The sequence below is a fragment of the Lacipirellula parvula genome (genome assembly GCF_009177095.1).
Taxonomy (GTDB): domain Bacteria; phylum Planctomycetota; class Planctomycetia; order Pirellulales; family Lacipirellulaceae; genus Lacipirellula; species Lacipirellula parvula.
On sequence record NZ_AP021861.1, the window covers coordinates 4778775 to 4836445 of the forward strand.

The window sequence follows — 57671 nt, forward strand, 5'->3', positions numbered from 1 at the left end:
CGTATGACTTGGTGAACGTCTCCGGCAAAGTGACGTATGAAGACGGATCGTTGATCCCTGCCAAGTCGATCATGCTCAAGTTCAATCCGGAAGTAGCTGCGATCGATACGAAGACGCACCCGCGAAAAGGGTTCGCCTTAGTGAATGTGAGCGACGGGACGTTCGAGTACGCCACGACGCACACGCACGCGGATGGACTCGTGGCTGGTAAGCACAAGGTTTTGATCGTCGCCTACGGCGAAGAAGGTAAATCGGCGAAAGTTGTTCCACCGGAATACCTCCGCCCCGATACGACGCCAGTTGAGATCGATACGGAAAATGCGTCTCTTGAAATCAAGGTGAAGAAGCCGAAAGGCGCCTGACAGGGGCCGCTTCGTTTTTCAAGTCTCAAGCGATTCGCGCCGTCCCGGACGACACGAGCACTTTAGATAGGTAGGTTACCATGAATCGCGATCTTCCTAGTCGCCGTCGACGCGTCTCAGCAGTTCGCACGCAACGACACGGCTTCACGCTGGTGGAATTGCTCGTCGTGATTGCCATCATTGGCGTCTTGGTCGCGCTATTGCTCCCGGCGGTGCAGGCCGCGCGCGAGGCCGCGCGGCGCTCGCAATGCACCAATAGCATTCGGCAACTCGCGATCGCGTGCGTTACCTACCACGACGCGAAGAAGAGCTTCCCGCCCGCGCTGACTTATTCTGAGGCGGCCCTGAGGGCCCGCGGGAACACCCCGACGGCGAACGGCATGAGCGGCGTCGACGGCAACCCGTACCACGGCCCGAATTGGGCCATCATGATTCTTCCTTACATCGAGCAGCAGCCGCTGTACTCCCAATTCAATTTCAAAGAATACATTTCCGCTGACGTCAATCGCGAGCCGCGCGGCGCTAACCTTCCGACGATGCTGTGCCCGACCGATTCGGCGTTCAACACGCAAATGTACAGCGCCGTTGCGGCTCAGGGCGGCGACAACTGGGCACGCGGCAACTACGGCGCGAATAGTTCGTTGTCGCATTGCAAAGACGGCAACTTGGCATTCTCGCCCACGCAAACCGAGCCCGCTCACATTTGGTTTGGCACTTCTTCTTGGGGCGACCTTTCGTGGACGCGCGGCGTGATGGGCGGCAACACAGCGCTGTCGATTAAGCAGATTGCCGACGGCACGTCGAACACGGTGCTTTTGACCGAACTGCGTGCTGGCCTAAGTCCCGGCGATCGTCGCGGCATTTGGGCAATGGGCATGGCGGGAGCGAGCAGCGTGTGGGCTCACTCGACGGATGACTGCATTGGTCCTAACTCATGCATCGCGGGAGCCGACAATATTCTCGGCTCCAATCGAGCCGTGGCCGAGGCCGGCGAGGGAACGCTCCTGCAAAACTGCATGGGCGTCAGTAGTGGCGGCAGCACCAGTTTTCAAGCGGCGCCGCGTAGCCAGCACGTCGGCGGCGTTAACGTTGCCTTCGCGGATGGGAGCGTATCGTTCATCACCGAGAATATTGAAACGCACCATGGCGCAGGCGAGAACATTGCCTACGAACTGACGGGCTTCCGAGATCTTGGCGCTTGGGAGAAAATCATGTGTTCCTCCGACGGCGGATCGTTCAATCGCAGCGAGTTCTGAAAAAAGCTAGCAGCTAGAATTGGCGCCCCGACGCTTGTTGTGACGATCGCCGCCAACGCTAAGAATTGAACGCATCGCCATGCGAAGGCGCAACCGCGCGTCAACGCATGGCCCGGCTGATGACTCCACCCGATGAGGCGACGACGCATGACGTTCAATGCTTGGCGCGGACTTCTCGCCATCGGCGCACTCCAGGCGGCGCTCTCTCTCTCATCGACGCCGGCCCGCGCGATCACGCCCGACAATCCCGGCGCCGCCGACGTACGGCTGACGGTCAACTCGCTTGCCAAGCCTGCCCGGCCAATCTCGCCCTACATCTACGGCATGAACTTTTTCGCCGGCTCGTCGCTGAGCAATCCGGTGACGCTCGACCGGCTCGGCGGCAATCGCTGGACCGGCTACAACTGGGAAACCAACGCCTCGAACGCCGGCAGCGATTGGTATCACCAGAGCGACAATTTTCTTACCAACGGCCAAAGCAATACGGCACCCGGCTTCGCGGTGCTTGGCTCATTGCAGTCGGCCGCCGCGCACGATCGGGCCCTCATCGTCACTGTGCCGACCGCCGGCTATGCCGCCGCGGACGCATCCGGGCAAACGGTTACCGAAGCACAAGCGGCTCCGTCGTCCCGCTGGAAGGAAGTCGTTGCGCAAAAAACGACGAAGTATCCGGGGGCGTCGCTATCGCTCACGCCGAACAAAACCGACGGTTACGTGTTCACCGACGAATTCGTCAACTGGGTCGAGAAAACGAAGCAGCCGGGGCAGGAGGTTTTCTACAGCCTCGACAACGAGCCCGGCTTGTGGAACAGCACGCACGCGCGACTCCACCCGAGCCAACCCACGTTCGCTGAGCTCCGCGACAAGACGATTGCCCACGCGGCCGCGATCAAGAACGTGAATCCCAACGCAAAAGTCTTCGGCGGCGTCGGCTACGGCTGGCAAGACTTCGTGCAGCTACAAGACGCCGGCGACCGCGTGACGTCACCCTCGCATCCCGGCGGCGACGAGTCGGGCGAACTTCATTTCTACGAGTGGCTGCTCAAAGAGACCGCCGCCGCGGAAGCGGCGCAAGGCCGCAAGCTGATGGATGTGCTCGATTTTCATTGGTACCCGGAAGCGACCGGCGGCGGCGTCCGCATCGTCGAGAACAACAATTCGCCGGCCGTCGTCGCGGCGCGTGTCCAGGCGCCGCGCTCCCTGTGGGATCCGACGTACGTTGAAACGAGTTGGATCAGCCAATGGGGCACTTGGAGCGGCAGTCCCGGCAACCCGGGCCCGATTAAACTGCTGCCGCGCGTCCAGCGCGACATCAACGACTTCAACCCCGGCACGCGGATCGGCATCACTGAATACAACTACGGCGGCACGAATCACATTTCGGGCGGCATCGCTCAGGCCGACGCGCTCGGCGTCTTCGGCGTGCAGGACGTTTTCGCGGCGACCTTTTGGAGTTTGCACGGCGATAGCCAATCGCAGTACGCCGCCGGGGCGTTCAACATGTACCTCAATTACGACGGCAACGGCGGCAGCTTCGGCGACGAGTCGATCACCGCCGCAACGAGCTCGCTCGATCAGTCTGCGGTCTACGCCAGCCTCGATTCAGAAGATCCGAACCGCATGGTGCTCGTCGCGATCAACCGCACCGCCGCGGCGAAAACGACGGCGCTGGAAGTGACGCACGACCAACGGTTCGATCTCGCCGAGGTTTACCAACTCACCTCCGCCAGCGCGACTCCGCAGCGGGTCGCTGATATTCCAATCGAGCTGGTCAACGCCTTTCTCTATACAATGCCCGCCTACAGCGTTTCGACGATCGTGCTCCGCAGCGGGGCTGACGGTGATTTTAATCTCGATGGCGTGGTCGATGGCGACGATCTCTCTGTTTGGAAAACCGGCTACGGCACGCCAAGCGGCGCGACCTTCCGCGATGGCGACAACGACCGCGATGGCGACGTCGACGGCGACGACTTCCTCGCTTGGCAACAGGCCGCGTCGGGCAGCGGCTCTACGACTGTTCAAGCCGCCGTTCCCGAACCTAGTTGCGTCGCGCTGTCGCTCATCGCGCTCGGCATGCTCAGCCAACGGGGGCGAAAACCCGCAGCACGCGCGGCAACACGGTGAGCTTCAGCTCGCGCTCGCCTTCTTCCGGCCGCAGCCACGGCTCGCCATCGACATGAGCCGCGAACGGCAAATCGCTCTCGACGGTCATCGCCGAGAACTCGCCTTGCTCAGCCCATGCGCTGGCCGCGCGTTCGCGACCGAGCGAGCGGTAGATTTCCCACAGCATCCGCAATCGCGACGCCGGCCGAGCGACCAAGTAGTCGAACCGCCCATCGTCGATTTTCGCATCGGGCATGAGGTAAAACTTGCCGCCCGAGCGGCACCCGTTGCTGATCGACAAAATCGCCGACTCGCGTTTGAGCCGCTGGCCGTCGACCGTCAGTTGCAGCCGGGCGATCGGCGGACGGCGCACCAGCGTTTGCAGCGCAGCGCGTAAATACAATCCTGAACCGCGCGGCCAAGTGAGCCGGTGGCTGGCGAGATTGATCTCGCCTTCTAGCAGTGCGCCAAGGTTGTTGATCGCATACCGACGCCGCCCCGTGGCGGTTTCGACGATCGCCGCGTCGACGGCGCGCGTTTGGCCGTCGGCCAGCAACTTAACATTCCGCAGCAGATTCTTCTCAATTCCCAGCGCAAACGCAAAATCGTTCCCCGAGCCGGCTGGGATGACGCCCAGCGGCGGCCGTTCACTATCAGCAATCGCCAACAGTCCATTGGCAACTTCATGAACCGTGCCGTCTCCGCCAATCGCGACGACGCCGTCGCATCCTGCGGCCGCCGCTCGCGTGGCAAGTTCCACCGCCTCGCCACGACATGTCGTTTTCAGGAGTTGCAACTCCACGCGACCAGCGAGCGCCTGCTGCATCTGCTCTGCGAGTAACGCCGTGCGTCCGCGATCGGATTGCGGATTCAAGATGGCGGTGAGGCGGCGCATCTGGCTAGTATCGACAAGCATTCGCGACTTTGGAAGCGAGAAACGCCGCGTTACGTGCGGCGGGGACGTGCCGCTCCGAGTTGCTTTCACCCAGCCGCCCCTCTAAGCTGTTGTCGATAGGATTGCTGGAAGATTGTCCAGTCGTAAGCCGCGCATGAGCGAACCATCGCCGATGATCAAATACGAGGTCAAGAAGCTCGGGGTAGGGGGCGTCCTCGATCAGGCGATCGCGGTGCTGCGCGACCACTTCGGCGTGCTGCTGATCACCTCGCTGATCGTCGTCGTGCCGCTGGCTTTGGTCAACGTGGTCGTCGCCTATTGGCTCCAACCGCAGATTCCGCCTGAGCCGCGTTCTCCTGACGAGCTCGTTGAATTCTACGAGGCGATTTTCACGCCGCTGCTCCCGCTGATTCCCCTCTGGATCATTCTCGCGTTCATCGCCTCGCCTCTCTCCTACGGGGCGGTGGTGTACGCAGCGTCGCAGTTTTATCTCGGGGGGGCGGTCACGTTCAAATCGGGTTGGAAAAGGGCGTTCGAGCGCAAGTGGGCGTTGATTGGCACTTGGTTGCTCTACACCATCCTGCTCACAGTGGGCATGTTCCTCTGCATGGTTCCTTATTTCATCTTTCTCTTTTGGTTTTTTGTTTTCGTTCAAGTCGTCGTGCTCGAGCGCAGGGGCGGCGGCGGCGCGCTTGAGCGCAGTAAATCGCTGATGTCCGGGCACTACGGCGAAGCGATTATTCTGTCGCTCATCGTATTTTTCATTACCACGGCGTTGTCGATGTTTTCGCACCTCTTCAGCAATCGGCTACTCGCCGGCATCCTCCAAATCATCGTGCAATCGGCAATGATGACGGTCGGAGCCGTCGCTACAACCGTCTTCTACTACTCGTGCCGTTCTGATCGGGATGGATTCGACCTGCTCTGGCTCGCTGACATGGTCGCGGCTCCCGACGAGCCGGCGCCAGACGCCAATCAGCTTTGGTAACCCTTCGCCTCGCCGCCGTTCGTTTCACGCCGCTTCGTCTGCAACCGCATGCCCAGCGCCACGCTCCCCGCCGCTGAAGAGATTCGCAGTTCCGCGCGACTGATCCTCGAGCGCCCTGAGTTCCAGGTTGAAACCGCCCCGCCTGGCGGCAGCGAGCTGGTGCGCTTCCTCGAATGGACAATCGAGTTACTTCTCGCGCCTTTTCGCTGGCTCTTTAACGCGATGGATGGGCTGCCGGAGCTGCTTCGCTGGATCATTGTGTTCGCGCTAGCTGGTCTGCTCATCCTGCTACTGGGGCATATCTTCTACACGTTCGCGACCGTCCTCAGGCCATCGACTCGACGCCGCACTGCGGAAGAAATCCTGGTCAGCGATGAGCAACGGCCCGCCGATTTCGAAAAACTTGCCGACGCGGCGGCCGCCGAGCGCGACTACATCGGCGCCATCCGCTGCTTGTTCCGCGCGGCGCTACTCAGCCTGCAACAGCGTGAGCAGCGCCGCTTGCGGCCCGGCATCACCAATCGCGAGCTGTTAGCGCGGCTGCGCGACCCGCAGCTACGCGATTCGCTCCGGTCGTTCGTCGAAGTGATCGACGCCGGCTGGTACGGCCGTTTGCCATGCGGCGCCGGCGAGTATCACCGTTGCCGCGAGGCGTACCAATCGATCCGCGCCTACAGCGAGGCGAAGGTCGATGCTTAGCGCACGCAACGTCATCGTCGGCGTCATCTTGCTGTTGCTGCTGTCGCTGGGCAGCGCGATTTGGATGGCGTTCACCAACGTGCCTGGCCAGGATGGCTGGGGCGCCGACTCCAGGGGCGTCCGCGCCGGCGGCTTCCGGGCGGCTCACGACGTCTTGCTATCGCTGGGCGTCGCCGTCGACCGCCAGTTGATTCCGTCGATGACCGACGCGGAACACGATTCGACGTTCGTCATCTGGGCGCCAATGACAACCTTGGTCGACATGGAACCGGCCCACCTGACGCAGCTCAGCCGGTGGGTAGAGCAGGGGGGGCGCCTTGCCGTCACGCGGCCAGCGGCGGATCGCGGGCTGTTCGCGAAAGCTCGAGCATCGGCGAACAAAAATCCCAAGGACGTCCTCACCGAGTTAGGATTGCCTGATGTCTTCTTCCTCGAAACCAATGTGCTACCGCAAGGCGAAGTCACTGATCTGGTCGACGAAGCCGCAGGTCGGCCTTGGCGTCAAATCGGTAAGAATTGGCTACAAGAGAAATCGACCAAGGTGCGCTACGTCCAAGTGAAGCTTCACGGCAGCTGCCGCGAGTGGGACGGGGTCAACGCGATTTGCGTCCCGGAGAAGGAGGCGTGGTCGATCTCGTACGACGAGCCGCAGCCCGTCGGCCGCGTGACGTTCGTCGACAAGGACGACGAGCGCCGCACGCTCGCGGCGATTTTCCCCGTCGGCAAGGGAGAAATCGCCGTCATGGCGTCGCCAGCGATCGCCTCGAACTGGTTGCTCGGCGAAGCCGATAACAGCGTCCTTGCCTTCCAACTAATGACGCTGGGACGCTCGCGCGTCGTCTTCGATGAATTTTATCATGGACTCACCATCCGCGGGAACGCCCTCTGGCTGTTCACGCAGCCCGGTTACGCGGCGCTCGCACTCGCCATCCTCGCCGTCGCGGGTTGCTGGATCTGGCGGAGCGCGGTTCACCTCGGCCCGCCGATCGCCGATCGCCCTGTATCGCGGCGGTCGATTGCCGAATATGTCGAAGCAATGTCCCGCTTCATGCTCCGCGGCCGTGGCAGCGATCGGCATCTTCTCAGCAAACTGCGGAGCGGCACGTTATGGTCGCTGGCCGAATCCTCCGGCCTGCCGCCCGACCTCGACGACGTCGACCGCATCGCCGCCGCCATCGCCCGCCGCGATGGGAAGCGATCGGCAGACTTCACGCGCGCGATCGATCAGGCCGATCGCGTCCTCGCCGACGCCAAGGCCAACCCCGCAGCCATCCTCGACGCCATCAGAAAGGTAAACGCTTGTCTCTCGAACTAACCTATCGCGCCATCCGCGAGGAGATCGCCAAGGTCGTCTTCGGCCAAGACGAGACGATCGAGCTGTCGTTGGCTGCGCTCTTCAGCAGCGGGCACATCTTGCTCGAAGGGCCGCCCGGCGTGGCGAAGACGCTGCTCGTTCGCACGATCGCCGCGGCGATGAACTTGTCGTATCGCCGTATCCAGATGACGCCCGACCTGCTGCCGAACGATATCACCGGCTCGTCGATCTACCGGGAAACGTCGCGCGATTTCGAATTTCGCCCGGGCCCGGTGTTCACGAACTTCTTGCTCGCCGACGAAATCAACCGCGCGTCAGCCCGCACTCAATCGGCGCTGCTCGAAGCGATGCAGGAACAAAGCGTGACCTACGATGGCGTCTCGCGGTCGCTTCCCGATCCGTTCATCACATTCGCAACGCAGAACCCGATCGAACAAGAAGGAACCTACCCGCTGCCACTGGCGCAGCTCGATCGGTTCATGTTCAAGGTGATCGTGACGTACCCCGACACGCAGGATGAAATCCGCGTGCTCAAGGAGCATCACGCCACTGGCGGGCGTTCCGATCCGGCCCGCATGAATGTGCAGCCAATCGTCTCGCCTGAAGACATCGTCGCAGCGCGGCTGGAGATTCGGCAAACGCACGTGCGCGACGAAGTGGTCGACTACGCCTGCCGACTGCTGCAAGCGACGCGTAACGACGACTCGCTCGCCGTCGGGGCGAGCCCTCGCTCGGGCCTCATGCTGCTGATGGGGGCCAAAAGTCTCGCCCGCTTCGCCGGCCGCGACTACGTCACGCCCGACGACGTGAAGCACGTGCTGCTCCCCGCGATGCGGCACCGCGTGGTGCTCAGCGCGGCGGCGGAACTTGAAGGAGCGACGACCGATGAAGTCCTCGCCAATCTTATTGAATCGGTCGAGGTTCCACGGTGACCATCCGGCCGGCGCCACGACTGCTGGGGGGAATTTTCGCAGCGGCAGCACTCGCGCCGCTGGCGTTCGCGTGGCCGCCGATTCTTGGCGTCATCTGCGGTCTGTGGTTACTCCTCGCCGTGTTAGCGTTGCTTGAATACCGAAACCTCAAGCCGATGCTTGCTGGAGTAAGCGTGCAACGCCGGCTCCCCGCGAACGCCGCGCGGGGCTTGCCGTTCGTCTGCGAAACGACAGTTGCCAACAGCGGCTCGCTCCCAATTCATGCCGTCGTTCGCGAGGGTGTTCCGCCCGCGGCGTTGCAGGGGCCAGCGTTCGTGCCGCTTGAACTCGCCGCCGGCGCCAGAAAGACGATCACGGCGAGGCTGACAATCCCTGTCCGCGGCCAGCATTCGTTCGGGCCAGCTTGGGTTCGCATTCGTGGCCCTTGGAAACTCTTGGAAGCGCAGCAAGGCTTCGATCTCTCAGGTGGAATCAAAGTCCTTCCCGAGACCTATGCCTCGCGCGAGACGCTCAGCCAAGACCAACGCGCGCGGCTAATGCAACTCGACAAACTGACGCGCACCCGCCGTCACGGCGCCGGCAGTGAATTCGAGTCGCTCGCCGAGTACCGCCCCGGCGACGACCCCCGCCGCATTGATTGGCGCACCACCGCCCGCGTACGCCGCCCGGTGATTCGCCGCTACCAGGTCGAGCGCCACCGCGACGTGATGATCGTCATCGACTCTGGTCGATTGATGGGCGCCTCCGTCGGCAATGGCACGAAGCTCGACTGCGCCGTCGACGCCGCGCTGATGCTCGCCCGCGTCGCACTACAAACCGGCGACCGCTGCGGCATTGCCGTCTTCGACGACGCGGTTCGCGGCTACCTGTCGCCGGTCGCGGGGGTCAGCGCGATGGGACCGCTCGCCGATCAAGTCTACGCCCTCGACTCCCAGATGCGCGAGGCAGACTTCGGAGCAATGTTCGCCGAACTGCAAGTCCGCCAGCCGCGACGCTCGCTGATCGTCGTTCTCTCCGATCTCGTCGACGAAGAGACTTCGCAGCGGATGCGAACCTCGATGATGCGCTTAGCGAAACGGCACGTCGTGCTGTTCGCCGCGTTGCAAACGCCGCTGCTCGCGGCGGCGCTACGCGGTGAAGTGAATTCCCTGCTCGACGGGGCCCGCAAAGGGGTCGCCCTCCGATTGCTGCGGCAACGGCGCCGCGCCCTGCACTCGCTGCGTCGCGCCGGCGTCCACATTCTCGACGTCGCGCCGAGCGACCTGTCGATCCCGTTGATCAACCAGTTCATCGAACTGCGTTCGCAAGACCTGCTCTAGCGGCTAAGCTTTCCCAGCCGGCAAGAACGCCGATGCCAAGTCCTCAGCGGAAAGCGCGAGCATTTCCTCTCGCCAGCGACTACGGCGTTCGCGAATCGCCCCGTGCGCCAAATAGAGAATCCAGAAGACGCCGCTCGCCGCCGCGAAAACGAGGCGACCGTCGGTGGAGAGATGGCTCTGCCGCAGAAAGCTTTCGATGGAGGCCGCCGCGACGAGCATTCCCGCCACGCCAATCGTCATCGCTCCCGCTTCAATGCCGGCGCGTCGCAAGCTCTCGGTGCGCGTCAGCATCCTCGGGCTCACCACCGCCTGTCCCAGCTTCAGCCCGATGCCGCCGCACAAGATGATCGCCCCCATTTCCGTGATGCCGTGCGGCAGAATCCACGCCCACATCTCGGTCGTCAGGCCAGCGCGATAGTGAACGGCGATGAACGATCCCAAAATCATGCCATTCAAAATCATCAGAAAAATCGTCGGCACGGCAGCCAGCACGCCGAGTCCGAGCGCCATGATGCCGACCTTCAGATTGTGCGAAAACAGGAACGACGCGAACACAAACTTGTCGCCGCCTCCTTTTTCCCGGCCACTGCGCAGCACTTCAATCAGTTGATCGCGACTCGCCCCCGGCTGCCTGGGGTCGCCCGCCGGCATGAGCGCATAGGCAGCGACCGGATCGCTCAGCGACGCGAAAAACGCCAACAGCGCCCCGGCGATCAGCAGCGCCGCTGACGCCGCATGGAAGCGCCAGTTCCGCACGATCAGCCGCGCGAACCCTTCGTTCACAAACGTCCAGGCTCCGCGAAACATCGACTGTTGCGGCGGCAAGTAGATGACGCTGTGGGCCGCCGACGCCAAACCATTCAGGTACTGCTGCAACTGCCGATCGCTGCTCCGCGTTCCCGCCTGCGCAACATGCACGGCGACGCGGCGATAGAGGACGTCGAGCCGTTCCAACTCCGCAGGCTCAAGATCCCGCGGCGAGCGACGCGCACGCTGCACCAATTGGTCCAGTTCGTCCCAAAGCGGCTTGTTGCGGGCGTAGAAATGGCTCATATTCGCTGATCCCCCGTGCGACGGGGAAGTTCGCGTCCTCGCGACGTCGGAAGCTAATTAACTCCGGTTCTCCGGCTCGGCATCATACCATGAATCACCAGGTCGCATTCGAAACGCCCGAGAACATTCATGTTTCGTATCGCCTGGCCGGCGTCGGCACGCGATTCGTCGCGTGGTTTGTCGACCAACTCATTTTGACCGCCTTCTGCATCCTGTTTGCAATCGTCTCCCTAATTGTCGGCGCATCGCTCGGTTGGTCGCTAGGCGGCTGGCTGCCGAAGCTCGATCCCAAAACTTCCAGCGATCCCGCTGAGAACGCGCGGCAAATTGTACTCATTGCCGGCGGCGTCTCCATGGCCGTGTGGTCGCTCGGAGGGTTTGTCTACTTCGGTCTCAGCGAGTTAATTCTCCGCGGCCAGACGATCGGCAAACGGTTAATGCGCATTCGCGTCGTCAACACCGATGGCTTTAGTCTCCACCCCGCAGGCGTGCTGGTCCGAACGATCTTCCGCCTCATCGACCAGCTGCCGGTGCTCTGGATCGTGCCGGTGATCACCAAGCAGCAACAACGCTTCGGCGACATGACCGCGCGTACGCTCGTCGTCAGCGACGAGACCACTGAATTGAGCCCCCTGCGCGAGGCTCTAGCGAATCACCCGCCCGCTGAGAGTCGCTTCCGCTTCGATGCGACGATGCTGAAGAAGTGTCGATCGATTGACTTCGAAGCTGCCGAGCAACTCGTGGAGCGCTGGAACACGCTGGCCGAACCGCTGCGAGACACCGTCGCAGAAAAGATCGTCACGGCCATCGCCGGTCGCGTGGGGACGGAAGCGCCGCCGCCAGCGGAGCAACGGGCGTTTCTAATCGACTTGCTCGCCGCAGAGTTCCGCCGCCAAAGCCGCAGCCTTGGTTAGGCAAACCGATTCGGCGATCATCGAACGCGTGCTTTAGCCCTTGCGACTCAATCCGCGGACGAAGCGGCCGCCCGATTCATACACCGGCCCCAGGCCGCGGACGCGCACCAGCTTCACAATCGCCTGCCGAAGCTCGAGCCCTGCGATCGAAAAATCGAGCGCGTAGTACGGCGCCCGCAAATACTGCGTGTGAATGAGACCGATGCCGTCGTGCGAAACGTTGGTCGTCGTCATGCGAATCGGTTTGCCGGTGACGCGAAAGTCTTCACCCAGCGGTACGGCCACGACGGGCGCGACCGCGGCGTATCGCTTGTAACGCCGACGTTCCACGCCCTTAAACTCGCGGGATGTCAGCATGCGCACCAACCGCTGCAGATGCTCCGGCGGCGTCGAATCGACTGGTTCCTCGGGAGCATTCCCCAAATTGGCAATGAGTCCGTCTTCCGCGGCAAGCAGCGTGACGCCGCTGTAGTCGGCGAGATTTTCGGGATCGAACGTCGCGTAGACGATGGCTCCGCAGCTCTGGCAATACCAAGCCTGTGCGTTCGCCCGCGGCGTTGGCGCACGAAACGCATGCCAAGTCGCACAGCCGGCGCAGTTGCCGTGGCCGAGAACGTCGGCCGCCTCAAGTTGTTGATCGGTGGCAGCCGCGGTTCCGATCAGCGCGCTCGATACGGCGCCGCTCGTAGGGCACTCGATGACCGCTTCTTCAATCCCCTGGCCGCGCAGCGTCTGCAGTTGTCCCGCATCGAGCTGGGCGCCCTTCTCCAACAGCTTTTCGCGCTGCCCGTCGTACAACGACGCCGCGAGAATGCTGCCGGGAGCAATATCCTCAAGTCGAACTTTGCGATAGGCAACCATTGCGATTTCCTTTGTGCCGATGCGAAGGAAGTTTCGCGCGGATGAGTCGGCGGAACGAGACTTCTGACGAGACTGCACAACCCTATGCCACTGTTCCCGCCTGCGAAGAATCTCTGCGGGTAAACGCACCGGTCTATCCCAAACTTGCGCTCGGTCGCAGCGGGAATCGCCCGCATGATCGCGCGCACCTGCACGATCGTCATGATGCGAACCATTGCTTGCCGCCGCCGCGACAGCCAGCGGCGCCGTCGGCCAGCGCGAAGTCTGTCGTTCAACACGGCAAATCTCAAGAAACAGTGAGATTCGCCGCTCTTAAAAGTGTCGCAAAAACGCAATTCCCGCGGGTTGTCGCCCCTGCGGGCTTGGCCGACAATCGAGTGCTGATCGTCTCTCTTCGTTCACCCAGGCAGACCCCTCCCATGAAGCTCATACCGCTACCTTCGCGTCATTTCTCTTCCTGCAGTTCGAGCCTCTTTGCCGCCGCTATGGCCTGCACGCTGCTCGCCGCCTCAGTCGCCGCGGCCGGCGAACGCTGGTCGGCGGAGAAGGCCAATGAGTGGTACGGCAAGCAGCCGTGGCTCGTCGGCTGCAACTTCTCGCCGAACACCGCCATCAACCAACTCGAAATGTGGCAAGCCGAGACGTTCGACCCGGAGACGATCGACCGAGAACTTGGCTGGGCTGCGTCAATTGGTATGAACACCGTCCGCGTCTTCCTACACGACGTGCCGTACCAGGACGACGCCGAGGGTTTCTTCAAGCGCATTGATCAGTTCCTCGACATCTGCGCGAAGCACAAAATCCGACCGATGGTCGTCCTGTTCGACGGCGTCTGGGATCCAGATCCCCAATCGGGCCCGCAACGTCGCCCGCGCTTGGGCGTCCACAACAGCGGCTGGGTCCAGGGTCCGGGCCGCGTCATCCTTGCTGATCCCAAAAAACAAGACGCGCTGAAGGGTTACGTCACCGCCGTCATCAAGCGCTACGGCCAGGACGAACGCGTCCTCGCGTGGGATCTGTTCAACGAACCCGATAACCCCAACTCGAACAGCTACGGCCCGCTGGAATTGAAGAACAAGGACGAAGCCGCTGAGCGGCTCGTTCGCAAGAGCTTCGAATGGGCCCGCGAGGTGAATCCGTCGCAACCGCTGACCGTCGGCGTCTGGCGCGGCCCTGAATGGGACGCTCACGACAAGCTGAACCTGGTCCACAAGGCCGCGCTCGAACTGAGCGACGTTATTTCGTTCCACAACTACGACGGACCCGAGATTCTCAACGGCCGCATCGCCCAGCTTCGCAAGACCGGCCGCCCGCTCATCTGCACCGAGTTTCTCGCCCGCGGCAACGGCAGCACGTGGGAAGCAGTGCTGCCGATCTTCAAGAAAGAAAAGATCGGCTGCTACTGCTGGGGCCTCGTCGACGGCAAGACGAACACGAAGTACCCGTGGCCGACCTGGGCGATGCCGGAACTGGGCGAACCGAAGCCTTGGCATCACGAGATCTTCCACACCGACGGCAAGCCCTACAGCGACGCCGAGGTGAAGTTCATCAAGGGACTCACCGGAGCCAAATAATTGCGAACAATCGCCGCCTGACGGCGATTACGAATAGACGACCGAGCCGGCGGAGGAGCCTTTCCTCCGCCGGCTTTTTTCGTGGCTGCTCGATTGGCTAATCGCGGGCGCTGGAGCCGCCAACCACCGACAGTGGTCGTCGACTAGGATGAGGTGCGACCGCCACGCGCGGCGAACTCCTTCCCAGGCGCCCGATGCATGACGTTCAGCAGCCTCAGCTTCTCGCTTCACGCAACCAGTTTCGCCGCCGCACTGTTGATCGCATGCTCCGCCGGTATGACGGCCCATGCAGACGACCCCACGGCGGAGCAGGGGAGCGGACTAGCACTTTGGTACGACGCACCAGCCGAGCGTTGGACTGAGGCACTCCCCATCGGCAACGGCCGACTCGGCGCTATGATCTTCGGCGGCGTTGCCGAGGAACGGCTGCAACTCAACGAAGACACCCTCTGGACCGGCGGCCCGCATTGTTACGATCACCCCGGCGCCGCCGAGGCGTTGCCGGAGCTTCGCCGGCTGCTATTCGCCGGCCGCCAACGCGAAGCGGAAGCCCTGGCGATGGAGCGATTCATGTCGATCCCGCTCCGCCAGCGCGCCTACCAGCCGCTCGGCGACCTCAAACTCACGTTTCCCGTTCATGGGAAGGCCGTAAACTATCGCCGCCAACTCGACCTCGACGCCGCCATCGCAACTACGGAGTACGAAGCCGACGGCTTCCGCTACCGCCGCGAGATTTTCGCCAGCGCCCCGGCACGGGCGATCGTTGTACGCCTCTCCAGCAACCGCGCCGGACAGTTGTCGTTCAACGCTGCGCTCGACAGCCCGCAAACCGATCTCGAATTCAGCGAGGTGCGTTTCGGAGCCTCGCCCAAGCCAAGTCTCCGCCTCACTGGCCGCGTCCGCGATCAAGTCGATCAAACCGGCGCCCCCGTCCCTGGCGAAATGAAGTTCGCCGCCAACGTGACGCTCATCGAAACTGACGGCAACGTCTCGATCGACGCGCGAGCGCTCCGCATCTCCCACGCCACGCACGCCACGCTGCTTGTCACCGCTGCGACGAACTTCGTCAATTTCCAAGACATCTCCGCCGATCCGATCAAACGCAGCGACGAGGACGCTGAACAATCCGCGCGTGACTCGTTCGAAACGCTCCGTCGCGATCATCTCGCAGATTACCAGCCGCTGTTCCGCCGCGCAACGCTGCAACTCGGCCCGCCGGCCGGCGACGCCTCACTGCCGACCGATCAGCGCATCTTAAACTATGCGGAAGACCAAGATCCGCGACTCGCCGCGCTCTTTTTTCAGTACGGTCGGTACTTGCTGATCGCCTGCAGCCGTCCCGGCGATCAGCCGGCTAACCTGCAAGGCATGTGGAACGACCGGCTAAAACCGTCGTGGGATAGCAAGCATACGACGAACATCAATTTTGAAATGAACTACTGGCTCGCTGAAATCGCCAACCTGCCGGGGTGTGCGGAACCGCTCTTTGCCGCCGTCGACGACCTCGCCGTCAGCGGCGCTCGGACCGCACGCACCCACTACGACGCCGACGGTTGGGTCGTCCACCACAATTTTGACTTGTGGCGCGGTACGGCGCCGATCAACAACTCGACGCACGGCATCTGGCCGACCGGCGGCGCGTGGCTCTGCCACCATCTGTGGCAGCACTATCTCTATACTGGCGACAAAACCTTCCTACGCGAACGCGCGTACCCGCTAATGCGCGGCGCTGCCGAGTTCTTCGTTGACACCCTCGTCGAAGATCGGCGCCCCCCAGAACATTGGCTCGTCAGCGGCCCCAGTAACTCGCCAGAGCAGGGAGGCCTCGTGATAGGTCCGACGATGGACCATCAACTCATCCGTGACTTGCTGGCGAATTGCGTCGCAGCGGCGGCGATCGTCGGCGACGATCGCCCCGAAATCGCGAAGTGGCAAGCCATGCAGCGCCGCCTCGCCCCCAACCGCATCGGCCGGCACGGTCAGCTGCAGGAATGGCTCGAAGACGTCGACGATCCGCACAATGATCATCGCCACGTTTCCCACCTCTGGGGACTCTACCCCGGCAGCGAAATCACCGTGGAGACTCCCGAGCTACTGCAAGCCGCACAGAAGTCTCTAGAATTTCGCGGCAACGAAGGTACGGGCTGGTCGCGAGCCTGGAAAATCAACTTCTGGGCGCGGCTTCGCAACGGTGATCGCGCCTGGCACGTGCTCAACGGCCTGCTCACGCTTACCGATTCGCCCAAAACGAAGAACCGGGGCGGCGGCGTCTATCCCAACCTCTTCGACGCCCATCCGCCGTTTCAGATTGACGGCAACTTCGGTGCGGCGGCCGGCATCGCTGAAATGCTGCTGCAGTCGCATCTCAGCGGACCGGACGACTCTGCGATCATCGAACTCCTGCCGGCGCTGCCCGTCGCTTGGAGCGAAGGCGAAGTCGCCGGCTTCCGCGCCCGCGGCGGTTTCGAACTCTCCTTTGCATGGAAGGGCGGAAAGCTCGCGCGAGCGACCGTCAAATCTTTGCTCGGCAAACCACTCACAATTCGCTGCGGCGACCACTCGCTCTCGCTGCCAACGAAAATCGGCGCCGAGTATGAACTCGACGCCGATCTTCAGTTGAGTACTGCGAGCAAGGAGTAACCTCGAATTCAAGGTTGCTCGTTCGCGACTAATGTTGCCGCCGTCGCAGCGCTAGCCCCCCGATGCCGATCAGCGCGAGCGCCGCAGCCGCCGGTTCAGGCACTGCCGCAATCGCCGCGGCTACGCTGATCGTCCCCGTCGTCAGCAGCTGCGAAGTATTCCATGCCCGCCCGCCGCCGAGCGCCGGCAAGCTGAGCGTGAATGTCCCCGTCGCCGTCGTGAAGTCGAGGATATCGAACGAATTGCCAATCGACGGCGAGAAGCCGTTGATGAAGTCAATGTCGAGCGTGCCCCCTGCGGCGAGCGTGCCGCTGAGGCTGAGCTTGTCGTACTGCCCCGCCGTGGCGCCGCCGAGTTCAAACAGCGCCGTCGAACCCGTATTAAACGCCGCGTTGCCGTTGACTGTCAGCGTGCCGGCGCCAGTCGTGCCCGGATTAACGACGCCACTCACCGTCAGCGCGCCGCTCGTCGCGCCGGTTCCACCCAGGGTGGCTCCTGCGGCAACCGTGTACGCCCCGCCGCCAGTATGCGTACCGTTGACGAGCAGTTTGCCGCCGGCGACGCTCGTCGTACCGGTGTACGTGTTGGCGCCACTGACCACCCAAACGCCGCCGCCGGTCTTCTCCAGATTGACGACGCCTCCCTTGGCGGAGTTCGTAATCGCCGATGCGAGCGTATTGTCGTTCGCGTTAGCGCCAGCCAGCGTGAGCGTCCGCGGCGTCGTGCCGAACACGATCCGCGTGTTGCTCTTCAAGCGAAACCCGTAGCTCGCGCTAAGTCCCAACGTGCGCCCGTCGTCGCTGATGCCGGTGACCGTAGTTCCCGCCGGAATTAGCGGAGCGGTCAGCGGCGGGGCTCCGATGCCGCCGGCGTCAGGATCGGTCGCCGTCATCCCGACAATGATGTCGCTGCTGTCGGCGACGTCGTAAATGCCGGTCGGGTCGCGGGTGAAATCGTCGAGCGTGCCGTTGCGATCTTCCGCATCGTCGCGGCCGAGCGCCCCGGCATTCGAGAAGACCACGGCCCCGGTTCCCGACGAATCGATCGTCGCCCCGCCGGTACCGATGGTAAAGAGCCGATTGGTGGAATCGCCCGTACCGACGTACTTCAGCGTGCTCCCCTGGATGAACAGGTTCGCCGCGTCGCTCGTCGCCGAGCCAATGCTGCTCGCCACGCCGCCGTTCGAGAGCTTGTCCGCCACGAGCGTCGGCGCCACTTCTTTGTAATAGGTCGGCCCGACCGACAGATTGTTGTTGCTCGAATCCGCGGCCGCTTGGGCTTCAGAAGTCGTGGTGTACTTCGTCAGGATCGTCGTCGAGCCGGTGTAGGTGTTGTCGCCGAGCAACTGCACCGTGCCACCGTTGCGAACCTCTAGGCTGTTGCCGCCAGTGAGTTGCGCGTTCGGCAGCGTCAGCGTTCCGGCGCCGCCGCCGAGGTGGTACTTGCTGTTCGCAGGCGTGATCGAGCCGGTGAACGTCAGCCCCGTTTCCGGCGCGGCGACGGTCATGTTCGCGGCGTTCGCCAGCACGCCGGTGAAGTCGAGCGTCGCCGCTGCGTCGCTCGCCGCGAGCATCAAGCCGCCGCGGCTCGTCGGATCGATCTTCGCCATGAACGCCGCGTTGTTCGCGACGCCCGTATCGACGCCAACGGCGCCGCCGCGGGCGACGATCAATCCCGCCCCGACGTTGAGCGAGTCATTGTTCGCATAGTGCAGGTTGCCCATATCGATGATTTCAGACCCGGCGTGAGAATTGTTCCCCGCCGCGACATTGATCACCAGCACGCCGCTGCCTGTCTTGCGCAAGCCGCGGTTTTGCCCCGAGTTCAACGGGTCAGGGTGAATGCTGCCCGTGATCACCGTCTTCCCGGTCCCGTCGAAGACAAAGCGACGCTCAATATCTGGCTCGTCGTTCTCCCAAATATCGAGCCGACCTGCGACGGTAAACGTCTTGCCCGCCGGCAGCATGTTGACGATGCCGCGGTTATTCGTCTGGGTGATGTTGCCGGCCCAGGTGAGCGAATGGTCGCCTTTGATCGTCTGCCATTGGGCGACGATCATGTTGTTCGAGATCACCCGCGCGTCGTCGGTCGAGAGCAGGTTGTAGCCGAACTGGTTCGCCGGCCCCGCTTGGCGATAGCTCGACAGTGAATCGTCGCTCGGATCGCTTGGCAGCGCTCCCGGATTGCGCCCCAGTGCGTTGTCGTGGCCAAGCACAAGATTGCCGCGGCCCGCGCGAACGCTGCCGGCGTAGGTATTGTTCCCGTTGAGTTCCACTGTCGACAGCGGCAGCCGCGCCCCGTTGCCTTGACCGCCGATCACCAGATCGCCGGCGCCGCTCATCACGCCGTTGACGATCAGTTTGCCTTGCGAACGATCGCTGTCGTTGATCTTGAAGTCGATCGCCGTCAGCGCGTCGGAGTTGTTGATCGCCAACCCGCCGTTGAGCGTGACCGTCACTTCCGGCGCCACAATCCGGAGCGCCGAGTTGCTGACGCCGCCGGCCCCAGGATCGCCGGTGTAGCTCAAGCCGCCGTTGATCGTCAGGTTCCGCGTGCCGGCAATCTCCAATTGCTCGTTGTCGAGGAAAACGTTCGCGTCGATCACATTGTTCGAGCCCGCCACGCCCTTCGTTTCCACGAAGGCCGTCCCCGCCGTGAACATTTCCGAACCAAGCCCGAACTGGTTCTTCCAGATCGTGAGATCGGCCGCTTCGACGATCGTGTTCGCGTCGGCGTCGCCCTTATTATTGTTGCTTTGCGCCGTCGTCCCCAGATTGCGCTGCCAGATTAAAAAATCGGCGCCGTTGACGTACGAGTCGCCGTTGAAATCCGCGTTGCCGACGAGCGTCGGCGGCACGAAGCCGTTGCGGAAGGTCAGCGTCCCGCCGGAAATCTGCGTCGTCACCGCCGCCGAGGATCCGCCGATATTGAGGCCCGCAACCGTGACCCCGCCGCCCGTGTTGACGTTCAAGTTCGCAGCCAGCGCCTGCGACAAGTTGGCCGTATGGAGCGGATCGTTCGGAAAATTCGCCGTCTGCCAGTTGCCGTTCAGCTGCCACGTTTGGGCGCCGGTTTTCGCTGGACTCCAAGCGAACTCAATCAGCGGGCTCTGGGCGAACGCCGTCGTCGGAATTGCCGCCGCAGCCGTAGCCGCGGCCCACGTGGAAAATCGCCTCACTCTGCTCATGGTCGCTCAATCCTTCTCCATTGCAGCGCGTCGCACGCCGTGCGAGCAGCCTGGTGCAGGGGCTGATCGCGCCGTCCAGCGCGCAGCCGATAACTCGATTGATTGCCAGTCGTCAGTACGAACGTTGAAAAGATCAGCGCCTTCGCCAGCAGCGACGGCGCGAAAAGGGGGCGTCCGAGCGACCGCGGAGCCTCCGCGGCCGCTCGTTGCCGAATTCACAGTCGTGGGAATGGCCGTTCGCCGCCCGCCTAGCGACGGCGAACCGCCAACATTCCCAAGGCGCCCAATCCGAGGAGCGCGAAGCTCGCCGGTTCCGGCACGATGAGCAACTGCGGCGAGAAGGGCGAGTAGCCGTTCGCGTCGGTGGCGTTGCTCGCTCCCGACCACGGACTGCCGAGCGGATTGCTCGGATTCGTCGTGTCGGAGTCGTAACCAGTGTCGACGGTGAGCGTCGTCATTTCCTTCGGATTGAACAGATAGTTAAAGTTTTTCCAGTCATTGATCGGAATCTTGCCGTCGTGGGCGATGCCCGCGACGATCGTCACGGTCGTCTTTCCCTTGGACAACGCGCTGGCGATGAATTGGTCGAGCGCAGGGCTGTCAAATAGCATCTGGTCGCCGACGGCTAAACGATTCTGCGTCCCCAAGGCGCCGAATAGCTCCACACCCAGCGGAATCAGCGGCTGCACCAGCGGGCCGGCCCCGTCGGGATCGACCGTGTCGTAATCCTTCGTGCCGTTGTTGAAGTCCGGCGTTAATCCTGGAGCCGTCAGGTAAGTGATTCCGGTTTCCGTCCAGGTATTGCCAGCGTGGTCTGGATGCAAACCGTAGAACGCGATGCCCGGCCGATTCGCCGGATTCGGCGTCGCGGTATCGGTGATGCGGTTCGGCGTGAGATTCGTGTTGCGGTACGTCAATCGCACCGCCGTCTTCTTCGTGCCGAGCAGCGGCTGACCGGTCAAATCAAACTTCAAATAAATGAAGCTGTTACGGTCATTGCCGTCGTTGGCATTTCCCAGCGGCCAGTTGTCGACGATACGGGTGGCGATCTCGTTGCTCGTCCCGCGGTTCGTGGTCGGCGTCTCTTCGCGAACTTCCGCGTCGGCGCCGACGCCGAAACTTGTCGGGATGACAGCGGCCTGCGTCGACGTCCCAACAACTAATAGCGCCCCGCACGCGAGGCAAGAGGCGAACCATCGCTGCAACTTCATTAGACGATTCCTCCAAGCACCAGTAAGGCGGGCACAGCGAACGCTTCGTTCGCCGCGCCGCAAGATCAGACGAATGAGAAGAAACGAAAAGCTTGGCGGTTTGGCGACGACCGACGTTCTGTCGCACCGACGCCGCCATAACGCGACTCTAAACTCTTTTATCTCTTGAACCGGCGAATCAGGCAATCGACGTCGCGCCGAGGCTCGACTCAGTTCAAGATCGTCGTTGGCTGCGTCGCAAGAGGGCCAGGTGGCGAAATGGAAGCATTTCGTCGTCGACCCCCTAGAAAACGCAAACGTCGGACGATTGCGGACGAGATTCGGATCGCTCGCATCCTGCAAACAACCCTCTGCCATCCACGAGTTCTATTGTCATTGAATTCCGTCTGAATTGACTAGACAAACCGGAAATCCCCCATTCGCATGCTGGGAAAACGGGTTTTCATGCCCGCGCCGCATTGACGAGAACGCCGCAACGAGTTGACTCGGCATTCCCCGAGGGATTTCGCGCGCCGGCGATCACAACAACACCTTTAGTTGCGTTCTGGCGGAACTTGCCTGCGTCAACCAGTACTACGATGCAACGAAGCGGCGAGATACGATGCAGGCGTGGCAACGAAATCTTCGTCGCCGCCTCATCAGTTCTGAATCGTTCGCTCTTCCTGATTCTTTCGTCGACTGGAGCCTTCAGCACCAGTCGACGACCGCACGCAGAAAAGCCGTGACCGTCCCGGGCAGTCGCGCGGCGACCCCGACGACGGCCGATTGTACGACCGCTTCGCACCTTGCTCTCCCAGCTTCTTTTCGAAGGAATAGTACGGTGACCGTAACGACTCCCCGCCGTCCGCGATTGATCGGTTTCACGCTCGTCGAGCTACTGGTGGTGATCGCCATCATCGGCGTGCTGGTGGCGCTGCTGCTCCCCGCAGTGCAGGCTGCGCGTGAGGCCGCACGCAACTCGCAGTGCAAAAACAGTCTGAAGCAAATCGGGCTGGCGATGCTCAACTTTGAAAGCGCCAAGAAGGAATTCCCCGCCGGCGGCTGGGGCTTTCGCTGGATGGGCGACCCAGACGCTGGCACGGGACCGCGGCAGCCTGGCGGTTGGGTCTACCAAGTGGCTCCTTACATCGAGCAGGCGGGCGTCACGCACATTGGCGGCGGAACGAAAGGCCAAGTCAAATACGACGCCCTGGCCGCTCAGCGCGCTGTCGTCGTTCCGATGTTTTACTGCCCAAGCCGACGCCCCGCCGACGCCATGCCCTCGGTTGAAATGTGCTTCAACGCGGGCAATCCCGAGACCGAAGCTCGTACCGACTACGCGGCCAACGGCGGGGCCAGATACGTCTCGACGGCTGCAGGGCCGCCGCCTAACAATGACTTCACCGACTGCGTCGGCGGATTCCCAAACTGCGCGTGGACGCAGTCAAACGATACCATCAACGCCTTCACCGGCGTCGTCACCGCGCGATTAGGCGCGAAACTCCGTCAGTTTTCGGACGGCTCCTCAAACACGTTCATGGTGGGCGAAAAATACGTCCCGGAAGCTTTCTACAACAACGTGTCCTACCGTCCAATTGTCGTCGGATCGCCGAACGCCGGCGACGACAATCCCGGCGATAACAGTTCGATGTATCAAGGTTACGATCAAGACACGGTGCGGTGGCCCAGCGGCGAGATCGACAACAACGGCATCGCTAGCGGCAATCTTCCCTTGCGAGACTCGCAATATGGCGCCAACCCGCAGACCTATGCTGGCGGCGGCCATCAAAGCATGGGAAGCGCCCACGCGGGCGGCGTGAATCTTGTTTATGCTGACGGGTCAGTGCATGCCATCGCGTTCGACGTCGGCCCGCTCGTGTGGAATGGTCTCGCGGATCGACAAGACGGCAACGTCGCTCAATAAACAGGATTTGCAAACAGGATTTGCGTTCGCTTCTCGCGCGGAAAAAGCCTCCATTGCAAAGCAGAATTCTACTTCGAAGCAGCGCGGCAATCGCCGCGCTGCTTTTTTCGTTCCAGCGCGTACCGTCAGCGTCGGCCGCGGAGGCGCCATCGCCTTGGCTAGCCGCCGAAGCGTCATCCTACAGTGCGGAATTCAACACTGCTGACGCTGCGTCAAAGGCTGCCGACCTCATTTCCAATCGCGAGGCCGCCGCCTGGATCGCCGCCAACGCCCCTGCCTTTGAGTGCCCCTCGCCGCAAATCGAAAAGATCTACTACTTCCGCTGGTGGACCTACCGCAAACACATCCGCCAAACGCCCCACGGCCGCGTCCTCACCGAGTTTCTGCTGGCCGTCAGCCACGCCGGGCCGTACAACACCGTCTCGTGCGCTCTCGGCCACCACATCGCCGAAGGACGCTGGCTTCGCGATCAGGCGCTGCTCGACGAGTACATCCGCTTCTGGCTCCGCTCCGGCAAGGACGGCGGACCGCCGCCACATTTCCACCAATTCAGCAGTTGGCTCGCGAGCGCCATGTGGGATCGCTATCTCGTCACGGGCGATCGTGCCGGCACGATCAACTTGCTCGATGATCTCGTCGCCGACTACCGCCAGTGGGAAGTTGAGCGCCAGCATCCCGACGGCCTCTTCTGGCAATACGACGTTCGCGACGGGATGGAAGAGTCGATCAGCGGCGGCCGCCGCGTCGAGAACATTCGCCCGACGATCAACGCCTACATGGCCGCCAACGCCCGTGCGATCGCGGCCATCGCCGAGCTAGCGGGTCGCCCCGAACTTGCCGCCGAATTCCGCGCGAAGGCAACATCGCTCCAAGAAAAACTTCTCGCCGCGCTGTGGGATGAGGAAGCGCAATTCTTCAAAGTCCGCCGCCCGGATGACTCGCTCAGTGATGCCCGCGAAGCGATCGGCTTTCTCCCGTTCACCTTCAACCTTACGCAACCCAAACACCTCGCTGCATGGCGACAGCTGAACGATCCCCAAGGTTTCAAAGCTCCTTGCGGCCTCACCACCGCAGAGCAGCGCCACCCGCAATTCCGGACGCACGGCACAGGGACGTGCGAATGGGACGGCGCCGTTTGGCCTTTCGCTACTAGCCAAACGCTGGGCGGCCTCGCGAATGTGCTCCGCGGCCCGTCGCAGCTCTACGTCACTCGCCGCGATTTTCTCAAGCAGTTGGAAACCTACGCCCGCGCACACGAGCGCGATGGCCACCCCTACATCGGCGAATACCATGACGAACAAACTGGCGCGTGGCTCATCACCGGCCCGAAGGCCGAACGGAGCCGGCACTACAACCACTCAACGTTCAACGATCTGGTGATCACCGGCTTGGTCGGCCTCGTCCCGCGCGCCGACGCGACCGTCGAAGTCGATCCGCTGCTGCCTTCCGACGCTTGGGACTGGTTCCGCTTGGAGAACGCCCCCTATCACGGCCATCTCGTCTCGATTGTCTGGGACCACAACGGCACGCGCTATCACGAAGGAGCAGGACTGGCGATCTGGATCGACGGCCGCGAAGCCGCGCGATCGCCGACTCTTCAGCGGCTCACCGCTCAGTTGCGCGAAGACGGCGAACAGCCTTGATTGGCGGCCGCGTTCGCACTCCGCTATGCTGTCCCTCAGTTTCGCCGTCAGCCCACCCTCGCCGCGGAATTCCCCTCATGCTGCCATCGCGCTCCATCGGCTGGCTACTTTCGGCGCTCCTTTCGCTTGGCGTTGCTGAGCAACTTCGCGCCGCCGATCTCGCCAAACAGCCCGGCTTCGTCAGTTCCGAATTCATCTACGAATCGGCCCCGTTCCCCTCCTGCCACGCCTCGACGCTCGTCGAAACGGGCGACGGACTGCTCGCCGCGTGGTTCGGGGGCACCTACGAACGCCATCCCGACGTCGCGATTTACACGTCGCGCTTCAAAGACGGCAGGTGGTCGGCGCCCGTCGAAGTTGCCAACGGCGTCGAATCCGCCGAGGTCCGCTATCCCACATGGAACCCCGTCCTCTTCCAACCGAAGTCGGGGCCGCTCTGCCTCTACTACAAAGCTGGCCCCAGCCCCTCGACGTGGTGGGGGATGCGGATGACCTCGACCGACGATGGCCGCACTTGGTCGAAGCCCGAGCGGCTCCCCGACGGCATCTTCGGCCCCATCAAGAACAAACCGGTGCAACTCGCCAGCGGCGACCTCCTCGCTCCCACCAGCAGCGAGCACGATGGCTGGCGCGTCCACTTCGAACGCTCCACCGACGGGGGCCAAACGTGGACCGCTACCGAGCCTGTGAACGACGGCGAAGAGTTCGCTGCGATCCAACCAAGCATCTTGTTTCATCAAGACGGCCGACTCCAAGCCGTCGGCCGCACGAAAGAAGATGGCGTCTTTACCACCTGGTCCGACGACAACGGCAAAACGTGGAACCCCATGGAAGCCACCGGCCTGCCGAACCCCAACTCCGGCACCGACGCCGTCACGCTTGCGGACGGTCGGCAACTGCTCGTCTACAACCACAACTCGGTGAAAGGCGACGCGGGCCGCACGCCGCTCAACGTCGCGGTCTCGGAGGACGGCAAGCGGTGGTCCGCCGCGCTCGTGCTTGAAGACGACGCGACGCGACACTTTTCTTACCCGGCGGTCATCCAAACCGCCGACGGCAAGGTTCACATCAGCTACACCTGGAACCGCGAGCGGATCAAGCATGTCGTCGTCGATCCGGCAAAGCTTGCTGTCGCGCCAATCGTCAACGGCGAGTGGCCGAAATAGCAGGAGCCGAACCGAACGCGGCGGCCGGCAGGGCTTCGCATTCGGCAGCTTAAGCGAAAGCACGAAGCGACGTTACGAAATTGCGTATTCCGACGCGGCTTTAGTCCACTCGGCGCCGACGAAAAAAGCGGAAGAAATCCGCCGAATTCAGCAAAAAAGTCTTTCTCGCTGCGCGTCTCAAATCACGGGCATTTCGCTGCCTCCTGACGCCGTCGTACGGTTGGTCGCGCCCCGCTTTTCTACTAGGATGGATTGAACACGCACGTCCAATCCCCATGGCGGCCTCCGATCCATGACGTTTCTTCGGCTTCGCTTCTTCTCCCTGCTCACAGCGCTGCTCGCCGGCGGATCATCGTTCGGCGCGCTCGCGTATGGCGCTGACGTCGACTTCGCCCACGAGGTGATCCCGCTGCTGCAAAAGCATTGCGCCAGCTGCCATACCAACGGCACGTATAAAGGGGGCATGTCGCTCGACACCCGCGAGTCGCTGCTCGACTCCGGCATGGTCGAAGCCGGCGACAGCTCGGCGAGCTACTTAATCGACCTGGTCACCAGCGACGACCCCAAAATGCAAATGCCCCCCAAGGGCGAACGGCTCACCGCGGAGGAAGTCACGGTTCTGCGTCGTTGGATCGACGCCGAGCTTCCTTGGGAAGCAGGCTTCACGTTCAAAACCGAGACCTACGACGCCCCGCTCAAGCCGCGGCGGCCTGAGCTGCCGTCTTCGGTTGCCGGCGTCGAGAATCCGCTCGATCGCATCATTTACGCCTACTGGCAGGAACACGGTCTGCACGTGCCGGCGCCCCTCAGCGACGCCGAATTTTATCGCCGCGTCAGCCTCGATCTCGTCGGCCTGCTCCCCAGCGCCGAAGCGGTCGACGCCTTCGTCGCCGACAAATCGCCCGACAAGCGAGCCATCCTCGTCCGCCAGCTCCTCGACGACGACGTTGCCTACGCCGATCACTGGCTCACCTTCTGGAACGATTTGCTCCGCAACGATTACGCCGGCACCGGCTACATCGACGGCGGACGTTCGCAAATCACCGGCTGGCTCTACAACGCCCTGCTCGACAACAAACCCTACGACGACTTCGTCCGCGAACTCATCTCCCCCACGAAAGAGTCGGAAGGTTTTGCCAAGGGCATCATCTGGCGCGGCCAGGTAAACGCCAGCCAGCGGCCGGAACTGCAGTTCGCCCAAAACGTCGGCCAGGTCTTCCTCGGCGTCAACTTGAAGTGCGCTTCTTGCCACGACAGCTTCGTCGACAACTGGAAGCTCACCGATTCCTACGGCCTCGCGGCGATCACCAGCAATGAGCAACTGGAAATCCACCGCTGCGACAAGCCAACCGGCGAGATGGCGAAGGCTTACTTCCTCTTCCCGGAACTTGGCGCCATCGACGGCACGGCCCCGCGGGAGAAGCGGCTCGAACAGCTCGCCGGACTGATGACCGCCCCCGACAACGGCCGGTTGACGCGCACGATCGTCAACCGTCTCTGGCACCGCCTGATGGGTCGCGGCATCGTCCATCCTGTCGACTCGATGGGCGCCCGCCCGTGGAACGAGGATCTGCTTGATCAGCTCGCGATCCAACTTTCCGACTCGGGCTACGACCTAAAGAAAACGTTGGAACTGATTGCCACGTCGCAGGTCTATGGCCTCAAGAGTGCTCCGTGGGACGAGTCGGCCCCGGTGGAAGATTACATCTTCGCCGGCCCGGCGCCCAAGCGGATGACCGCCGAGCAATTCGTCGACGCCCTCGCCGAGGTCGGCGGAGTAGCGCCGGAAAAGTCTGAGAATGACGCGATCTTCGTCGAAGCCGTCAAACAAGTCAGCGGGGCAGGGGAGCGGCCCTTCGTTCGCGCCTCGCTCATTCAATCGACGCCGCTGATGCGGACCCTCGGCCGCCCCAACCGCGAGCAAGTCGTCACCACCCGCCCCGGCGAAGTGACGACCCTCGAAGCCCTCGAACTGAGCAACGGCGAGCCCCTCTCCGATCTGCTTGCTGCCAGTGGCCAGAAACTGGCGGCTACCTATGCCAACCTTTCGGCGGCCGAAATCAGCCGCGCGCTCGTTCGCGCCGCATTGTCTCGCGAGCCGACCGACGAAGAATTGCAGTTGCTGGTCGAAACCGCCGGCGAATCGCCGACGCCCGACACCCTGGCCGACGTGCTGTGGTGCATCGTCATGCTCCCCGAATTCCAATTGGTTCGTTAAACGATTTCCATTTCGCTATGAATCAAAAACAACTCGATCGCCGCAGCTTCCTCCAAGCCACCTCCGCCGCCGCCATCGCCACGATGGGGATGTCGGCGCCGCGGCTCGCCCTCGGCAGCGCCGGCGAACAACTCGTCCAGCCGATCCCCAAGGCCGACGCCTGCATCCTGCTCTGGATGGCCGGCGGCATGGCGGCGCCCGACACCTTCGACCCCAAGGCGTACCTGCCGTTCGAAAAAGGCCTGCCGGTCGAACGCGTCCTTAGCACGTTCCCGGCGATCGACACGGCGGTCGACAACATCAAGATCACCGCCGGCCTCGAGAACATCGCCAAGGTGATGGACCGCGGCACGCTCATTCGCTCGCACGTGCAGCCCGACCTCGGCCACATTCTCCATAGCCGCCATCAGTACCACTGGCACACCGGCTACGTCCCGCCGCAAACGGTCGCCGCCCCGCACATCGGCAGTTGGATGGCCCGCGTCCTCGGCGCCCGCAACCCGGTAATGCCGGCGTTCGTCGACGTTGGTCAGCGGCTCGAGGGCGTCGGCGAGAAAGAAGAACTGAAGGCCTTCCACACCGCCGGCTTCTTCGGCGGCGAATACGGCCCCTTCCTACTCCCGTATCCGCAAGACGCCGTCGGCGCCGTCCGCCCACCGAAGGGAATGACGCCCGACCGCTTCGAAGCCCGCTACAAACACTTTCGCGAACTCGCCCTCCGCGGCGCCCTCGGCAAGCATGGCAGCGATCATCAACAAGAGTCGATGATCCGCGCCATGGAAAACGCCCATCGCCTGCTCAGTTCGCCCGACCGCGTCGCGTTCGATCTCTCCGACGAACCGAAACGCAGCTACGACCTGTACAACAACGGCCGCTTCGGCCTCGGCTGCTTGCTAGCACGCCGGCTCGTCGAAGCCGGCACGCGATTCGTCGAAGTGACCACCGAGTACGTTCCCTTCGAAGGCTGGGACACGCACGAGGAAGGTCACTCGCGACTCGTAAAGATGAAGGAGTCGATCGACCGCCCCATCGCCCAGCTGATTCTCGATCTCGAAGAGCGCGGCATGCTCGACCGCACGCTCGTCATCGTTGCTAGCGAGTTCAGCCGCGACATGATGATCGAAGGCGTCCCCGGCAGCACCGCGAAGGACCAATCGCGGGCCAAGAGCGACACACTCGAACAGCCGGCCCACTACGGCCTCCACCGCCATTTCACCGGCGGCAGCAGCTGCCTGCTCTTCGGCGGCGGTTTCAAGAAGGGCTTCCTCTACGGCGAAACGGCCGCCGAGCGTCCTTGCCTCGCGATCAAGAACCCCGTCTCCGTCACCGACCTCCACGCCACCATCTTCCACGCGATGGGCGTCTCGCCGAAGACCGAGTTCACCATCGAGAAGCGCCCCTTCTACGCCACCGAAGACGGCAAGGGCCAAGTCGTCGAAGAGCTCTTCGCGTGAGCGGGCGAACTCGCTTGCATTCGGACAGGATAACAGGATTGCTCAGATCAACATGATCTGGCGAGAGCGAGCTTCAGTTAAGCGTAGCGTCTGTCATCCCGAGCGGAGCGAGGGATCCAGTAGCTCAAACGAGCTTTCAGATACTTCGCTCCGCTCAGAATGACGCTGTCGTTTGATATTAAAAACCAATCCTGTCGATCTCCTACCCATCCTGTGATCCTGTCCAGTCTTAACTAACCGGCAGCCACTCACCCTATTCTGCGCGACCTCGCCAAACCCCCGCGAGTACGGCCCCACTGGCCCGTCAATTGCAGGAATTTCAGGCTCCTCCGCGCGAAACAGCGAAGATATCCATTGTTTTGACGCTGCATACCGGCTATCGTCCCGGCGCACGGATCCCTTTATTTCTCCCGGCCGCCCGTTTGCGGCCCTGATTGCAGGAACGAGACCTTGGCGAAACTCCTCCCGATTGGCAGCCTGCTGGCCCTCGCGCTCACATGTCTACTCCCGTCGCTGGCAACGGCGGCGGTCCCCAGCGACACCATCATGTCGTCAGCGACCAAAGGCTTCGCCTCTGTCGCCAACGCCAAGCAGCTTGAGGCCAACTGGAACAAAACCCAGATGGGCCACCTCGTCAAAGACGAGGCAATGCAGCCGTTCGTCACCGATATGAAGCGGCAGATTGAACGCAAACTCTCCGACACCCGCACCAAGCTGGCGATGACTGTCGAGGATCTCCGCGACGTCGCCACCGGTGAAATCGGCCTAGGTTTGGTCGCTCAGGAATCAACTCGCGCCGCCGTGGCCATCACGGTCGACGTGACGGGCAACGCCCCGGCTGCCCAAACGCTGCTCGGCAAGATCGACCAAGAACTGGCCCGCCGCAAGGCAAAGCGTTCCGACGTCACCGTCGGCGGCGTGAAGATGGCCGTCTACGCCATCCCCCCGCAACACGACAAGGACATCGCCCGTGAGGCGGTCTTCTTTATCAACCAAGATCTGCTCTGCGCCACTGACAGCCGTGCCGAGGCCGAGGCGATGATCGGACGCTTCGGCGGCAAAGGCCAGTCGCTCGCCAGCGTCAAACCGTACACGACCACGATGGGGCGCTGCGCCGCCGAGGCGGACAATCTCGTCCCCGAACTCCGTTGGTACATCGAGCCCTTCGGCTACGCGAAAGCGAGCCGCTCGCTAGCCCCTGGCGAAGAACTCGCCAAGCAGGGCAAGGACTACGTCAACATCCTCGAGAACCAAGGCTTCGACGCCATCCAAGGCATGGGCGGGTTCGTCAATCTCGCCGCCTACGGTTCGTTCGAAGTTCTCCACCGCACCTCGGTCTACGCCCCCGCGGTGACCACCGACCCCACGAAGTACAAGCTCGCGATGCGGATCATGCAGTTCCCCAACGCCGAGAAGATGCCCCCCGAGCCATGGATTCCGCGGTCGCTCGCCAGCTACCGCACGTTCAACATGGACATGCAAAACGCCTACTTGTACTTCGGCTCGCTCTTCGACGCGATCGCCGGCTACGAAGACGCGTTCAAAGACGTGATCGAAGGCCTTGAGAAAGATCCGTACGGCCCGCAGGTGGTCGTCGACAAAGACTTCGTCGCTCACCTCGGTCAGCGCGTCTCGCTCTTCACCGACTACGAACTACCGATCACCACGAAGAGCGAACGGTTCATGTTCATGGTCGAACTGAAGGACGAAGCGGCCGTCGCCGCGACGGTCGAGAAGTTCATGAAAGCCGATCCGAACGCTCAGCAAAAGGAATTCCAAGGCAAAGTCGTCTGGGAGATCAAACCCGCTCAGGAAGAGATTCCGGAGCTGGAGATCGACCTTGAACCAGCCGGCGAAGAAATCGACGTCGTCGAAGACGGCAGCCTGAAGCCAGGCGCCATGAGCACCTCGGCCGTCTGCGTCACCGACGGCCATCTGCTGGTCGCCTCGCACCTGTCGTTCCTCGAAAAGATGCTGGCCGCCAAGGCCGCCGGCGACAAGCTCGCCGATGCGACTGATTTCCGCGAAGTTGAAGCCTCGCTCAATCAGCTTCTCCCCGGCGCCGTGGCCGTTCGCTGCTTCCGCCGCACCGACGAAGCCTACCGCCCGACCTATGAACTCCTCCGCCAAGGCAAAATGCCCGAATCGGAAACGCTGCTCGGCCGCCTGCTGAACCGCCTCCTCACCTCGCCGGAAGACGAGGAAGTCGGCGCTCTGCGGAAGCAAAAGATCGACGGCCGCCAATTGCCGCCGTTCGAAATGGTCCGCCGCTACTTCAGCCCGGCCGGCATCGTCGTCCGCTCGCTCGACGACGGCTGGTTCGTCGTCGGCGCCACGCTCACCAAGCAAGGCGCCGTCGCCAAGCTTGGCGAAGCGAGCAGCGGCGAAGGCGCCCAAGTTCGCTAACTGCGAATTGCACGGCTCAACGCAAACCAAAAAAGCTCCCTGGCATTCCCAGGGAGCTTTTTGCGTTGAAGCGTGTCGCCGCTTCCCTAGCCCCGGGCTCCGCCCGGGGGTCGGTAACCATTCCGCTAGGCATCGCCGCACGTTACGCTATCCCACCTCCGGGCGGAGCCCGGGGCTAGAAAAAAGAGCGTCGCGCCACCTACCTCGGCACAACCATCTTCGCCCAAAACGGCCGCTGCCGATCAGCCCGCGTCCGCACATCCTCCAGCAGCACCGACGCACTCGGCTTGATCCCCCCTTCGGGGTCGGGCAACTTCCGGTTGTTCAGCGTCAGCCGCATTGGCTTGTTGAAGTCGACGTAGTCGGGGCTCAGCCACAACGTCACGCCATACCCACGCGCGTCGGCGGTGAGGCGATTGTATTCATTGTCCGGCGTGATCCGCCCCTTGATGTGCGCCGGCGTCACGCGACCGCCCGACCAATCGGTCGGGTAGATCATGAACTGGTTCTCCAGCTCATCGACCTCAATCCACCAAAAGAAGTTGTCCCACGGCCGTAGGGCGCCGCAGTCGAACTTCGCCGGCGGCCCGCCGCGCTTCTTGAAGCTCATCCAATCGAACATGTTGAGGATTTCGTCGTGGAACGGCTCGTGCCCGCGCCCCTGGTACTCGGCGAGCGTCGTGTCGAACCGCTTCAGCCGCAGATACTTGTTCCAAACCTGCGCGTTCTCGGCGATCGTTCGCCCATCCAACTGTCCGGCAACGAAGTACAGCGGAATGTATTCCGCATTCTCCCACGTGTGGGCGATGTATTTCTGGTCATTCTCGTAACGCGGAATGATCGGAATCGCCCCCGCCCACATGTCCGGATGCGACTGCCCCATGTCCCACGCCGCTTCGCCGCCGATGTCGTGGCCCGTGAGATAGACGCGATCGGTATCAATGCTGAACCGCCGCATCGCATCGCGCAGCGACGTTAGCACGGCCAGATGCTCGCGGCCCGAATACTCATAGTCGTACTGGTGCGGCTTCTGCCACTCGACCGCGATCGTGATGTACCCATGCCGCATCGCCTGACCGCGCCGCACTCCCTCGGCGCTCCCCTCGACCGGCAGCGGACTCCCCGCCCAAAAGTCGAGTTCTTGCTCCGGCGTGTTGTACGAACCGTTCAACACCAGCAGCGTCGGGTAGCGGCGATAGGGGTCGTACTCCGGCGGCAACTGCACGTGGTAGGTAAAGTCGCCATCCTCCGTCTGCCCCGGGGCCAGCAGCGTCAGAAACGCCCCCGACGCATTCTTCGCGTACTCGACGTCGTGCCACGGCGGCTTCATCCGTGCGACGAGCTTCGCCAACTGGTCGACCGACGAACCTTCGGTGCTTTCAATGTTCTGCAAAATCGGCCCGCGATCGGCTGCCTTCGGCTCGCGCAAGTACCGCACGACGCCGTCGCGCAGCTTGATCAGCGCGAGCGCCGTTTGAATTTCCTGCTTCGCCCCCTCGGCGCCCAACAGCCAACCGCTGATCGCCAGCGATGATTTCTCCTCGGCCGTCAGTGAATTGTCGTCGAGCAGCTGCACGAACGGCGCCATCCGGTCGACCGTGTTGTGGCTCAGCTCCTTGACGACCTCCTCGGCAATCGGCGCCATCAGCCCGCGCTGGTCGGGATCCTTCATCTCCGCCACGGTTGCTTGCAGCAGTTCGCCGATCTGCTTAATCCGCCGCTGCTCCTGCTCGTAGCTGGTCATCATCTCGCGGACTTGAATGAGCGTAGCGCCCGAAACTTCCTCCGCGGGAAAGATCTCCAACATCTCGCCGACCAACTTGTGCTGTCCCGCCTTGCGCCGCAGCTCAAGCTCGGTCAGCATCTGCCGCGCGCCGCTTTGCCGCAGCTCGCCGACCATCGACTGCAAATCTTTCTTCTCAGGAAACTCCTCGATGATCCGCTCAAGCTCCCGACGTGCTTCCGGAAAGCGACCCGCTTGCTGATAGAAGCGCACCGCCTGCAGCCGCGCTTGCCAATCGTTCTGCGGAATCGCCTGGGCGATGATCCGCGCGAGCGTCTCGGGCGGAATCGAAGAAGTCGCCATGCTCGACTCCCACGCCACCGATCGCTCGGGCCCATGCAGCGACGCCAACTTCGCGTAACGCGGCGTTAGTTCGGTGATTCCTTGCACGATCGACAACGGCCCGTCGATCGACTGCATCTCGTAGATTCGCCGGCCATATTCGTCGAACGGCGTGATCGCGATCGCCGGCCCGACGGCGCCGAGCTTCGACGCCCCCTCGGCCGGATGCTGCCAAGGCTTGATCGCGAGCAACTGCTCCGGCGCCTGGTCGATGATGCCGTTCTCGTTGACGCGGTGAGCACACACGAACGTCCGCCGCAGCCCGTCGTCGACCACCAAAATTTGCTTCGTCGCGACGGCGCCCGCCTGGCTCGTCGGCTTCTCCGGATTGTCAGCCACCCCGGTCGTCCGCGCGACGACGCCGCTCAGCACGCGGCCGTCCATCAGCTGCACCTTCTGGGCATGGCCATTTGCGGCGACGCCGCAAATGGCCACCGCCGCCACAGCTGCGATGAATCGGGAAACATACCGGCAAACTGGCTGGCGAACGTGCATGCTTCCATTTTGACCAGGGCAGGGCGAGGGTCAAACTTTGCGGCCGCCCCCGCCGCCCAACTTGCCTTGACACTCCCCCGCCTGGGCGGAAGATGGGGCGGCTGGGGTCGATTCTGACGGTCGCATCGGCTAAAGTCGGCGTCCCGCAAGCAGCCCCCAGCGAACGCGATGCAGAGCAGACGCCAGGCGGAGAAGGAACGAAGTACCCGAGCGATGACGATACGGACCGCCCTCAAAACGCTGCTCGGCCTGACCCTCGCGCTGCCGATGCTGCAGTCGCTCCTCTACTGGGTCGCCGGCCTGCTCGCCTCGATGGGCGACCACGCCGCCGCCACCGCCTTCCAACGCCTCCACATCGGCGTCGGCGTCGCGTGGATCATCTGCCTCATCGGCCTGGTGATCGCGCTCGCCCTCAAGGCAATTGGCGATCTCTCGGATGATGCTGAGGACCTGCATGAGTAGCGGCGCTTGTGACTCGTGACTCAGTGGGCAGTGAAAGCCTCTCACCCGCGAGCCCCCATCTGGGCGGAATGTTGTAGCTGGGAGCGTAAACCCTTTTTATAAACGCTCTGGCTCCCTCCCCCTTGAGGGGAGGGTTGGGGAGGGGTTGAACTGCACCCACGGCTGCCATCATCAACTTCGAGGCGCCAGCACGCGCACTTCGCTCTTGAGCCCCCGCGCCGCGATCCCGTACCATCCCGCCGCGTCTCTTCCTCCACGCCCATCCGCCGCTGCCGCGTTGCAACGACTGGAGATATGCCATGCGCCGCCATATCGCTTGCCTCGCCGCCGTCTACCTCGCTGCGCCTGTTGTGCACGCTCAGACAGCGCAAAGAATCCCGGCTACCTTTCAAGCTTCGCCGGCGGCGCACGCAGAGACCAACTCACAGGCGGTCGACGTCGCTCTGCAACAAAAACTCGAACTGCTCCAACAACGCATCGCCGAACGCGACCGCTTGCAATACGAAATCGATCGCCTCATCGTCGAAACGCAAACACCGCAAAGAATGACCGTCTACCTCGACTTGGTGGAAATCGACGTCACTGCCGCCGAGAAGTCTGGCTTTAAATCGTCGACGCCCGGCGTGTGGAACGCTGCTCAGATCGAGGAACTTCGCAAGCAGGGCGCCGCCCGCTCGATCGTTTCTCCTCAATTAAACGCCGTCAACGGACAAGTCGCCACGTCGACCTACGGTTCCGAAGACAGTGCAGTCGAAGGCCCCGTGACCAAAGTTCAAGTCCAGGGCGACTCGCTCGGGAACAACCGCGTGCGCGTCACGTTCCGGTTGCATCGCATGACTCCAGACCGCAGCGGCAAAGCCGTCGGGCGCACCAACGAATTCGTCGTCGACACGCAATTGGAAACTTCGTTTGGCGAACCGCAAACATTGCAAGGGTTGCGGTCGACGCGCACGCGCACCACGCGGAGAGCGCTGGGACGCGTGACGGAAGAAGTCGCGATCGACACCGTGCTGATCGTGAGAGCCGACGCCGAAGTATCGAACGTGGGCGCCATCGTCCCCGCTACCGCGATCTCCCCGCGCTAGCCTCTAGCCCCGGGCTCCGCCCGGGGGTCGGCTGCCACGCCGCAAGACGCCATCGCGCGAATCGCTACGTTGACCGCACCCGCATCACCGTCCCAGCGGGACGACCGACAATAGCCCAGCAATTTATTGCTGGGTAAAGAAGCCGGCGCATGATGAAGTCCCGTAGGGACGACTGAGTGACTCCGGAATTCAATTGTCCCTACGGGACATCGGTCCCGGTGGCGGAATCATGACCCAGCAATAAATTGCTGGGCTATTGTCGAATCTCCCTCCGGGAGAAAAAGACGCAACTCGCTCGAAATACACTTTTGGGCCAAAGCCTAGGCTGCGCTGTAATAGGCCGTTGGCCAATTCGACAACTCGCAACTTGCCACTCTCCAGAGGGGTGGCCGAAAATCGTTACTCCACCACCTCATCCTCTTTTGCTAAGCTGCAACGGTCTGGCCGCCGCTGCGCGCTAGCATGCTCGGCGCGGGCGACAGACGACGCTGCGCTTCGAGCACGCGAATGCTGCAACCAGCGCATAAAGCGACGCGAATGGCGCGTCGTGGCGTGACACGACATCTCGCAACTCGAAAAACTGCAGCACCTTACGATTAATGTCGCCAAAAATCGCATCACGCGACATTAATCGACGACAGAAAGACGCACGGCGTCCAGCGGTAACCGCTCCGGCGACTCGTTGAGCCGCGGCTACTGCTGGCGACTACTCGGGGCTACGTCGTTGTGAAGCGGCTGAGGATCGCCGCTGCGTGCCACTTGAGCATCGTGAGGTGCCCGGCCCGAGGATCGATCGTCAGTTCGCTCCCGGCGACGTGCCGCTGGAAGTAGTGGCCCATCGCAGGCGGCGCGATCGGGTCGCACCCGCCATGCCAGAACGAAATCGAAGACGCCGGCAGCGAGTCGAGGCTAAAACCCCACGGCCCGCCGAGTAGCGTCACGTCCGTGACAATCCCGTCCGGTCCGCACCGCGTCGCCTGACTGAGCGTTTCGATGGTGGCCGCGCGATACTCGGCGTTACACAAAATGAGTTCACGATCCGACGCCGCCCAGTGCGACGCGATTTGCTCAAGGGTTCGATCAGGATGCTTCCGCAACCGATTCGCTTCGATCTTGAACGCCAACCGCGCGAGCCGCGGCCGCCGACCGACCCACGCGATCGTGCGGTCCTCGCTCCCAGCCGGGGCGCCGGCGACGCACAGCGGCGTATGGCCCGAGACGATCGCAATCTGAGTGAGCCGCTCCGGCATGCAGCGAATGCAACTCAGCGCGTAGGGAGCTCCGCCCGAGAGCGCGAGCACGCCAAAGTTCGTCCCTGCGTAGCCAAGCGCATCGGCCACGCAGGCGACATCGCTCGGCCAATCAAGAATCCGCCGGCCCGATTGGTAGTCGGAAAGCCCGATCCCCGGCCGCTCGAGCGCCATCAATCGGACGCCGGCTGCCGTCGCTTCGTCGGCGATCAGCCCCGCCTCGATCCGGGCGCCCGGCGTTCCGTGGAAGTAGAAGACAGGGATGCCCGCCGGGTCGCCGAATTCGGCATAACCGATCCGCCGTCCGCTCGCGGTGCGAATCTGGCCTTCAATCGGACGTGGACGTGCGGCCGCCAGCGCGCGGCCGCTCAGGGCAACCGCGGGCAGCAGGGAGAGTCCGGTCAACAGCGCCTGGCGGCGAGTCTGCATAGCAATCAACGGGGGGCGGGCGTTCTCTGTTCGGGCTTATCGGCGACATCGTCGCCGGGGCTCCCCATCATGCAGTTTTTGTGCCCGGGGCGAAATGACCGGACCGCGCCCACGCCCGCAATTGGCGAATTTTGCGGGTCGCCCCGCCGCCCGCTACAGCAGCGGGCTCAGCAATCTCGCGAAATTCTCGCCAATCCGCCGCAGCTGCGGCCGCCGCTGATAGCGGGCGAGATCCATCATGTGCGAGCGGTCGATGTAGTGCTGCTGCAATTCTCGCAGCTCGCCGGTGAACTCCGGGTCGTACAATGCGAGCAAAATCTCGAAATTCAGCCGCATACTCCGCGGGTCGAGATTCACCGACCCGAACAGCGAATACGAGCCGTCGACCGTGATGCTCTTCGTATGGAGCAAGCCATCGCTGAACAGCATGATCCGCACGCCAGCCCGCAGCATATCGCCCTTGAATGCCCCGCTCGCAAATCGTACCAGCAGCGAATCGACGCGAGCCGGGATCACCAGAATCACCTTCACCCCGCGCCGGGCCGCCGCAATCAGTGCGAGGCTCAGTGGTTCGCTCGGCACGAAATAGGGCGTCGTCAGCACCAGTTCTTCGCGGGCGGCGTAGATCGCGGTGATCAACATCTGCTCGACGGCGTCGGTCGCCAGGGCCGGGCCCGACGGCATCACCTGCACGGTGCAGTCGCCGCGACTTGGCTGCGGGTGGGCGTCGCCGGTCGCTTGCAGTTCGGTCAGATCGGAATTCGTTTCGACGAACCAATCGGCCAAGAAGGTGATCGCCAGCGCCTCGACCGCCGGACCTTCGATGCGGACCATCGCATCAACCCATTCGCCGACGCCGGCGTCCTTTTTGAAGAACCGCGGATCGACCAAGTTCAAACTGCCGGTATAAGCGACGCGGCCATCGATCGCGACGATCTTCCGGTGGAGCCGCAAGTCGAACCGCACGAACGGCGCCCGCAGCAATCCGCCCGGCAGGGCCGCCTGCACATGGACGCCCGCTTGCCGCAGTCGCGCCGCTTGCTCGCTTTTGAGGAACGCGCGACTGCCGAGCGCATCGACGAGCACCCGGCAGACGACCCCGCGACTCGCCGCCTCGACGAGCGCGTTGCCGACCTTATCAGCCTCGCCGCCGTTGCTCCAAATGTAGAACTCCAGATGGCATGTCCGCTGGGCCGCGTCGATATCGGCGATCAACCGCGCAAAGACATGCTGCCAATCGTTGATCAACTCGACCTGGTTGCCGCGCAGCGACGGCACGCCAATGAGCGACTGCCCCAACTGCGAGAGCGATTCGAACTCGGGCGAGAGCCGCGACCAATCGACGAGACTACGCTGCGGCAACTCGGCAAGCCACTTGCGAATCGGCGGATAAAGTTCGACGAACCGCTTCGCTCGCCGGCGTCCCAGCCGCAGCTCGCCGATCGTGAGATAAGCGAGCGGTCCGACGATCGGAAAGCCGAAAATCACCATCACCCACGCGAGCGACTCGCCCGTCGGCCGCCGCTGCATGATCACCCGCCACGCGAGCGCCACCTGCAACGCCACATGGGCCGTCGCAATCACCCAGGCCCAGAAGGTCCAGGAACTCAGCGATTGGATGATAGCGCTTGGCGGCATGTAGGAACTGTTCAGTTGGCAGTTGGCAGTTGGCAGTATGTGCATCTTCACCAGTTGCGCAAGCCCTCTTCTTCGCAACTGACAACGGACCACGGACAACTGGCAGTCTTCACTTAACTTCAAAGTCCACAATCAACGGCAAATGATCCGACGCCCGTTTCGCCAGTCCAGTATGACCTCCGAACGCAGCGAGCGAACTGATGGGGCCGCGACAAAAAATCCGATCGAGCCGCCGCAACGGGGCCGCCGCGGGGAACGTGCGGATCGTCCCGCTGGCCAGTTCGAAGCCGGCCGGGTGCATGATCTTCTTGCCGAGGTTCTCCCACACGTCGTTGAAGTCCCCGCCAATCACCAGCGGCGTTTCCGCCCCCAGCTTAGAGAATAGCTCGCCCCCCAGCAGACGCCGAAGCTGGATTTGCCGCTCGAAACCTGCGAGGCCGAGATGAACATTCGCCAATCCAATCGTCCGCGCGTGGCCGCGCACCTCCGTCTCCACCTGGCAGACGAGCGCACAGCGCCGCTTCTTCAGCGGGATCGTGAGATCGACGTCGACCGCATCGATGATCGGCCAGCGGCTCAAGATCGCGTTGCCGTAGTGGCCAACCGAGCGGAGCCGCACGTTGCGCTGATAAGCGCGATGGGGAAGCTCGACCGCTTCAGCAAGCAAATCAACCTGGCAATCATGCCGCGACCGCTTGGCCCCGTCATCAACTTCCTGCAGGAAGGCAACGTCGGGCTGGTAGTGCCGGATCGTTTCGATGATCCGCGCGAGGTCGTAGCGACGGTCGAGACCGCCGATCCCCTTGTGGATGTTGTAACTCAGCAGCCGGAATTGCATGCCACAAGACTGAGGGGAGGGGGGCGCCGAGTCAAGTGCGGACCGCCCATTCCGCTAGTTATGCGAAATGTTCCCCTTCGACTCGCCATTCAAATGGCGCCGGAGATAGGTGGCCCGTTCGATGTTGCGATCCGCCTGATCAAGCTCGACGCCCGACAGCTTTTGCAGGTGAGCCGGCTGCGTGTGGATCAGCAGCTTGTTAACCGTCGGGATCGACAGGTCGTTGATCAGCCCCAGGTTGATCCCCATCCGCACGCTCGAGAGGAGATGCATCGTCTCCTCGCTGCTGATCGTTTGCGCGGTCCGCAGAATGCCGTAGGCGCGGCTCACGCGGTCGTGGAGCGTCTCTTGGCTGTTCTCAATGAGGAAGCTGCGGGCTTGGCGCTCGTAGTCGATGAGCACCGGCACGACATCAGCTACCTTCTTACCGAGCTCTTCTTCCGTCTGCCCGAGGGTGACTTGGTTGCTGATCTGGTAGAAGTCGCCGGTCGCCTGCGAACCTTCGCCGTAGAGGCCGCGGACGGCGAGGTTGATTTTGTGGAGGCTCTTAAACACCTTCTCAATCTGACGCGTGATCGCCAGCGCTGGCAGGTGGAGCATCACGCTCACGCGAACGCCGGTGCCCGTATTGGTGGGGCACGCGGTGAGGTAACCGAGCCGTTCGTTGTAGGCGTAGGTGACCTGCTCCTCGATCATGTCGTCGAGCTTCGTCGCCTGCTCCCACGCATCGGCCAGCGCGAGGCCGCTATGCATCACCTGGATCCGCAGGTGATCTTCCTCGTTGATCATCACGCTGAAGCATTCCGACGGATCGACGAACACCGCCCGCGCCCCTTCGCTCGAGGCATGCTCGCGGCTGATCAACTGGCGTTCGACCAGGAACTGCCGATCGACGTCGGCGAGATCGTTGACGTTCAGGTAGATCGATTCGCCCGGCGCCTTGCCGGAAGTGCGCAGCGCTTCGACGCGGCCATGCAGAATCTTCTCGATCTCAGCGCGATCGGCGTCGGTAGCCCGCGAAATGAACGGGAAGTCGGCCAAGTTCCGCGCCAGCCGGATGCGGCTCGAGATCACGATGTCGGACTCGGGGCCGGAGCCGCGGAGCCATTCACCGCTCGTGCTGGCGAGATCGTCGAGAGTCATAAGGAGGCGTCAGGTGCTAGTTGTGGTGACTTGGTAGCCGCGGGTCAACGACCCGCCGGAGCGGCGCTCAAACGGTGCAACAGTGGAACTGCTAAGCATCCCGCTCAGCAGCACAACTCGCTATTGCTCGCCTTTCGCTTCGCGAAACCCCGCTTCAATCTCACGGATCTTATCGCGAATCTCCGAAGCTCGTTCGTACTCTTCCGACGAAACGGCTTCCTTCATCTCGCGGCGGAGGCGAATGAGTTGCGTTTGCTGATCGGCGCCATGCGGGCAGCGTTTGGGGACTTTGCCCATGTGTTGCGTCTGATCGTGGATGCTCATCAGCAGTGGCTCGAGATCCTTCTCGAAGAACACATAGTCGTGCGGGCAGCCGAGGCGACCTTGCTTGCGAAACTGCAGGAAGGTGATCCCGCAGACCGGGCAGGCGCGTTGATCGAGCCGGGCCAGATCGTCCGCCGTTTCGCCGACGGCCAAATGCTGAGCAAGCAAACCCGCCATGGCCGGCATCCCTTCCACGTCCTGGGCCTCTTCCTGCGACGGCGTGAGGAACGACTGCGCACATTCCTCGCAGAGGTGAAGTTCGCTCGGTTCGCCATCGACCAGATCGGTGATGTGAAACGTAGCGGGGCGATCGCACTTTTGGCATTTCATGGCAGCGTCTCCTGGCGGGCGGGGCGGCGTTCCTTCGGCGGCAAGCCGGGCGCCCTGCGATCCAAACAATCGAGACGCCGACGACCGAACCTTGAGCAGGCGTCGCGCCTCTCCCAGAAGGAGTGCGCGATCGAACCGAAGGCTCGGTCCGCGCTGAAGAAACCGCTCCACGCTATGGGGATTCTAGCCGTGGGGGGGGTAGTGTCAAGGTAAGCGTCAGCAGCGATAAGCCGTTGTCCCGTTTGGACATGGGTCGCCGCCGACAGCGAAGTTGTGGGCCCTCTCTGGGGGTGATAAAGTGACGCTTGCAGACCGCGGAACGTGGGAAGTCGACCCCTCGGGCCAAGGCGCCGCCGACCGCTGGCGAAGCGCATCGCCGAGCGTTCGCCCCTTGCCGTCGACTCCCGCTACCCGCCCCCATCAGGTTTGGACGATTCATGGCCCATCTTCCCTCGCTCGAGCGGTTCGTCGAACTAGCTCAAGGCGCCGACTTTGTACCCGTCTATCGTGAGCTACTGAGCGACGCCCTCTCGCCGGTGCAAGCGTTCAATCGCCTCGATCGCGGCCAAGCCGCCGGACTATTCGAAAGCGTCATCGGCGGCGAAAAAGTTGGCCGCTACAGCTTCGTGGCCAGCGATCCCTTCCTGCTGCTCGAAGCTCGCGGCACGCAAGTGAAGGTCAGCCGCCGCAGCAACGCCGGCGGCAAAGAGGCGTGGGCGACCGAAGAACAAGAGGTCGCGAACCCGCTCGAAACGCTCCGCGAGCTCGTGCAAGCAGTCCGCGTCGTGCATCTGCCAGAGCTCCCCCCGTTCATCGGCGGGGCCGTCGGCTACGCCGGGTACGACACCGTTCGCTACGTCGAACGCCTCCCCAACGCCCCGACCGACGACCGCAGCCTGCCTGACCTCGCGTTCGGGTTGTTCGACCACATGGTGGTCTTCGACAACGTGCGGAAGACGGTCCATGTTCTCGTGCTGGCCGACCTCCGTGACGCCGAGGATGACGACGAGATCGCTCGCCGCCATCAGGCCGCGTGCAAGCGGGTAGACGGCTACATCGCAGCACTCAACACGCCGGCCGACGGCCTGCAGCTGGCCGACATCGACGCCCGCGGGCCGGTGACGCTGCCGTTCAAATCGAACTTCACGCAAACTGAGTTCGAGCAAGCGGTGCGGAAGTGCGTCGAGTACATTCGCGCCGGCGATATCTTCCAAGTGGTGATCTCGCAGCGGCTGGAGGTCGACTTCGATTGCCCGCCGTTCGAACTCTACCGCACGTTGCGGGTGGTGAACCCGAGTCCGTTCATGTTCTACCTGCGGATGCCAGGGACGACGCTCGTCGGTAGTTCGCCGGAGATTATGGTTCGCGTCGTCGACGGACTCGCGACGGTCCGCCCGCTCGCCGGCACACGGCCCCGCGGCGCCAACGAAGAAGAAGATGCCCGCCTGGCGGCCGACTTGCTCGCCGACCCGAAGGAGTGTGCCGAGCACGTGATGCTCGTCGACCTCGGCCGCAACGACGTCGGCCGCGTGGCGGAGTTCGGCTCGGTGGAAATCTCCGACGTGATGGTGATCGAGCGTTACAGTCACGTGATGCACATCACCTCGAACGTCACCGGCCAGTTGCGCGACGATTGCGATGCGTTTGACGCCCTCGCCGCCTGCTTGCCTGCAGGCACCGTCTCGGGCGCGCCGAAGGTGCGGGCGATGGAGATCATCGACGAAATCGAACCCCACCGCCGCGGCCCGTACGCAGGCGCCGTGGGGTACATCGACTTCGCCGGCAACATGGACACCTGCATCGCGCTCCGCACGGTGGTGCTGAAGGACAAGAAGGCCTACGTCCAAGCAGGCGCCGGCATCGTCGCCGACAGCGTCCCGGCGATGGAGTACCAGGAAACGCTCAACAAAGCTCGGGGAGCGTTGAAGGCGATTGAAGTGACGAAGCAGCGCAATCTGCCGAACAACAAGTAGCCCGTTAGAATTGGCTATACGCAGCCTGATACCAATGCGTCCGTTGTCAGTGGTCAGTGGTCCGTTGCGAATTGCAAGTTCGCATTTACATCAACTGACCACGGACAACGGACCACGGACAATCCGCCATGAAATCACTCGCCGGTCAATTCCTCGTTGCGTCTCCGCATCTGAAGGATCCCAACTTCTCCAAGACCGTCGTGCTCATGCTGCAGCACGAAGAGCAGGGCGCCCTCGGCGTGATTATCAATCGTCCCGGCGATAAGACCGTCGACGACGTCTGGAAGATGATCGGCAACGATCCGGTCGACAGCGACATGCCGGTCTACGTCGGCGGACCGGTGCCTGGTCCGCTCATCGCGCTTCACAATCAGCGCGAGTTCGGCGAGAAAGAGATTCATCCGAAGCTCTTTATGTCGATGCAGAAAGACACGATCGATCTGCTTGTGCGCCGCCACGACGCCAAGTTCCGCCTCTTCAGCGGCCACTCCGGCTGGGGCGGTGGGCAGCTTGAGGAAGAGATGGAAGTCGGCGGCTGGCTCACCTCGCCAGCGCGAGTGAGCGATATCTTTTCCGATCCCGAAGGGGTCTGGAAACGCGTTTGCAGTGAGATCGGCCTGCGGATCTCAGCGCCCAACCTCTCGCCTGATCAACGTCCGCCTGACGTTAATCTGAACTGAAGTGGTGAGAAGTCTCTCGCAAAGGCGCTAAGACGCAAAGAAGACGGAATACATAAGTAGCTCCGTCTTCCGATCTGAACTCTGCGCCTCCGCGCCTCTGCGAGAGTCCGTAATTAACAGGCTCTCGCAGAGGCGCGGAGACGCAGAGGCAGTAATTCGGCCCGCCACTCGCTTGCTTATTTCTTTGCGTGTCTTTGCGCCTTGGCGACTTTGCGAGACAAAAACAAGCATGCAGACCGCGATTCATCGCCCAATCGCGGCGGTAAGATGCGCAGATTTCTACATCGTTTGGCGAGAAATGCATACTGCGATCGCTACGACCTGCGGCCATCAGCGGGTATGATGGAGCATATGGCAGCGGCCGCGTCACACGGCGGGCCGACTGAGACTTCCGACTCCACTCCGAGGTTTTGCGGATGGTGCGTCGAGGGACTTTTCTCTTACAGCAATTCGCCGCTGCGGCGGCGATCTGTTCTTGGTTCGCAGTGAACCTGGCTAGCGCGAGCGATGCGCTGCAGTTCAACCGCGATATCCGCCCGATCCTCTCGGACAAGTGCTTCGCCTGCCACGGCCCTGAGGCGGCGTCGCGCGAGGGAGGCTTTCGACTCGACCTGCGCGAGAGCGCCGTCGGCGAGGCCGATTCGGGTTCGATCCCCGTCGTGCCGGACCAGCCCGACGCCAGCGAGTTGATTGCCCGCATCACCAGCGACGACGAATCGCTGCGGATGCCGCCGGCCGATAGCCACAAGACGCTGACGCCGGAGGAAGTCGACACGCTCCGCCGCTGGATCGCTCAGGGCGCCGAATGGCAGCAGCACTGGTCGTTCACGGCTCCCGTCCGCCCAGACCTGCCGGCGGTGGAACACGAGAACTGGCCGCGCGGGCCGATCGATCGGTTCATCGTCGCGCGACTCGAACAAGAACAACTCGCTCCCGTCGCCGAGGCCGATCGCACCACGCTGCTGCGGCGGGTGACGCTCGACCTTACCGGCTTGCCGCCGACGCCCGCCGAAGTCGATGCCTTCCTCGCCGACAATCGTCCCGACGCCTATGAGCGGGCTGTCGACAAACTACTCGCCTCGCCCCGCTACGGCGAGCATATGGCACGGTTCTGGCTCGACGCCGCCCGCTACGGCGACACGCATGGCCTCCATCTCGACAACTACCGCGAGATGTGGCCGTACCGCGACTGGGTGGTGCAAGCCTTCAACCGCAACCTGCCGTTCGACGATTTCATCGTCGAGCAACTCGCCGGCGACCTGCTGCCGAACGCGACCGATGACCAGTTGATCGCCAGCGGATTTAATCGCTGCCATGTCTCGACGAACGAAGGGGGCGTGATTCCCGAGGAGGTCTACGTCACCGCGGTGATCGATCGCGTCGACACCTTCGGCACCGTGATGCTTGGTCTCACGGTCGGTTGCACTCGCTGCCACGATCACAAATACGATCCGCTCACGCAGGGCGATTTCTACTCGCTGTTCGCGTACTTCAACAGCCTCGACGGCAACGAGATGGACGGCAACCGCGAAGACCCGGCGCCAGTGATTCGCGCGCCGCTGCCGGAGCAAACGGCCCGGCTGGCGGAACTCGACAAGCAGATCGCCGCCGCCGAAGCGAAGCTCGCGGCCGATTGGCCGGAACTCGATGAGCAGCAGGTCGAGTGGGAACGGCAGTTCGCTGCGGATGAGCCGAAAGTGGAGTCGGTCGGCGGTTCGAACACCGAGCCAGCTGCCGCCGCGCCGAATCAAGCCACAGAAGGCAAGACCTATCTCGCCATCAGCGATTGGTACACCGTTGGCCCCTTCTCCGATCCCGAGCGTTACCTGAAGAGCAAAAAGCATGGCCCCGAAGGGAAGCCGGTGAAGCTTGATCGGAAGTTCAAGCTCGCCACGGGCGCGGAGATCGGCTGGGTGCGCAAGCCGGAGTGGGTCGACGGCGTCGTCTACAACGATCTGCCAGGCGATCCTGCGGCGAACTTCCTCTACCGTTCGATCACCGTCGGCAAGCCGCAGCAGCTTGAGATCTCGCTCGGCAGCGACGACGGCGTGCGGGTCTACCTCAACGGCAAGCTGCTCCTTAAGCGAGATGATCCACGCGCGGCTGCGGCCGATCAAGAGAAGCTGACGCTCAAGCTGAAGAAGGGCGAGAACCAGCTACTGGTGAAGATCCTGAACTTCGGCGCGCAGTCGGGGTTCTACTTTGCCGCGAAGACCGATCAGCCGATCATGCCGCCCGACGTGCTCGCCGCGGCAACGAAGCCGGCTGGCGAACGGAGCGAGCAAGAAGCTGGTTTGGTGCGGCAGTTCTTCCGCAACACGGCCGCCAAGTCGCCGGAGCTCGACCAACTGCGCACGCAGCTTGGCGCCGCCCGCAGCGAACGGACCGAAGTTGACCGCAACGTGGCGACGACGCTCGTCTTCAAAGAGATGGCGACGCCCAAGCCAGCATACATCCTTAACCGGGGCGAGTACGACCAGCATGGCGCGGAAGTGAGCCGGCGAACGCCGACGATGCTCCCGCCGATGGACGCGGCGGCGGCGAACAATCGTCTGGGCCTCGCGCAGTGGGTGGTGGCTCGCGAGAACCCGCTCGCCGCCCGCGTGGCGGTGAATCGTTTCTGGCAGCAGTTCTTCGGTGTGGGCTTGGTGAAGACCTCGAACGACTTCGGCGCCCAAGGCGAGCCGCCGAGCCATCCGGAGCTGCTCGACTTCCTAGCGGTCGACTTCATTGATAGCGGCTGGGACGTCAAACGACTCGTTCGCGAGTTAGTCACATCGGCAGCTTACCGGCAGACATCGCACGTCGATCCTGAGCTCTACCGCCGCGACCCCGAGAATCGCCTACTAGCTCGCGGCGCCCGCTTCCGGCTCGACGCCGAGATGCTCCGCGATCAGGCGCTCTTCACGAGCGGGCTGCTTGTGGAGCAGATGGGGGGGCCGAGCGTTAAACCGCCGCAACCGGCTGGGTTGTGGGAAGCGGTCGGCTACTCGGGTTCGAACACGGTGAACTTCGTCGCCGACGAAGGGAAGGAAAAAGTTCATCGTCGGACGCTCTACACGTTCATCAAGCGGACGGCCCCGCCGCCGGAGATGAACACGTTCGACGCCCCGTCGCGGGAGTCGTGCATCGTCCGCCGCGAGCGGACGAACACGCCGCTGCAAGCGTTGCTCCTCCTCAACGATCCGCAATATGTGGAAGCGGCTCGCGGGTTGGCGGAACGAACCCTCAGTGAAGGGGGCGACTCGATCGAACGCCGCGCGAGATTCCTCTTCCACACCGCCGCGTGCCGACAGCCGAGCATCGACGAACTTGCTAACTTGGTGGAGGCGTACCAACAGGAACTTGCCAACTATCGCGCCGACGGCGCCGCCGCGGAAGCACTACTCGCTGCGGGCGGCGCTCCGGCCGACGCCGCGGTGGATCGCGCAGAACTCGCCGCCTGGACGATGGCGGCCAACGTGGTGCTGAACCTCGACGAAGTCGTCACCCGCAACTAACGGTGCAACCGAGACTGAATTAACCGACACGCCCATTTAGCCGCGGGCGATAGCCCGCGATTCCCGCCGCAAGCGGCAGGGCTAAATGGCCCGATAAGGACGTAACGCGATGTCCGCTTCCAATCCCATCCAGCAGTACGGCAACGCGCTCACGCGGCGGCACTTCTTCGGCCAAGGCGCGTTCGGCGTAGGCGCCGCTGCACTCGCGTCGCTGCTGCCGTCGTCGATCTTTGCACCGGGCTCGGCGCACGCGAACTCCGTTGCCGCAGGCGGCTTGCCGGAGCTTCCCCACTTCGCCCCCACGGCGAAGCGGGCGATCTACCTTCACATGAACGGCGGCCCGAGCCAAATGGACCTCTTCGACTACAAGCCGAAGATGGCCGACATGTTCGACGTCGATCTGCCTGAATCGATCCGCGCGGGTCAGCGGCTGACGACGATGACGTCGGGGCAGACGCGGTTCCCGTTGGCGCCGTCGATTTACAAATTCCGCCAGTACGGCCAGCACGGCGCGTGGATGAGCGACCTCATTCCCTACACCGCGCGGATGGCCGACGATCTCTCGATTGTGAAGACAGTCTGGACCGAAGCGATCAACCACGACCCGGCGGTCACCTACATCTGCACGGGGAACCAGTTGCCGGGCCGTGCGAGCCTTGGCTCGTGGCTGAGCTACGGCCTCGGCACGATGAACGCCAACCTGCCGGCGTTCGTGGTGATGACGCCAAGCTGGTCGTCGAAGACCGACGCGCAAGCGATCTACAACCGCCTGTGGGGCAGCGGCTACTTGCCCACGCAGCATCAAGGCGTCGCGCTCCGTTCGCAAGGCGATCCGGTGCTGTTTCTCTCAAACCCGCCCGGCGTCGACGCCGCCACGCGCCGCCGCACGCTTGATCGCATCGCTCGGTTCAACCAACGGACCCTCGCCGAGATCGGCGATCCTGAAACGCAAACGCGCATCGAACAATACGAGATGGCGTTCCGCATGCAGACGTCGGTGCCCGAGCTCACTAACCTCAACGATGAGCCGAAACACATTCTCGACATGTACGGCCCCGACGTGTTGAAGCCGGGGACGTTCGCCGCAAGTTGCCTCCTCGCGCGTCGACTCGCCGAGCGTGACGTGCGGTTCGTGCAGATCTTTCACCGCGGCTGGGATCAGCACGGCAACATCGCCGGCGACCTGCCGCGGCAATGCCAAGACGTCGACCAAGCGGGCTGGGCGCTCGTGCAAGACTTGAAACAGCGCGGCCTATTGCAGGACACGCTGGTCATTTGGGGTGGTGAGTTTGGCCGCACGATCTACTGCCAAGGCGGCCTCACCCGCGAGAACTACGGCCGCGACCACCATCCTCGCTGCTTCACCATGTGGATGACCGGCGGCGGCGTCCGCCCCGGCGTCGTCTACGGCGAGACCGACGACTTCAGCTACAACATCGTCGACAAACCGGTTCACATTCACGATCTCAATGCGACGATTTTGCACACGCTGGGGATCGACCACAGCCGGTTGACGTTCCGGGCTCAGGGCCTGGATCAGCGGCTGACCGGGGTTGAAGAGCACCACGCGGTGCGGGAATTGTTGGTCTAAGGGCGAGAACGGCGCCGAAGGCTCACACTCACTGAGCTAGGACGCCGCATTGGACTGGTCGCTTAAGCGACCAGTCCGCACGGGTTCGCCCCCGCGCGGGAGAGCGAGGCGGGGCTGCGCCCCTTGCGGGGCGTTGCGGTCGAGAGGCATAATTGCCGATTCGTTTTTCCTCGCCCGCCTCCGCTATCTGGTTGCAAGTCCATGTCGCTGCTCGTCGTTGGTTCCGTCGCGATTGATAACGTCGAAACGCCTCTTGAGCGGCGGGATAACGTCCTAGGCGGCTCGGCAACCCACTTCTCGATCGCTGCCAGCTTCTTCACCGGCGTGCGGCTCGTCGGCGTCGTGGGCGACGACTGGCCCCAACAGCACACGGAACTGCTCAACGGCCGTGGCATCGATACCTCAGGCCTGCAGATCGTGCCGGGTGGCAAGACGTTCACCTGGACCGGCCGCTATGAACCGAACATGAACGATCGCGAGACGCTCGACGTTCAGTTGAACGTGTTCGGCGAGTTCGACCCGAAGCTCCCCGAGTCGTACCGCAGCGCGAAGTACGTCTTCCTCGCCAACGGCGTGCCGGGCGTGCAGTCGAAGGTGCTTGAGCAGGTGCCGGGACGCCGCCTCGTCGTGGCCGATACGATGGATCTGTGGATCAACATCATGCGGGCCGATCTCGATGCGCTGCTGAAAAATCTTGACGGCCTCGTGCTCAACGACAGCGAAGCGAAGCTGCTCACCGGCTCTCAGAACCTTGTCGCCGCCGGTCGCGCCGTCCAGCGAATGGGGCCGAAGTTCGTCGTCATCAAGAAGGGCGAACATGGCGCCATGTTCTTCGGCGAACACGAAACCTACGTGCTCCCGGCGTACCCGACGGAGCGCGTCGTCGATCCAACCGGCGCCGGCGACACCTTTGCCGGCGGCATGATGGGCTACCTCACTGAGCAAGATTCGTTCGACGCCGAGACGCTGAAGACGGCGATGGCCTACGGCATCGTCGCCGCCAGCTTCAACGTCGAAGGTTTCGGCACCGAGCGGATGCAGCAGCTCAACCGCGAAGACATCGAAAAGCGGATGGGCGACTACCGGAAGATGCTGAGCTTCTAATGGCAAAGACTCGCACCTTTATCGCCGTCGAAGCCGTCGACCAGGTTCACGCCTCGGCGCTCGGCGTCATCGATCGGCTTCGCTCCGCCACCGACAACGTCAAGTGGGTGGAGCCCGACAACCTCCATTGGACGCTCCACTTTTTGGGCGACCTTGGCGACGTCGAGATGGCGGAAGTCTGCCTGCGGACCGTGCGAACGGCGGCAAAGCACGAAGGATTTACGCTCGAAGCCCGCGGAATCGGGGCTTTCCCGACGATTGAACGTCCGCGGGCGCTGTGGCTCGGCGCCGGCGAAGGTCATGAGCAGCTCTGCGACTTACAGGCCGACATCGAACGAGCGATCGAATCGCTCGGCTTCCGCGCAGAGCGGCGGCAATTCGTCCCGCATCTGACGCTCGGTCGGGTAGGGCAGGGGAGCCACGGCGGCTCGTTGCTGACCGAACGACTGGAGAAGCTTACCGACTTCGATGGCGGAGCGATGGGCGTCGATTCGGTCACTGTTTACGCGAGTGAGCTGACGCGCGAGGGGCCGACATACCACGTCCTCGCACGGGCGCCGCTCGGCTGAGAACGCATGCTCAAATTGCGTCGAGTTCTGCGAGCAGTTCGTCGGTCAGTTTAAGTTCGGCAGCGAACTGCGGCTCGTTCGGGTGCTGCTCGACGAGTTCCCGCAAGATGCGCTGCGATTCTTGCAGCTTCGCCCGCGCGTCGTCTGTGCGGTAAATGTCCGCCAATAATTCGCCGGTCGCTCGCAGTGCGACGCCCAAGTCGCACTGGTGGCGGGGCGAGGCGTCTCCCGCGGCTTGCAACGTTTGCAACCGCTTCGTCGCTGACTCGAGCGACTCGAGGGCTCCGCTCGTTTCGCCGTCGGCGCTGAACTGCATGCCGAGGTTCATTTCGATCCCGGCAAGATCGGCGGCGTACTCCGGGACGCTCGGATTGCGGTCGGCGAGTTCGCGCATCGCCGCGCGTGCGGCGCTGAGCGCCGCGACCGCTTCTTCCGGACGGCCGCTGGCTGCTTCGACGTCTCCGAGCATCCGTTGGCAAAGGGCGAGCCGCCGACTGTTTTCGAAGTCGGCGGGATTGGCGGTTGCCAGGGTGCCGAACGTCGCGATGGCCTCCGCCAGATTCTGCTTGGCGCCGACGAGATCGCCTTGCTGGATCCGCACCTGCGCCAAATTGAAATCGCCCATCCCAAGATCGCGGCGCAGCGTTTGGGGAGTTTCATCGCCGTTGAGCTGCGCCCGCCGCAGCGTTTGCGCCCGCTCCAACTGTTTAATCGCTGCTGCAGCATCGCCAGCAGCCAGATCGAGCAGCCCTAGGTTCATCAAACTGCTCGCGAGCGTTCGAGCGGCCTCGGCGTCATCCGGGCGCTGCTTGGCGATCGCTTCGCGCAACTCGGCCGCTTGGGTGAAGTACCGCCGAGCCGACTTGTTTTGCTTGAGGTTCTGGTGCGCCCGGCCGAGTGCGTTGAGCGTTTGTGCATACTCGACTTCCAATTCAGTCCGCACGCTTCCCGAGCTTTTCGCCACGAGCTGCTGCTGAACCTCCGCAGCTCGCTCGTAGTGCTCAATTGCCGGCGTTGCGGAATCGATCGTCTCGATCATGCGGCCGACGAAAAACTCGGCCTGCGCCACCTCTTGCCGCAGTTGCGGATCGTCGCCCCGCTCCTTGAGGAACTCTTGGTAGTACTCCAGCGCTTGCTTCAAGAGCGCATCGCGGAGCGGTTGCATGCCAGGCTGATTGAGCAGCGTCTCTTCGCTCACGCGAATGTAGTACTGCCGCACGGCGTCTTGCGCGAGCTGAAAATTCCGCTCAGCCCGATCGCGCTGCACCTTGAGCAAGCCGACGCCGACGGTCAAACCGGCGATCGCGAGCAAAGCGACGACGGAGACACTCGTGACGAACGATCGATGACGCCGCACCCACCGCCAACTCCGCGCGGCCAGCGATTCGCGGTGGGCCGCCACCGGTTCGTCGGCGAGGTACCGCTCGACGTCGAGAGCCAGCGCCCGGGCCGAAGCGTATCGCTGCGACGGCTGGCGGGCCATCGCCTTGAGGCAAATCGCTTGCAACGGCCGCGGCGTCTCGGCACGGACTTCCCGCGGAGGTTTGAAACGGCCCTGCTGAACGCGGAAGACAACGTCCTCCGCGGCGCCGTCGAACGGCGGTTGCCCTGTGAGCAAATGATAGAGCGTCGCGCCCAGTCCGTAGACGTCGCTCGCCGCGGTGAGCTGATCGAGCCGACCTGACGCCTGCTCGGGACTCATGTATTGCGTCGTGCCGACGATCCGCCCCGCTTGCGTTTGATCGGTTTGAGCCCGATGCGACGGCGTGACCGGCAACAACTCGAAGTCGTCGGCCGCCGCTTTCCCATCGAGCGTCTTCGCCAGTCCCCAATCGACAACGAACGTTTCGCCGAATGCGCCAAGCATGATGTTGCCCGGCTTCAGGTCGCGATGAATCACATTGCGACTGTGGGCATAGTCGACAGCTTGGCAAACCGAGACGAACCGCGCCAGCAACTGGCGAAACTCAAGTTCCTTCTCCGGCCGACTCGCAGACTTGTCGAAGTAGTCTTCGATCGCCATCCGCAAATCAACGCCGCGGACGAACTGCATCGCGTAGTAAGGCCGACCGTCGGCAAATTCGCCGAGACTGTAGACCGGCACGATGCCAGGATGCTCAAGGTTGCCGGTGATCTCCGCCTCGCGGACGAAGCGGCGGCGATTCTCATGGTCGTCGGCGTACGCCGGCAGAATTTCCTTGAGCGCAATCTCGCGATTCAGTTCGCCGTCTTGGGCGATCATCAACCGCCCGAGGCCGCCTTGCTGGTGGAGCCGCAGCACCGTGAAGCGCTGCCGCTCCGCCGAGTAGGTCCACGCATTGGGGCCGTTGGGGTCTTGCGTGTTGAAACGGTCGTCGCGAGTCCGCGAATCGGCGCGATCGTTGGTCCCGCCCGAATCAGGATCATGCTGAGCAGGATCGGCCATAGAGACGCTCAAGTGCGGAGTTGGATGCAGCCGCTAGTTTCGCTTCGCAAGAGAAGTTGTGGCTCCCTCCCCCTTGAGGGGAGGGCGGGGGAGGGGGTGGAACCCTGGTACCCGCTTCTGCCACCCCTCCCTAACCCTCCCCCTCAAGGGGAGGGGACCTCAAGGTTCCAGCCGCCGCTAGAACCGCCGCTGCACCTGCGTATTGTACTCGAAATCGAACCCGCAACAGTTCTGGATCGGGGCGACCACGCCGTTCGTGAAGACCCAATTGCCGACTTCGATCGAGACGCCGGTCGCGGCGTTGAGGATGTCGACGCGGTTATCTTGGTTGCCGATCGTAATTGTCTGCAACGGGACCGTGCCGATTGAGGATTGGGTGGTGAGCGGAATGTTCGTCAGGTTTGCGTCTTGCAATGTCGACGTGTAGTGAAGTTCAAACAGCCCGGAGACGCGGTGGTAGCGGTTCGGGTTTTGGTTCTGGCTGAAGATGTAGCCCCAACCTAGGTTCAGCCGCATCAGCGTTTGCGAGAACAACTCCGCCCGCACCGGCACCGGCGTGTAGTAGTCGTAGAACCCGATCGGGTTGCCGACGCTGTCGAGGAACAGCGTGGCGCCATCGCCGTTTACCGTCACGCGGGACGGATTGGCGGCGACTTCGACCTGGAAGAAGCCTTGATGGAACCACCGCGCCGGCGGCGCATAAGCCCAGGCAAGGAAGGGGGAGATGTAAACCGTCTCGTTGGCGAATACGGATTGGAACGCTACGGCCTCGTCGGCGATGACGCCGGGCGAGTTGGGAAATTCCACTTGGCCATCGACGGCCAGTTGGTAGTTCACGTCGCGCGCCGTCGGCAATGTGAACCCGACGCCGCCTGAGAGCGCGAACGTCTCCCGTTCCGTTAGCAGCATCTTGAAGATTGCGGACACGTTGCCTAGCGCCACTTCGCGGCCGCCGCTGTCGCTCACCAATGGATCGACCACGCCGAAACTGGGCGCGATGATCGAGTAGATGTCGGACTGCATCTGGTGCTGAATCGGGACGCGAATCTCTAGCGATCCGGTCCGATCCCAGAAGGTATTTTCCCACGCGAGCGTATGCTGGTCGAGGTTCACCGTCTCGTTGAACTGGTACGCCGAGACCCGCGACGCATTCTGGAAATGACGGTAACTCCAGTAGACGCGATCGGTGGGAAGCGGCGAGTTCGCTTCCGAAATATTGAGCCGACTGCAGGCAAGCGTTGGGTGAGCGAGGTCGGCGGTGACGAGGCCGTCGAACCCAATGCACGAGCCGGCGCCCGTGTCGCCAATCATGTAGGGCACGCTGGCCAAACCAATCGCCGTCGCGGAACGGAGCGCGGGGCGTTGCATCGTCGCGGGCGTTCGCGTCGGCAGCGGCGGCCGCATCGCTGGCGGCTGCATCAGCGGCGAGTAGAGCATCTGGGCCGGCGCCACATCGGGATCGATCGCCAACTCGGTGGGCGCTCGGTCGCTCACCGACCAATCATGCAGCGTCATGGCCCCAACGGCCCAATCGTCAGCGGAGCTCTGCTCGCCGCACCAATAGTCGGTCGTCGTCGCCTGGAGATGCGACGACGCAATGCCGCCTTGCAGGGCTAGCGCGCACCCTAGAAACGATGCATGAGCACGGCGAAACATTGCTCAACTCGCGGGACGAATAATGCGACACCTGACGCATCATCGGCTGGCACGGGGAACCGCAATCAGCCGGTTGTAACGCTGGCGCCGATCTTGGCGACATCGAAAGGTGGGGTTATACCGGTCTTACGGTCTGTAGTAGCCAGAATTGGTTCCACGGAGAGCGAATTGCGTACGACCCCATCCAGCCCTGAGCAGCCAGCAGCAACGAAACCTACAGCGGGGGGTTGGCGACTGCTCGTGTTGCTCGGTCTCCTGTCGGCTTTCTCGCCATTGGCGATCGACATGTATCTGCCGGCATTTCCGCAGATGGAACACGATCTCGCCGCGGCGCCGGGGCGAGTGGAATTGACGCTCTCGCTGTTCTTGGCGGGCCTCGCAACCGGGCAATATGTCATCGGCCCCCTCAGCGACCGGACTGGCCGTCGCGCGCCGCTGCTCATTGGCTGCGGCGTCTACTCGCTGGCCGCGCTCGGCTGCCCGCTCGCGCCGACGGTCGAGTGGCTGATCGTGCTGCGGTTTGTGATGGGCTTTGCCGGAGCGGCGGGACTTGTCGTCTCCCGCGCCGTGGTGCGTGATCTGTTTGATGAAAAGCGCTCCGCCAGCGTTTACTCGCTAATGATGATGGTGACCGGCATCGCCCCGATCGTGGCGCCGCTGATCGGTGGTTTCTTGCTGGGGCACTTCACTTGGCACGCGATCTTCTGGACGCTCGCGGCGATTGGCATCGCCAGCGGGGCCGCGGTGGCGTTCGATCTGCGGGAATCGCTGCCGCCGGAGCGGCGTCTTGCTCAGCCGCTCGACGCCGTCATCCGCCGCAGCGTAACAATCCTCGCCGATCTGCGGTTCATCGGCTACGCGCTCGCGATCGGATTTTCTTACGGAGCGCTGTTCGCGTATATCACCGGATCGCCGAAGATTTACATCGACTACTTTGAGACGACGCCGCAGGCATTCAGCGGCTTCTTTGCGAGCAACGCCATCGTGCTGCTCGCGACGGCGCAGCTCAATCGCCTGCTACTGCGACGATACTCGCCTCACGCGCTACTTCGTTTCGCCGCTATCGTGGCATTCGTCGGCGGCGTGACGCTCGTCGCGTTCACGCTGGGGAATGCTGGCTTCTGGCCATTTCAGCTCACGCTCTGCATTTGCATCGCGACGCTCGGGCTGATCTTTCCCAACGCCACCGCTGCGGCGATGGCTCCGTTTGGCCGCGAAGCTGGTGGCGCCTCGGCCGTGTTGGGATTGCTGCAGTACATCATCGGCGCCTTCGCCGGCGCTGCGGTCGGTTTACTGAGCGGAACGACGCCGCTCGCGATGGCCGCCACCCTCACCGCTTGCGAAGCGGGCGTCTTCGCCGTCATCTTCTGGAGCGAACGCCACCGCCAGTAGCCGCGGGTCAACGACCCGCCGGAGCGGCAACGAGAAATCGCCGCCAATCGCTTGCGAAGAGTAAATCGCGGATGGCCGACGCGGAGCCGACTCAATCCCCCCGGTCACTGACCGGGGGCTAATTTTTCGTCCGGCGAATCGTCCTTCACCGCCCCGCCACTCTGCGGATCAACCGCCAATTGCAGATTTTCGTCATCCACCGTGTAAAACACATACCCGTACATCATCTCTTCGAACGTCTGCTGCCCCTCACGAACTTCCGCTGACGGATCGGGGTTGTACGGATTAAACGCCGAGTTATCGAAGTGCGCAACCGCTTCGAAACGCGTGCCGGCGGGGAACCGTTTGGCGCCTTTCGGCAAGTAATACGGCAGTTGCCAATCAAAGCTGTAATTCGGAATCATCAACAGCGTCTGCGGCTCACTACCCGGCGAGTGGGCGCGGAACGTCACGTCTTTCCCGCGCACGTGCATGTGAGCGAACATCCCATACGCGGTCACGTCGCGGTCAACAGTGCGGCTCGCATCCAACCGGTGGAACGGCGCGTGCGGGGGAATCTTAAA

At 62.9% G+C, this 57671-nt stretch carries 40 protein-coding genes (2 of these 40 cut by a window edge); 26 read left to right on the forward strand and 14 right to left on the reverse strand.

The window, feature by feature from the left end; all coding sequences use genetic code 11:
• The 3 genes from PLANPX_RS18735 to PLANPX_RS18745 form a co-directional block, all read left to right on the forward strand.
• On the forward strand, nt 1–362 hold the 3' portion of the coding sequence (locus tag PLANPX_RS18735; protein ID WP_152100206.1) for a hypothetical protein. The gene continues 112 nt to the left of window position 1, outside the view; only the last 362 of its 474 coding nucleotides appear in the window; its start codon lies off the left edge, out of view; the stop codon is at nt 360–362.
• An 80-nt stretch (nt 363–442) separates the two neighbouring features.
• Nucleotides 443–1618, forward strand: coding sequence for a DUF1559 domain-containing protein (locus tag PLANPX_RS18740; RefSeq protein WP_152100207.1), 1176 nt, complete (start codon nt 443–445; stop codon nt 1616–1618).
• A 147-nt stretch (nt 1619–1765) separates the two neighbouring features.
• Entirely contained in the window at nt 1766–3742 is a 1977-nt protein-coding gene (locus PLANPX_RS18745; protein WP_172992172.1) for a glycoside hydrolase family 44 protein, read from the forward strand.
• Here PLANPX_RS18745 and PLANPX_RS18750 read toward each other — a convergent pair.
• Nucleotides 3696–4637: a diacylglycerol/lipid kinase family protein gene (locus PLANPX_RS18750; protein WP_152100209.1), complete on the reverse strand. Its 942-nt coding sequence runs from the start codon at nt 4635–4637 to the stop codon at nt 3696–3698. The two genes, PLANPX_RS18745 and PLANPX_RS18750, sit on opposite strands and share 47 nt — an antisense overlap.
• 133 nt (nt 4638–4770) lie before the next feature.
• Here PLANPX_RS18750 and PLANPX_RS18755 point away from each other — a divergent pair, with 133 nt between their 5' ends.
• From PLANPX_RS18755 to PLANPX_RS18770, 5 genes are read left to right on the forward strand one after another with little or no spacing between them, the layout of a single operon-like run.
• Nucleotides 4771–5604: a hypothetical protein gene (locus tag PLANPX_RS18755; protein WP_152100210.1), complete on the forward strand. Its 834-nt coding sequence runs from the start codon at nt 4771–4773 to the stop codon at nt 5602–5604.
• A 48-nt stretch (nt 5605–5652) separates the two neighbouring features.
• Nucleotides 5653–6303 carry a DUF4129 domain-containing protein gene (locus tag PLANPX_RS18760; protein WP_152100211.1) on the forward strand — a complete coding sequence of 217 codons (651 nt, stop codon included), beginning with the start codon at nt 5653–5655 and terminating at the stop codon, nt 6301–6303.
• Nucleotides 6296–7618 (forward strand): DUF4350 domain-containing protein, encoded by a 1323-nt coding sequence (locus PLANPX_RS27805; protein WP_198421762.1) that lies wholly within the window; start codon nt 6296–6298, stop codon nt 7616–7618. The genes PLANPX_RS18760 and PLANPX_RS27805 overlap by 8 nt, the downstream gene beginning before the upstream one ends.
• Nucleotides 7603–8550 (forward strand): AAA family ATPase, encoded by a 948-nt coding sequence (locus tag PLANPX_RS18765; RefSeq protein ID WP_198421763.1) that lies wholly within the window; start codon nt 7603–7605, stop codon nt 8548–8550. The genes PLANPX_RS27805 and PLANPX_RS18765 overlap by 16 nt, the downstream gene beginning before the upstream one ends.
• Nucleotides 8547–9869, forward strand: coding sequence for a DUF58 domain-containing protein (locus PLANPX_RS18770; protein WP_152100213.1), 1323 nt, complete (start codon nt 8547–8549; stop codon nt 9867–9869). Before PLANPX_RS18765 ends, PLANPX_RS18770 begins: the two co-directional genes overlap by 4 nt.
• A 3-nt stretch (nt 9870–9872) precedes the next feature.
• Here PLANPX_RS18770 and PLANPX_RS18775 read toward each other — a convergent pair whose 3' ends face one another.
• Entirely contained in the window at nt 9873–10922 is a 1050-nt protein-coding gene (locus PLANPX_RS18775; RefSeq protein WP_152100214.1) for a stage II sporulation protein M, read from the reverse strand.
• Nucleotides 10923–11011: 89 nt separating this feature from the next.
• On the opposite strand from PLANPX_RS18775, the gene PLANPX_RS18780 reads away from it, so the two are divergent.
• Entirely contained in the window at nt 11012–11836 is an 825-nt protein-coding gene (locus tag PLANPX_RS18780) for an RDD family protein (RefSeq protein ID WP_152100215.1), read from the forward strand.
• 33 nt (nt 11837–11869) lie between these two features.
• Here the strand turns inward: PLANPX_RS18780 and PLANPX_RS18785 are convergent, their stop codons facing one another.
• Nucleotides 11870–12697, reverse strand: coding sequence for a hypothetical protein (locus tag PLANPX_RS18785; RefSeq protein WP_152100216.1), 828 nt, complete (start codon nt 12695–12697; stop codon nt 11870–11872).
• A gap of 419 nt (nt 12698–13116) precedes the next feature.
• On the opposite strand from PLANPX_RS18785, the gene PLANPX_RS18790 reads away from it, so the two are divergent.
• Together PLANPX_RS18790 and PLANPX_RS18795 are read left to right on the forward strand one after the other, a co-directional pair.
• Nucleotides 13117–14271 (forward strand): cellulase family glycosylhydrolase, encoded by a 1155-nt coding sequence (locus PLANPX_RS18790; protein WP_152100217.1) that lies wholly within the window; start codon nt 13117–13119, stop codon nt 14269–14271.
• A 198-nt stretch (nt 14272–14469) separates the two neighbouring features.
• Nucleotides 14470–16911 (forward strand): glycosyl hydrolase family 95 catalytic domain-containing protein, encoded by a 2442-nt coding sequence (locus PLANPX_RS18795; protein ID WP_232536180.1) that lies wholly within the window; start codon nt 14470–14472, stop codon nt 16909–16911.
• A gap of 28 nt (nt 16912–16939) precedes the next feature.
• Here PLANPX_RS18795 and PLANPX_RS18800 read toward each other — a convergent pair whose 3' ends face one another.
• On the reverse strand, nt 16940–20098 hold the full coding sequence (locus tag PLANPX_RS18800) for a beta strand repeat-containing protein (protein ID WP_152100218.1): 3159 nt from the start codon (nt 20096–20098) through the stop codon (nt 16940–16942).
• A gap of 248 nt (nt 20099–20346) precedes the next feature.
• Nucleotides 20347–21309: a PEP-CTERM sorting domain-containing protein gene (locus PLANPX_RS18805; RefSeq protein WP_172992173.1), complete on the reverse strand. Its 963-nt coding sequence runs from the start codon at nt 21307–21309 to the stop codon at nt 20347–20349.
• 820 nt (nt 21310–22129) lie between these two features.
• Between PLANPX_RS18805 and PLANPX_RS18810 the strand changes: the two genes are divergently transcribed.
• The 6 genes from PLANPX_RS18810 (at nt 22130) to PLANPX_RS18835 (ending at nt 32099) form a co-directional block, all read left to right on the forward strand.
• Entirely contained in the window at nt 22130–23212 is a 1083-nt protein-coding gene (locus tag PLANPX_RS18810; RefSeq protein WP_172992174.1) for a DUF1559 domain-containing protein, read from the forward strand.
• Nucleotides 23213–23265: 53 nt separating this feature from the next.
• Nucleotides 23266–24855 (forward strand): MGH1-like glycoside hydrolase domain-containing protein, encoded by a 1590-nt coding sequence (locus PLANPX_RS18815; RefSeq protein WP_152100221.1) that lies wholly within the window; start codon nt 23266–23268, stop codon nt 24853–24855.
• A gap of 77 nt (nt 24856–24932) precedes the next feature.
• Nucleotides 24933–26021 carry a sialidase family protein gene (locus tag PLANPX_RS18820; RefSeq protein ID WP_152100222.1) on the forward strand — a complete coding sequence of 363 codons (1089 nt, stop codon included), beginning with the start codon at nt 24933–24935 and terminating at the stop codon, nt 26019–26021.
• 292 nt (nt 26022–26313) lie between these two features.
• Nucleotides 26314–28239 carry a PSD1 and planctomycete cytochrome C domain-containing protein gene (locus PLANPX_RS18825; RefSeq protein WP_152100223.1) on the forward strand — a complete coding sequence of 642 codons (1926 nt, stop codon included), beginning with the start codon at nt 26314–26316 and terminating at the stop codon, nt 28237–28239.
• Nucleotides 28240–28256: 17 nt separating this feature from the next.
• Nucleotides 28257–29693, forward strand: coding sequence for a DUF1501 domain-containing protein (locus PLANPX_RS18830; RefSeq protein ID WP_152100224.1), 1437 nt, complete (start codon nt 28257–28259; stop codon nt 29691–29693).
• Nucleotides 29694–30143: 450 nt separating this feature from the next.
• Nucleotides 30144–32099, forward strand: a complete 1956-nt coding sequence (locus tag PLANPX_RS18835; RefSeq protein ID WP_152100225.1) for a hypothetical protein — start codon at nt 30144–30146, stop codon at nt 32097–32099.
• 199 nt (nt 32100–32298) lie between these two features.
• Here PLANPX_RS18835 and PLANPX_RS18840 read toward each other — a convergent pair whose 3' ends face one another.
• The gene (locus tag PLANPX_RS18840; protein ID WP_152100226.1) at nt 32299–34719 is read right to left on the reverse strand and encodes a peptidase; all 2421 of its coding nucleotides are present in this window, start codon (nt 34717–34719) and stop codon (nt 32299–32301) included.
• Nucleotides 34720–34932: 213 nt separating this feature from the next.
• Between PLANPX_RS18840 and PLANPX_RS18845 the strand changes: the two genes are divergently transcribed.
• Nucleotides 34933–35181 carry a hypothetical protein gene (locus PLANPX_RS18845; RefSeq protein WP_152100227.1) on the forward strand — a complete coding sequence of 83 codons (249 nt, stop codon included), beginning with the start codon at nt 34933–34935 and terminating at the stop codon, nt 35179–35181.
• Nucleotides 35182–35480: 299 nt separating this feature from the next.
• Entirely contained in the window at nt 35481–36266 is a 786-nt protein-coding gene (locus PLANPX_RS18850; RefSeq protein WP_152100228.1) for a hypothetical protein, read from the forward strand.
• Nucleotides 36267–36982: 716 nt separating this feature from the next.
• Here the strand turns inward: PLANPX_RS18850 and PLANPX_RS18855 are convergent.
• The 5 genes from PLANPX_RS18855 to PLANPX_RS18875 form a co-directional block, all read right to left on the reverse strand.
• Complete coding sequence (locus PLANPX_RS18855; protein ID WP_152100229.1) at nt 36983–37945, reverse strand: alpha/beta fold hydrolase; 963 nt, start codon at nt 37943–37945, stop codon at nt 36983–36985.
• Nucleotides 37946–38098: 153 nt separating this feature from the next.
• Nucleotides 38099–39583, reverse strand: coding sequence for a cardiolipin synthase (gene cls / locus PLANPX_RS18860; protein ID WP_152100230.1), 1485 nt, complete (start codon nt 39581–39583; stop codon nt 38099–38101).
• A gap of 109 nt (nt 39584–39692) precedes the next feature.
• The gene (locus PLANPX_RS18865; protein WP_152100231.1) at nt 39693–40421 is read right to left on the reverse strand and encodes an endonuclease/exonuclease/phosphatase family protein; all 729 of its coding nucleotides are present in this window, start codon (nt 40419–40421) and stop codon (nt 39693–39695) included.
• Between the two features lie 54 nt (nt 40422–40475).
• Complete coding sequence (locus PLANPX_RS18870) at nt 40476–41564, reverse strand: protein arginine kinase (protein ID WP_152100232.1); 1089 nt, start codon at nt 41562–41564, stop codon at nt 40476–40478.
• Between the two features lie 120 nt (nt 41565–41684).
• Nucleotides 41685–42218: a UvrB/UvrC motif-containing protein gene (locus tag PLANPX_RS18875; protein ID WP_152100233.1), complete on the reverse strand. Its 534-nt coding sequence runs from the start codon at nt 42216–42218 to the stop codon at nt 41685–41687.
• 437 nt (nt 42219–42655) lie between these two features.
• Here PLANPX_RS18875 and trpE point away from each other — a divergent pair, with 437 nt between their 5' ends.
• The 6 genes from trpE (at nt 42656) to thpR (ending at nt 51635) form a co-directional block, all read left to right on the forward strand.
• Nucleotides 42656–44191, forward strand: coding sequence for an anthranilate synthase component I (gene trpE / locus PLANPX_RS18880; RefSeq protein WP_152100234.1), 1536 nt, complete (start codon nt 42656–42658; stop codon nt 44189–44191).
• 128 nt (nt 44192–44319) lie between these two features.
• On the forward strand, nt 44320–44871 hold the full coding sequence (locus PLANPX_RS18885) for a YqgE/AlgH family protein (protein WP_152100235.1): 552 nt from the start codon (nt 44320–44322) through the stop codon (nt 44869–44871).
• A 485-nt stretch (nt 44872–45356) separates the two neighbouring features.
• A complete protein-coding gene (locus PLANPX_RS18890; protein ID WP_198421764.1) occupies nt 45357–48371 on the forward strand; it encodes a DUF1553 domain-containing protein in 3015 nt (1004 codons plus the stop codon).
• Between the two features lie 109 nt (nt 48372–48480).
• Nucleotides 48481–49962 carry a DUF1501 domain-containing protein gene (locus PLANPX_RS18895; RefSeq protein ID WP_152100237.1) on the forward strand — a complete coding sequence of 494 codons (1482 nt, stop codon included), beginning with the start codon at nt 48481–48483 and terminating at the stop codon, nt 49960–49962.
• A 201-nt stretch (nt 49963–50163) separates the two neighbouring features.
• Complete coding sequence (locus PLANPX_RS18900) at nt 50164–51066, forward strand: PfkB family carbohydrate kinase (protein WP_152100238.1); 903 nt, start codon at nt 50164–50166, stop codon at nt 51064–51066.
• A complete protein-coding gene (gene thpR / locus PLANPX_RS18905; RefSeq protein ID WP_152100239.1) occupies nt 51066–51635 on the forward strand; it encodes an RNA 2',3'-cyclic phosphodiesterase in 570 nt (189 codons plus the stop codon). Before PLANPX_RS18900 ends, thpR begins: the two co-directional genes overlap by 1 nt.
• Before the next feature lie 10 nt (nt 51636–51645).
• Here thpR and PLANPX_RS18910 read toward each other — a convergent pair whose 3' ends face one another.
• Both PLANPX_RS18910 and PLANPX_RS18915 read right to left on the reverse strand, forming a co-directional pair.
• Nucleotides 51646–54060, reverse strand: a complete 2415-nt coding sequence (locus tag PLANPX_RS18910) for a serine/threonine-protein kinase (RefSeq protein ID WP_152100240.1) — start codon at nt 54058–54060, stop codon at nt 51646–51648.
• Between the two features lie 177 nt (nt 54061–54237).
• Nucleotides 54238–55716: a hypothetical protein gene (locus PLANPX_RS18915; RefSeq protein WP_152100241.1), complete on the reverse strand. Its 1479-nt coding sequence runs from the start codon at nt 55714–55716 to the stop codon at nt 54238–54240.
• A 168-nt stretch (nt 55717–55884) separates the two neighbouring features.
• Here PLANPX_RS18915 and PLANPX_RS18920 point away from each other — a divergent pair, with 168 nt between their 5' ends.
• Nucleotides 55885–57108: a Bcr/CflA family multidrug efflux MFS transporter gene (locus PLANPX_RS18920; RefSeq protein WP_172992175.1), complete on the forward strand. Its 1224-nt coding sequence runs from the start codon at nt 55885–55887 to the stop codon at nt 57106–57108.
• A 104-nt stretch (nt 57109–57212) separates the two neighbouring features.
• Here the strand turns inward: PLANPX_RS18920 and PLANPX_RS18925 are convergent, their stop codons facing one another.
• On the reverse strand, nt 57213–57671 hold the end of the coding sequence (locus tag PLANPX_RS18925; protein ID WP_172992176.1) for a redoxin family protein. Its footprint extends 1329 nt past the window's final position; only the last 459 of its 1788 coding nucleotides appear in the window; the start codon falls outside the window, past its right edge; the stop codon is at nt 57213–57215.

Bases quoted from the DNA above. Each gene is read 5' to 3' on its own strand.
- PLANPX_RS18830 (WP_152100224.1), top strand. From the start codon at position 28,257: ATGAATCAAAAACAACTCGATCGCCGCAGCTTCCTCCAAGCCACCTCC.
- PLANPX_RS18825 (WP_152100223.1), top strand. From the start codon at position 26,314: ATGACGTTTCTTCGGCTTCGCTTCTTCTCCCTGCTCACAGCGCTGCTC.
- cls (WP_152100230.1), bottom strand. From the start codon at position 39,583: ATGCCGCCAAGCGCTATCATCCAATCGCTGAGTTCCTGGACCTTCTGG.
- PLANPX_RS18745 (WP_172992172.1), top strand. From the start codon at position 1,766: ATGACGTTCAATGCTTGGCGCGGACTTCTCGCCATCGGCGCACTCCAG.
- PLANPX_RS18800 (WP_152100218.1), bottom strand. From the start codon at position 20,098: ATGAGCAGAGTGAGGCGATTTTCCACGTGGGCCGCGGCTACGGCTGCG.
- PLANPX_RS18900 (WP_152100238.1), top strand. From the start codon at position 50,164: ATGTCGCTGCTCGTCGTTGGTTCCGTCGCGATTGATAACGTCGAAACG.
- PLANPX_RS18855 (WP_152100229.1), bottom strand. From the start codon at position 37,945: ATGCAGACTCGCCGCCAGGCGCTGTTGACCGGACTCTCCCTGCTGCCC.
- PLANPX_RS18910 (WP_152100240.1), bottom strand. From the start codon at position 54,060: ATGGCCGATCCTGCTCAGCATGATCCTGATTCGGGCGGGACCAACGAT.
- PLANPX_RS18785 (WP_152100216.1), bottom strand. From the start codon at position 12,697: ATGGTTGCCTATCGCAAAGTTCGACTTGAGGATATTGCTCCCGGCAGC.
- PLANPX_RS18780 (WP_152100215.1), top strand. From the start codon at position 11,012: ATGAATCACCAGGTCGCATTCGAAACGCCCGAGAACATTCATGTTTCG.
- trpE (WP_152100234.1), top strand. From the start codon at position 42,656: ATGGCCCATCTTCCCTCGCTCGAGCGGTTCGTCGAACTAGCTCAAGGC.
- PLANPX_RS18845 (WP_152100227.1), top strand. From the start codon at position 34,933: ATGACGATACGGACCGCCCTCAAAACGCTGCTCGGCCTGACCCTCGCG.
- thpR (WP_152100239.1), top strand. From the start codon at position 51,066: ATGGCAAAGACTCGCACCTTTATCGCCGTCGAAGCCGTCGACCAGGTT.
- PLANPX_RS18915 (WP_152100241.1), bottom strand. From the start codon at position 55,716: ATGTTTCGCCGTGCTCATGCATCGTTTCTAGGGTGCGCGCTAGCCCTG.
- PLANPX_RS18775 (WP_152100214.1), bottom strand. From the start codon at position 10,922: ATGAGCCATTTCTACGCCCGCAACAAGCCGCTTTGGGACGAACTGGAC.
- PLANPX_RS18820 (WP_152100222.1), top strand. From the start codon at position 24,933: ATGCTGCCATCGCGCTCCATCGGCTGGCTACTTTCGGCGCTCCTTTCG.
- PLANPX_RS18875 (WP_152100233.1), bottom strand. From the start codon at position 42,218: ATGAAATGCCAAAAGTGCGATCGCCCCGCTACGTTTCACATCACCGAT.
- PLANPX_RS27805 (WP_198421762.1), top strand. From the start codon at position 6,296: ATGCTTAGCGCACGCAACGTCATCGTCGGCGTCATCTTGCTGTTGCTG.
- PLANPX_RS18805 (WP_172992173.1), bottom strand. From the start codon at position 21,309: ATGAAGTTGCAGCGATGGTTCGCCTCTTGCCTCGCGTGCGGGGCGCTA.
- PLANPX_RS18840 (WP_152100226.1), bottom strand. From the start codon at position 34,719: ATGCACGTTCGCCAGCCAGTTTGCCGGTATGTTTCCCGATTCATCGCA.
- PLANPX_RS18870 (WP_152100232.1), bottom strand. From the start codon at position 41,564: ATGACTCTCGACGATCTCGCCAGCACGAGCGGTGAATGGCTCCGCGGC.
- PLANPX_RS18740 (WP_152100207.1), top strand. From the start codon at position 443: ATGAATCGCGATCTTCCTAGTCGCCGTCGACGCGTCTCAGCAGTTCGC.
- PLANPX_RS18850 (WP_152100228.1), top strand. From the start codon at position 35,481: ATGCGCCGCCATATCGCTTGCCTCGCCGCCGTCTACCTCGCTGCGCCT.
- PLANPX_RS18895 (WP_152100237.1), top strand. From the start codon at position 48,481: ATGTCCGCTTCCAATCCCATCCAGCAGTACGGCAACGCGCTCACGCGG.
- PLANPX_RS18790 (WP_152100217.1), top strand. From the start codon at position 13,117: ATGAAGCTCATACCGCTACCTTCGCGTCATTTCTCTTCCTGCAGTTCG.
- PLANPX_RS18865 (WP_152100231.1), bottom strand. From the start codon at position 40,421: ATGCAATTCCGGCTGCTGAGTTACAACATCCACAAGGGGATCGGCGGT.
- PLANPX_RS18760 (WP_152100211.1), top strand. From the start codon at position 5,653: ATGCCCAGCGCCACGCTCCCCGCCGCTGAAGAGATTCGCAGTTCCGCG.
- PLANPX_RS18750 (WP_152100209.1), bottom strand. From the start codon at position 4,637: ATGCTTGTCGATACTAGCCAGATGCGCCGCCTCACCGCCATCTTGAAT.
- PLANPX_RS18755 (WP_152100210.1), top strand. From the start codon at position 4,771: ATGAGCGAACCATCGCCGATGATCAAATACGAGGTCAAGAAGCTCGGG.
- PLANPX_RS18885 (WP_152100235.1), top strand. From the start codon at position 44,320: ATGAAATCACTCGCCGGTCAATTCCTCGTTGCGTCTCCGCATCTGAAG.
- PLANPX_RS18795 (WP_232536180.1), top strand. From the start codon at position 14,470: ATGACGTTCAGCAGCCTCAGCTTCTCGCTTCACGCAACCAGTTTCGCC.